The following is a 56,568-nucleotide window of genomic DNA, read 5'->3' as shown; positions in this document are numbered from 1 at the left end:
CGCATGAAAACGCTCTATCCTGATGCAGCGATCCTCGTGCATCCGGAATCCCCGCAGGCGATCGTCGATCTGGCGGATGCCGTGGGCTCCACCAGCCAGCTGATTCAGGCGGCGAAAACCCTGCCGCATCCGCAAATGATCGTCGCCACCGATCGCGGCATCTTCTATAAAATGCAACAGGCGGTGCCGGACAAAGAACTGCTGGAAGCGCCGACGGCAGGTGAGGGCGCGACCTGTCGCAGCTGCGCGCACTGTCCGTGGATGGCGATGAATGGCCTGAAAGCCATTGCCGAAGGGCTGGAGCACGGCGGCAGCGAGCATGAAATCCATGTCGATGATGCGCTGCGCGAAGCCGCATTGATACCGCTTAACCGCATGCTAGACTTTGCAGCACAACTCAAACTCAAGGTGAAAGGGAACGCGTAAGGCGGCTTTCACACAGGTGCAGATCATGGACTTCTTCAGCACACAAAATATTTTGGTTCACATTCCAATTGGCGTGGGTGGCTACGACCTGTCATGGATCGAGGCGGTGGGCACCATTGCGGGTCTGCTGTGTATCTGGCTCGCCAGCCAGGAAAAGATCATCAACTACTTCTTCGGGCTGATTAACGTCACGCTGTTTGCGGTGATCTTCTTCCAGATTCAGCTGTATGCCAGCTTACTGCTGCAGCTGTTCTTCTTTGTCGCCAATGTTTACGGCTGGTACGCGTGGAGTCGACAAAACACCGCCAATGAAGCCGCACTGAAAATTCGCTGGCTGCCGTTGCCGAAGGCGCTTGGCTGGGGCGCGGCGTGCGTCATCGCCATTGCGCTGATGACGCTGTATATCGATCCGGTGTTCGCGTTTCTGACCAAAATCGCCGTGGGTATCATGCAGAGTCTCGGCCTGAACGTGACGATGCCTCAACTGCAGCCGGATGCCTTCCCGTTCTGGGATTCCTGCATGATGGTGCTGTCGATTGTGGCGATGATTCTGATGACGCGGAAATACGTCGAGAACTGGCTACTGTGGGTGGTGATTAACGTGATTAGCGTGATGATCTTTGCGCGTCAGGGCGTGTATGCGATGTCGCTGGAATACGCGATTCTGACGTTGATCGCGCTTAACGGTTCCCGCTTGTGGATGCAAAGTGCGCGCGAACACGGGTCGCGCGCGCTGTCGAATCAGTGATGGTGATGGGCGTGACCATCCAGCGTGAGATGTTCATGTGAGTGATGATGCGAGCTCTGCTCCGCGCAGAGTTCGCAATCATGACCGGTACATGGCTGGTACTCCATCTGCACAGTGGCATGCGCAATCTGATAGTGTTCGTGCAAATACTGATGAATACGCACCAGCAGCCCGTCATGATCGTAAGGTGGAATTACCTGCACATGTAATGTCAGCACCGGCTTTTCTCCCACCTGCCACACATGTATATGATGCACATTGCGCACTTCCGCGATGTTGCGTGTCAACTCGCGTGCCAGTTTATCCACGTTAATCCCGCTCGGTGCGCCTTCCAGCAGCTCATGCAGACTTTCCCGCAGCAACGACCAGGCACTGCGTACCACCAATAGCGAAACCAGCAGTGAGAGGATCGGGTCGATCGGTGTCCAGCCGGTCAGCATGATAATGATAGCGGCAACAATCGCGCCAACGGAGCCGAGCAGATCGCCCAGCACATGCAGCGCCGCCGCACGTACGTTGAGATTTTTTTCTTCACTGCCACGATGTAACAGCCAGAAAGAGAGCAGATTAGCCAGCAAACCGGCAATCGCAATCCCCAGCATTAATCCGCCAGCCACCGGCTGAGGTTGATAGAAACGGCGCAGCGCTTCCCAGACAATCAGTGCCGTAATCACCAGCAGCGCGATGGCATTCACAAAGGCGGCAAGTGTGGTGAGGCGCAGTAAGCCAAAGGTGTGGCGGGCGCTGGGTTTGCGCTCAGCAAACTGCACGGCCAGTAGCGCCATCAACAGCGCGGCGGCGTCAGTGAGCATATGTCCGGCATCCGCCAGCAGCGCCAGCGAACCCGATACCACGCCACCAATCACTTCGGCAATCATAAACAGCGCGGTGACGCCAAACGCCGCCGCCAGACGCGTACGATTGCCGTTATGCGCGCCGTGAGAATGAGTGTGTGCCATAACTTTCCAGTTGTTCCAGTAACCTGTTCGTTAATGATATCAGTAAATTGAGGGCATCATCGTCCAGACGCTGCTGTTTTGCCTGATCGGTGAGCTGCTGACAACGTTCGGCCATCTCATCCATGCCGAGTAACAGCCAGCTGCCTTTCATGCGATGGGCGGCACGCTCGACAGCGGGCCAGTCATGCTCGACGCTGGCCGCCAGTAGCGCATCGCGATCCTGCTGCAGGGTGCGTTGCAGTGTCTGGCAAATGCGCGGGATAAAGGCCTCATTGTGCTGGGCCAGAATCATTAAACTGTCGGGCAGTTGTCGGAGAGGATCGCGCACCGTGCGTGTCAGCAGAGCCGCGAGATCATCCAGCTCAATCGGTTTCAACAACAGCGCTTCGTCTTCTTGCAACGCTACCTTCAGCAATTGCACGTCGGCGGAGCAGAGTACGCGCAGTGCCGGTTTGCTGCGTCGCTGCTGGCGGCGGCGTAAAATGCGCAGCAGTGTTAATCCATCCGGACGCGGCATCATCTGGTCAATCAACAGCACATCAAACGGCTGAAGCGCATCGGCGCGCAACAGGCTACGCCCCTCTTCGAATACCATGGCCGTTATAGCGAATCGGGCCAGTTGTTGCTGCAAAACCAACAGATTGGTGGGATGGTCATCAACAATCGCCACCCGCAGATGCGGATAGCGCGGCCAGGCAGCAGGGCGCTCGGCGGGCGTATCTTCACAGATATCGAGCGGTAATCGCACCTCCACCGTAGTGCCTTTGTCCGGTTCAGAGGTCAGCGTTAACTGACCGCCCATACGTTGCACGATCTCACGACAGATAAACAACCCCAGGCCGCTACCCTGCACGGCGTGGCTTTTGCCCGACGGTGCCTGATACCAGGGTTCAAACAACTGGGCCTGTTCGCTGAGTGGAATACCGCTGCCGCTGTCGGCGACCGCTAACTGAATCTGATCGGTGACGGCGAGCGACAGCCTGACTTCACCCTTGCGCGTGAACTTCAGCGCATTGGCCACCAGATTGTTCACCACCTGCTGCAGGCGATCGCCATCCAGCATCACCCGTGTCGGCAGCGGCGTCAGTGCCTCAACCAACAACACCGGACCGGATTCACGCATCAAAGGGTGATAGAACTGCTGCTGTTGCTGCAGCCAATCTGCCAGATGGAGCGGATGCGGTGCCAGGCGAAAACTCTGATTCTCAATGCGTGCATGGTCTTGCAGATCGTTCAGCAGCGCCATCAGCGAGCGCGCGCTGCTGTACATCAGCGTCAGACGTTCGCTGGGGTGTTGCTGTTGCTCCAGTTCCAGCAGGCCGAGAATCGCCTGCATTGGCGTACGCAACTCGTGGCTGGCGGTGGCAAGGAACTGGCTTTTAGCGGCATTAGCGCGCTCTGCCTGCTGGCGCTGCAGGCGATCGCGCCGCTGTTGCAGGTAGCGGCGCAGCAGCAGCACTAACAGCAGCAAAATGACCATCCCGGCCGCCATCAAAATCATCAGCGGCACATTGCGCATCGCCATAGTGGTTCCTGGCTGGGGCGGCTGCGACCAGTTGGTGCGCATCTGATTGAGCGTATCAGCTGGGATCTGCTGCAGTGCATGATCCAGCAGCGCCTGGAGTTGCGGCTGATCCTGGCTCACCTGAGGCGCCAGCGGCCAGGCAACATCGCTGGCGGCAAAGGCTAAATGGACACGATTATCCGCGTGGCTGGCCATGCGCCAGCGTGCAGACAGCACATTATCCACCAGTGCATCAATCTGACCGCTGTTCAGGGCTTGCCAGAGATGCGCACGGTCATCGAACAATTGGGGCGTGATGTTCTCAGGCAGCAGCCGTTGCGCCAGATCGGCGCGCAGTACGCCCACTCGCTGATGTTGCAGGGATTGCCAGCTCATCGGCTGCTGCGTATTAAGCGTGTAAATTCCCCAAATCGCGCGCCACACTGGCAATGTGTTGCTGCTGGTATCGTCGCCGTTCAGGGGTTGTAGCAAATTCAGCATCACCTGATGTTGCTGCATCAGCGTCTGCGCCTGTTGGGGATTGCTCACCCAGCGCGGTGTGAAACGCAGCCCGGTGCTTTGGCTTAACGCATTAAGCAGATCAATACCAAAGCCGCGCGCATTGCCGTTGCCATCGCGATAGCTCCAGGGGGCGTTATCCACTTCTGCGGCATAAGGAATCTCGCTCTGTGCGGACAGCCATTGCTTCTCAGCAGCCGACAGCATCAGCGTTTGCGTATCCTGATAGCGCAGCAAAGGCGGGCTCCAGCGCTGTTGCACGCGATTACTGAACTCTGCGGGCAGCAGGCGCAACTGGGTATTGAGCCAGTGAATTAGCTCAGGATCGCGCGCCAGTGCGCGTAGCGACAATTCACCCGCCCCCGGATCGGCGGTGATCTGGTAAATCTGTCCCTGCTGCAGCTGGTTAAGCAGAAATCCGGCGCTGGTTTCATCCGCCACCAAATAGTCACTCTGCTGATTGAGCAGTGCATACAGCGCCTGTAAATCGCCCGGCAGGCTATGCCAGCGATGGTATTGCACAAAGGCATCAGGCAGTTGCGCCAGTGTGGCTTGCGCGATGGTGAGCTGGGCATTTTCACTGTTAAACATCACCGCGCGTTGATTATCACGATTGCGGTAAATGCGGATCGGGCTATTAACCCAGCTGTCGCTGACCAGGATGTTTTCCGGCAGCTGCGCATGTTCGTTGCTCAACACGAAATCGACGTCGCCGCGTTCCAGTGCCGCCAGCTGCTGCGAACGATCGGCGTAACTTTGCAGGCTAAAGCGCGTGCCAGTGAGTTGGCTCAGTGCACTAAGGTAATCGGCATCAATTCCCCAGATACGATCGCCAATGCGCATTGCCCAGGGCGCGCTGTTTTGCGCCGGGACGGCAACGCGTAAGGTGGGTTGCGGCCATGGCTCGACATGCGGTGCTGGCATCATGGCGGGGAGCATCACGCTGCTGGCGGGCTGTAAGTCGGCGCGAGCCGTTAAGCTGATCAACAGCAGACACAGCCACAAGATGACTTTCACTGTTGGGCTTTCCACAGTTCGGCCAGCTCCACCACCGACTGCACGCCGGTTTTCTCCAGAATGTTTTTCTTGTGGGTGCTGACGGTTTTATTGCTGATATGCAACTGTTCACCAATCTGCAAATTAGACAGCCCGCGCACCAGCAGTGCGACGATTTGCTGCTCTTTCTCGGTGAGCGGCAGCTCGATACGCTCGGGCAGCGGTGGAAACGCTTGCTGACCGCCAAGCACCGCCAGAATCGCACTCAGCAATTGCGCCATGCTTTGGCTCTTTACCACATAGCCCGCCGCACCGAGCGACACGGCACTCAGCAAAGTGTGGCGATTCTGCTGAGCGGAATAGATCAACACCGGGCAAGCTGGATCGCGGGCGCGCAGACGGCGCAACAGTTCGAGGCCATCGCTGTCCGGCAGGCCGATATCGAGCACAATAAGATCAAATTGATGCTGCTGTAAAAGCTGGCGCGCTTCAGCTTCAGTCGCGGCGGCGTGCAGTTTTACCGGGATAGGGGAGTGAACGCAGGCCGCTTCCAGCGCGACTTCAACTAACGGATGGTCATCAATAAGCAGCAGTGAAGCCATGAAACAGTTCCTCTGAATTTCATGGTTTTAGCATAGCGGAAAAGCAGATGCGGAAATACAAAGGGAGAGCCGAAGCTCTCCCTTTGTGTGACTAAAAAAGATTACTGTGAAGTGCCGTCAGTTTTCTTGTTGACGTCTCCACCACCTTCCTTCGTTTCAACTTTTTTATTCACATCCGGGCATTTACCATCTTTACACAGGGTATTTTTGTGAACTTCTTCAGCGGACATATTGCTGGAATCAGTGCCGGAAGTCGCCGCGCTGTTAGTATTAGTGCTGCCATTATTGATTTTGCTGTTATCAACATTATTCGGTGGCAGATTCTGTTTAGCGCCACCTGCAGCCGCACCAGCTTCCGCTGAGGCATTCGCTTCACCATTATTATTCGCTGCAGCCATTGCTACACCGCTGCCCAGGGTCATCGCTGCCGTCAGAAAGATAATTGCAAACTTATTCATCATTATGCTCCTTTAATCGATGGAGAGTTGCCGTCAAACACCACTGGTGCTGAGTGACGAAAATAACGTACCGTGACGGAATATAATTCCATCGTTAACGCTTCGCTTAAAAATTAAATAGCGCAAGAACCTCATTCCTCAGTGCTTACGTTTATAAAGCTTAGTTCATGGGCGTATAAATGCAAATTTCACAGAAGCATTTACGCGAGCGTGGAATTTACACTCGCAGCCTGAAGGGATACATTTAACGGGTTGCGCCCGGCGAACGCGGGGCCAGAAATTTGAATGGAATTATGTATGGATTATCAGAACGACGATTTACGCATCAGAGAAATCAAAGAATTATTACCGCCTGTTGCTTTGCTCGAAAAATTCCCCGCTACCGATAAAGCCGCTGAAACCGTTGCTCAGGCACGTCAGGCGATTCACCGCATTCTGCACGGTCAGGACGATCGTCTGCTGGTGGTGATCGGTCCTTGCTCAATCCACGATACCGAAGCCGCTAAAGAGTATGCGAGCCGTCTGCTGACGCTGCGTGACGAGTTGAAAGGCGAGCTGGAAGTGGTCATGCGTGTTTATTTCGAAAAACCGCGTACCACGGTGGGCTGGAAAGGGCTGATCAACGATCCGTTTATGGATGGCAGCTTCCAGATCAACGATGGCCTGCGTCTGGCGCGCAAGCTGCTGGTGGACATCAACGACATCGGTCTGCCAGCGGCAGGTGAATTCCTGGATATGATCACCCCGCAGTACATGGCGGATTTGATGAGCTGGGGCGCGATTGGTGCGCGTACCACCGAATCCCAGGTGCATCGTGAACTCTCTTCCGGTTTATCTTGCCCGGTCGGCTTCAAAAACGGCACCGATGGCACCATCAAAGTGGCCATCGACGCGATTGGTGCCGCCAGCGCGCCGCATTGCTTCCTCTCCGTCACCAAATTCGGTCATTCGGCGATTGTCGAAACCAGCGGTAACGAAGATTGCCATATCATTCTGCGCGGCGGCAAAGAGCCGAACTACAGCGCTGAACACGTGGCAGCGGTGAAAACCGGTCTGGAGAAAGCGGGCTTGCGTCCGCAGGTGATGATCGACTTTAGCCATGCCAACAGCAGCAAGCAGTTCCAGCGTCAGATGGTGGTCGCTGATGATGTGGCGCAGCAGATCGCGGGCGGTGAGCAGGCGATTACTGGCGTGATGATCGAGAGCCATCTGGTGGAAGGGAATCAGAGCCTCGACAGCGGTAAAGAGCTGGTTTACGGCCAGAGCGTCACCGATGCCTGCATCGGCTGGGAAGACACTGAGAAAGCCTTACGTCAACTGGCGCAGGCGATCAAACAACGCCGCGGCTAATTGCTTAACGCGTAATAAAAAGGCCAGACTCGCGTCTGGCCTTTTTGTTTTTAAGCCGGGAATTACTTGGCTTTACCCTGGTTAGCCACGGCTGCAGCTTTCGCGGCAATCTCGTCGGCATCACCCAGGTAGTAACGCTTCAGCGGTTTGAAGTTCTCATCGAACTCATACACCAACGGCACGCCAGTTGGGATGTTCAGTTCGAGGATTTCATCTTCGCTCAGGTTATCGAGGTATTTTACCAACGCACGCAGTGAGTTACCGTGTGCTGCAATGATCACTTTCTCACCGCTTTTGATGCGCGGCAGAATGCTTTCATTCCAGTAAGGAATAACACGTTCGATGGTCAGTGCCAGGCTCTCGGTGGTTGGCAGCTGTGCGTCGGTCAGTGATGCGTAACGTGGGTCGTGGCCCGGGAAACGCTCATCCGCACGATCCAGTTCTGGTGGGGTGATGGCAAAGCCACGACGCCACTGTTTTACCTGATCGTCGCCGTATTTGGCGGCGGTTTCAGCTTTATCCAGACCCTGCAGCGCACCGTAGTGACGCTCGTTCAGACGCCAGGTTTTCTCAACCGGCAGCCACGCCTGATCCAGCTCATCCAGCACGTTCCACAGGGTGTGGATGGCACGTTTCAGCACGGAGGTATAAGCGAAATCAAACACGAAACCTTCTTTCTTCAGCAGTTGACCGGCTGCTTTGGCTTCAGTGCGACCTTTGTCTGAGAGATCCACGTCATACCATCCGGTGAAGCGGTTTTCCTGGTTCCACTGGCTTTCGCCGTGTCGCACCAGAACCAGCTTAGTTACGGCCATAGCTTAACTCCTTAATGCTTGATGTTTCGATGATTATAGAAACCGGCTGCGGCCACCTGAAAAGCGGCACACTGATAGCGCCATACCATAGCGGAAAACAACGCACGGCGTAAGCCTGTCGCTAACGCAGTGCGCGTTTTTCATCCGCTGGCTTACTGCGGTGTGAAGCGATAACGCGTCACAGACTGCCAGCGATCGCCGGGTTGCAGCCAGCAATCAGGCTGCGGCCACTCGGTATGGTTGGGCGAATCCGGTAAAAATTCACTCTCCAACGCGATGCCCTGGAAAGCAGTATAGCTGCCCTGTTCACGGGCGCGTGTTCCATCCAGATAGTTGCCGGAGTAGAACTGCAGCGCCGGTGCGGCGGTAAACACGGTCAGCGCCAGCTTGCCATCGGCCGACCACAGTTCGGCGGCGGGCTGAGTGCTGTCGCCAGCGGTGCTGAGCAGAAACGCGTGGTCATAGCCTTTCACCGCTTTTTGATCGTCATCGGCGAGGAAGTCATCCATCACACACTTCGGATGATTGAAATCGAAGCTGGTGCCGGCCACGGCTTTCAGTGGCGCGTTAGGGATGCCTTCGCTATCGACCGGTAAGTAACGATCCGCGTGCAGTTGTAAGCGATGCTGGCGTGCATCGCCATGATGCGCGTCAAGATTGAAGTAAGCATGGTTGGTGAGGTTCACCGGGCAGGGCTTGTCGGTCTGCGCGTCATAGGTGATCGACAGGCAGTTATCATCGTCGAGATGGTAAATCACATCGGCAATCAGGTTGCCGGGGAAACCCTGATCGCCATCGGGTGAATCGATACGATAGTGCACTTCGGTTTCGCTCTGACTAACGATCTGCCAGCGGCGTTTATCGAAGCCTTCCGGGCCGCCGTGCAGCTGATGTGCGCCCTGATTGGCCGCCAGCAGTAGATTCAGTGGCTTAAGCTCAGCCGAGGCGATACGGTTGGCGTAACGGCCAACCGTGGCACCGAGATAAGCATCCTGATGCAGATAATCCGATGGTGTCGCGCAGCCGAGCAGCGCTTCACGTACGCTGCCATCCTGCATCGGCACGCGCGCGGAGAGCCAGGTCGCGCCCCAGTCCATAAAAGTGACCACCATGCCGTTGCGATTGCGCAGCACGGTGATGCGCCACGGTTGCCCGTCTGGCGCATGAGAGTTGACGTCGCTTACCATTGGCCTGCTCCTGCTGACGCTTTGCACACGTAGAAGGTTTCTTTGATGCCGGTCTGCGCTTCGTATTTTTCGGCAACCGCGGCTTTCACCTGATCCACCAGTTCGGTTGGCATCAGTGCCACGATGCAGCCGCCAAAGCCGCCGCCGGTCATACGAACGCCGCCACGCGGACCGAGCTCTGCCTTGACGATCTCCACCAGCTGATCGATAGGCGGAACGGTGATTTCAAAATCATCACGCATTGAGGCGTGGGATTCGGCCATCAGTTCACCCATGCGCTTCAGATCGCCACTGCTCAGCGCATCGGCGGCTTCCAGCGTACGGGCATTTTCGGTGATGACATGGCGCACACGTTTTGCCACCAGCGCATCCAGCTGCGATTCCGACGCGGCAAACTCTTCCAGCGTGACATCGCGCAACGCCGGTTTGTTGAAGAATCGTGCACCGGTTTCGCACTGCTCACGGCGGGTGTTGTACTCGCTGCCCACCAGGCTGCGGCGGAAGTTGGAGTTGATGATCACCACCGCGACATCTTCCGGCATCGAGACGGCGCGTGTGCCGAGTGTGCGGCAGTCCAGCAGCATGGCGTGATCGGGCTGACCCAGCGCAGAAATCAGCTGGTCCATAATGCCGCAGTTGCAACCAACGAACTGGTTTTCCGCTTCCTGACCGTTAACCGCAATCGCAGCGCCGTCCAGCTTCAGCTGATAGAGCTGCTGGAACACGGTGCCGACCGCTACTTCCAGTGACGCCGATGAACTCAGGCCCGCACCCTGTGGCACGTTGCCGCTGATCACCAGATCGGCACCGCTAAAGCTGGCATCACGCTTCTGCAGATGTTTCACCACACCGCGCACGTAGTTGGCCCACATCGGCTCTTTTAACGCTTCAATCGGCGCATCCAGCGAGAAGCTGTCTTGTTGATTGTCATAATCAACCGCGACCACGCGCACCTGGCGGTCGTCACGTTTGGCGCAGGCAATCACCGTCTGGTAATCAATGGCGCACGGCAGCACGAAGCCGTCGTTGTAATCGGTGTGCTCACCAATCAGATTCACGCGGCCTGGCGCCTGAATGCTGTGCGTCGGTTGATAGCCAAAGGTGTCAGCGAAAACCTGTTGAGTAGTGGACTTTAATGACATTTATTGCGCCTCGCGGAAATGGATATCGCTGACAGAACGCAGACGTTCTGCTGCCTGTTCCGCCGTTAAATCACGTTGGGTTTCGGCCAGCATTTCGTAGCCAACCATAAATTTACGTACCGTGGCCGAACGCAGCAGCGGCGGATAGAAATGAGCATGTAACTGCCAGTGCTCGTTGGATTCGCCATTAAAGGGCGCGCCGTGCCAGCCCATCGAGTAGGGAAAGGAGCACTGGAAAAGGTTGTCGTAGCGGCTGGTGAGCTGCTTAAGCGCCAGCGCCAGATCGCTACGCTGCGCCGGGGTGAGATCGGTAATGCGTTTGATATGGGCTTTCGGCAGCAGCAGGGTTTCAAACGGCCACGCGGCCCACCACGGCACCACGGCCAGCCAGTGTTCGGTTTCTACCACGGTGCGGCTGCCATCTTTTAACTCGCGCGCAGCGTAATCCACCAGCATCGGCGAACCTTTTTCGTCAAAGTAGCGGCGCTGATTATCATCTTCTTTTTGCGCTTCGTTGGGCAGAAAACTGTTAGCCCAGATCTGGCCGTGCGGATGGGGATTTGAGCAGCCCATCGCTGCGCCTTTGTTCTCAAACACCTGCACCCATGGATAGTGCTGACCGAGATCGGCGGTCTGCTCTTGCCAGGTGCGCACAATATCTTCCAGTCCACTGAGCGGCAATTCCGGCAGCGTTTTACTGTGGTCAGGTGAGAAGCAAATAACCCGACTGGTGCCGCGTGCGCTCTCACAGCGCATCAGCATGTCGTCGCTTTGCGGCGCATCGGGTGTATCGGTCATCAGCGCGGCAAAGTCGTTGGTGAAAACATAGGTGGTTTTGTAGTCCGGGTTTTTATCCCCGGTGATACGGGTATTACCAGCGCACAGGAAGCAGTCAGGATCGTGCGCAGGCAGTTGTTCCAGCGCAGGCGTTTCCTGCGCACCCTGCCACGGACGCTTGGCACGATGCGGTGAGACCAACACCCACTGATCGATCAATGGGTTATAACGGCGATGCGGATGATCAACCGGATTAAATTTTTCCATAACGAGTCCTGGTAAACGGCAAACGGATCAAAATCACTGCGATCAAGGTAGCACAAAGGCGGGCCCCAAAGCGTGATCCAGTCTGGATAAATGGTATCGTTTACACAAGGTGACGATTCTCATTTTGTGGGGTCATAGCGCGCGTTTGCTGAAATACCAGGCGGGTAAATGGTAGCGGTTACATCGGCTATTCAATGAGGTGCATATCAATGCGCACGCGACAATGTAAAAGGGTTTAGCAGAAGACCGGATTGAAGCATAAATATGCCCCTACGATGCAGGGGCGGGGTTGATGACGACGAGGTTAGCGCAAATCATCCTGCTGGAATCCGTACCCTTCATCCTGCTTCACAAAGCTCAGGCGATGAGTAATACACTGCGGCGCATCTTCGGCATGGTGTGAGACAAACAGTAACTGCGTTCGTCCTTCACCAATCAGCACATCAACAAAGCGGCGCACCAGCTGGCGGTTAATCGGATCCAATCCCTGCAGCGGCTCATCCAGAATCAACAAGGTAGGGTGTTTGACCAGCGCACGCGCAATCAGCACCAGGCGCTGCTGGCCCCAGGACAAACCGTGGAACGGCGCATCGGCCAGATGATTGTCCATGCCCAATAAGGCCAGCCACTGGCGCGCCAGCGCTTTCTGCCGATCCGAAGCGGGTTGATACAAGCCGATCGAATCGAAAAAGCCCGACAGCACCACGGTGCGCACGTTGCAGCTGACACGATAATCGAGATGCAAACTGCTGCTGACGTAGCCAATGTGCTGCTTGATGTCCCAAATGGTTTCACCGCTGCCGCGACGGATACCAAACAGGGTTAAGTCGTTGCTGTAGCCTTGCGGATGATCGCCGGTCACCAGACTCAACAGAGTGGATTTACCCGCGCCGTTGGGCCCCACAATTTGCCAGTGCTCGCCGGGATTCACCTGCCAGCTCAGCCCGTCGATCACCGCTTTATCGTTATACGACACCACGCCATTACGCAGAATCACGCGTGGCGCGTCTTCTGCCAGCTGCGGCAACTGATCCGGCGCATCCGCTTCTGGTAAAGCCATGCCGTCGAGTTTCTCACTGTGTGCCAGTTGTGCCACCAGTGCTTCCGCCAGAATCGCCTGACGTTTACCGACGTGGGTGAGGGTGCACTCGGCCAGCACACCGACCTGTTGCACAAAGTCAGGAATATCGTCAAAACGGTTGAGCACCAGCACCACGGTAAAGCCATGCTGGTGCAGATCGCTCAGCGTCTCCGCCAGGCTGGCGCGTGAGGCAACATCTAACCCATCGAAAGGTTCATCGAGAATCAATAAATCGGGCTGCGCCATCAGCGCCTGGCACAGCAAGGTTTTGCGCGTCTCGCCGGTGGAGAGGTATTTGAAGCGGCGATCGAGCAGATAGGTGATGCCAAACTGCTGGGCCAGCGCCTGACACCTCGCCTCATCCTTCACTTCATCCTGAATGATCTGTGCGGCGGTGCGGCCAGTATCGTCTTCGCCTTCACTCAGCAGATCGGTGTTGTTGCGTTCCCACTCCTGCGCCACTAGCTTTTGCAGCTGCTCCAGCGAGAGGCGCGTGCGACGCTGAAAGTCCTGGGTAACCGCGCCTTTACCCGGCGAGAGTTCACCAGAAAGTGCGCGCGCCAGTGAGGATTTACCGCTGCCGTTGGCGCCAACAAAGGCCCAGCTTTCGCCGCTTTTGAGAGTCAGATCGTTAAGGGACAGTGCTCGGGTGTCGCTAAGGTGAAATATGCCTTGCGAAATTTGCAATGAAGCCATGATTCATTCCGTTTTATGCATCGTGTTACTCAGTTGTAGCGAGCGACGCAGACGAAGTCAAATCATGGCCTGGTTTTCAGAGCAGTGTGGCGATGATGGCGTGTTCCGCATTAAAACTGGCGGTCACGCTGTCGCCCGGCTGCAGATTCTGCTGTTGCACCTGCGTGTTATTCACCGTTGCACACAGGGTTTCACCACTCGGCAATGTCATCAACACTTCGTTGACCTGTTCACCTGGCTCGATGGCGCTGATCGTTACCTGCAATTGATTATCGCTGTTTACCACATCCCGGCTCACCTGAATCCACGGTGCTTTGATCAGCACCAGCACTTCTTTGCCACTGTCGAGCTGCAGACGTTCGGCACTGCGTTCGGTGATTGCCACCTGCAAACGCGTGACGCCGTCGGCCAGCTGAACCTCAATGTGCTGCTGCACCTGATGGTGATCGCGCGCCATCACCGTGCCAAATAGCTGATTGCGCGCACTGGTTTGCAGGGAGAAACGCGCAATCGCCGCCAGTAAACTGTCGAGCGGCAGGCTGTCGTTTTGCAGCGCATCAAAAGCTTTCTGCTGGATCTGCTCCATCAGGTGAAACAGCTGAATCAGACGCTCGCCATAGCGCGTCAGCTGCGCGCCGCCACCGCCTTTGCCTCCGGTGGCACGGTCGACTAAGGTTTGATCAGCCATCTGATTCATGTCGTTGATGGCATCCCAGGCACTTTTGTAGCTGATGCCCGCTAATTTAGCGCCCTGGCTGATGGAGCCGGTTTCCTGCACGCGTTTCAGCAGTTCGATGCGACGAGGGTCGGCAAACAGCTTCTGCTGAAGACGAATGTGAAGAGAAAGTTCTGCCTGCATGTCAGCTCCTTAAGTGAGTACGACAAGTGTAAGGCCAAAAGTAAAAGCACGAAAAGGGCAGTGCGTTTTTTTCCCTAACCGTTACAATCACTTTTTTATTTTCTGCGTGAGGTTTCCATGCTGGAACTGCTTAAAAGCCTGGCTGTGGCTGTCATCATGGTGCCAATTGTGATGGCCATTATGCTCGGTCTGATTTACGGCCTGGGTGAAGTGTTCAACGTCATCTCCAAATTTGGCCGCCGCGACGATCGTCCTGCCAACAGCTCGCAACACTGATTTTATAAGCGCCCGCAGTCAGCGGGCGTTTTTTCTTTAACTTCCCCTCAATCCTGCCGATATTAAGTTCATGACAGCATTTGTCCCTGCGTTGTATTATCGAATATATAACGTAACAAGGAGTAAAAAATGCTGAAAATCAATTACCGCTGGGCTGCTGTTACCGTACTGACTGTTTCCATGGCCGGTCACGCTGTGGCGGCAGAGAAGATCACCGTGTTTGCTGCGGCATCGTTAACCAATGCGATGCAGGATATTGCCACGCAATATCAGAAAAAGAGCGGCGTTGAAGTGGTATCGTCCTTCGCCTCTTCATCCACTCTGGCACGCCAGATTGAACAGGGCGCGCCGGCCGATCTGTTTATCTCTGCTGATCAGCAGTGGATGGACTATGCGGTGGATAAAAAGAGTGTGGTGGAGAACACCCGCTACACGTTGCTGGGCAATGATTTAGTATTAGTGGCACCGAAAAGCGACAGCGCAAAAGCGGTGACTATCAATGCAAAAACTGACTGGAGAAGTTTGCTGAAAGGCGAACGTCTGGCGGTGGGCGATCCGGATCATGTCCCGGCCGGGATTTATGCCAAAGAAGCGCTGCAAAAGCTGGGTGCGTGGGATACCGTGTCGCCGCAGCTTGCACCGGCTAACAACGTCCGTGCCGCATTGGCGCTGGTCGAACGCAATGAATCACCGTATGGCATCGTGTACGGTTCTGATGCGGTGGCCAGTGACAAAGTGCAGGTGGTAGGACGCTTCCCGGACGATAGCCACAAGCCAGTGGAATATCCGATGGCGGTGGTAAAAGATCATCAGAACGCAACGGTTGAAGCCTTCTACACATATTTGCAGGGGCCGGACGCCGCTGCTGTGTTTAAACAGTATGGATTTGCGCCGAAGAAATGATACTCAGTGATCCCGAATGGCAGGCCGTTTTTCTCAGCTTAAAAGTCTCCAGCGTAGCGGTGCTGTTTAGCTTGCCGTTTGGCATCATGATGGCCTGGATTCTGGCACGTTGCCGGTTTCCAGGTAAAACCTTACTCGACAGTCTTATCCATTTGCCGCTGGTATTGCCACCGGTGGTGGTGGGATATCTGTTGCTGATTGCATTAGGCCGACGCGGATTCATCGGCGAGTGGCTTTACGACTGGTTCGGTTTCACCCTGGCCTTTAGCTGGCGTGGGGCGGTACTGGCTTCGGCCGTGATGGCGTTTCCGCTGATGGTGCGGGCGATTCGTCTGGCACTGGAAGCGGTGGATACCAAACTGGAACAGGCAGCACGCACGCTCGGTGCCGGTCGCTGGCGCGTGTTCTTCACTATCACCTTGCCGCTCACGCTCCCGGGTATCATTGTCGGCACCGTTCTCGCTTTCGCCCGTTCACTGGGTGAGTTTGGCGCCACCATCACTTTCGTTTCGAATATCCCCGGCGAGACACGCACCATTCCCTCGGCGATGTTCACCCTGATTGAAACCCCCGGCGCAGAAGGCACTGCCGCACGCTTGTGTGCGGTGGCCATTGCCCTGGCGCTGTTATCGCTGGTGGCCTCTGAGCTGCTGGCACGTTGGGGCCGTAAGCGGTTAGGTGCCGCCTGATGCTTAATCTCAATATTTCCCAGTTGCTGGGCGATCACCAACTGGACGTTAATGTGCAGGTTCCCGGCAGCGGCATTACGGCTATTTTTGGCGTATCCGGTGCGGGCAAAACGTCGCTAATCAACGCGATTGGCGGTTTGACACAGCCGCAAAGCGGCCAGATTCAGCTCAACGATCGTCTACTGTTTGATTCGGCGACGCAGGTCAATCTGCCGCCGGAAAAACGCCGCGTTGGCTATGTGTTCCAGGACGCTCGGTTGTTTCCGCACTATCGGGTGCGCGGCAATTTGCAATATGGCATGGCAGCTACCATGAAGCCGCAGTTTAACGCGCTGGTGGCATTACTGGGCCTTGAGCCTCTGCTGAGCCGTTTTCCGGCCTCGTTGTCAGGCGGCGAGAAACAGCGCGTGGCGATTGGTCGTGCACTGCTTACCGCGCCCGACATCTTATTGATGGATGAGCCGCTGGCGTCGCTGGATTTACCACGCAAGCGCGAATTGATGCCGTATTTGCAAAAGCTGGCGAAACAGGTCGATATTCCGATTCTTTATGTCTCACATAGCCTGGATGAAATTCTGCAACTGGCGGACAACGTGCTGGTGCTCGACAGCGGCAAAGTCAAAGCCTTTGGTTCGCTGGAGAAGGTATGGAGCAGTGCGGCGATGCGCCCGTGGCTGCCGATAGCCGATCGCAGCAGCGTGCTAAGGGTGCAGGTGCTGGAACAGCATCCCGATTACCCGATGACGGCACTCTCTTTGGGGGATCAGCATATCTGGGTAAGCCGTGTTAACCAGCCGCTGAAAACCGCACTACGAATTCGTATCGCGTCCGGTGATGTGTCACTGGCCTTACAGCCGCCACAAAACACCTCGGTGCGCAATATTTTGCCAGCTCAGGTGGTCGAATTATTGGAGATTGACGATCAGGTGGAAGTGAAGCTGCGTATTGGCATTAGCGAGTTGTGGGCGCGAATTTCCCCCTGGGCGCGCGACGAGTTGGGGATCCGGCCTGATCAATGGCTGTATGCGCAAATTAAGAGTGTGGCGATCACGGCTTGACCTTAGGGTCATCAAGGGCGATCAGACAAAATGTGTGCGATGTGCGGATGAAAGCACCCGGTGTGACCCTCATTATTAACAATCAGGTGCAGCAGCGGCCGCACCTTAAGCATTCGCAAGGTGCGCCGTGATGCGCACCGCGAACATCCTGTGCTTACAGGACTTCCTGATAAATCACTTCGGCAATACCTGGCTCCAGATTGGTGCCAATCACCTTTTTGCTGCGCGCTTTAATCGCTTCATCAGCATTGCCCATCGCCACGCCTAAACCGACCTGCTCCAGCATACTGAGATCGTTGTAGTTATCGCCGAACGCCAGCACATCCTGCATGCTGAAGCCCTGGCTCTCTACCCACTGTGCCAGACGCTTGCCTTTGCTGTTGCCCGCCTGAGCGATATCAACCTGATCGTGCCATGACCACTCACACGCCAGGCCGAGTTCGGCTTCAGTGCGTTCAGCAAACTGCTGCAATGCACGGGTGTCAGGGTGGGAAAGAGCGAACTTCCAGATGGATTGCGCATCCAGCGCCGCCTGCGCCAGGCTTGGCACCTGCAGGAACAGAGGACGCTGCGCTTCCGGCAGGGATTGTGCCCAGTTCAGGGTGCGGGTCACATGGCCTGTCGGCTCCTGATACAGCATGGCATCATCGACATACAGCAGGCCGTGAATGTTCTCCTGATCGAGCATCTCAATCACGCGGCTCGCCTGGCTTTTTTCCAGCGGATCGGAAGCCAATACCTTTTTCGCCTGATAATCGTACAAGTAGGTGCCGTTACAGCAGATTGCGGGTGTATCCAACTGCAGCGCCTGATAAAAAGGATGAATGGCGCAGTGGTGGCGACCGGTCACAATCAGCACTTTGACCCCCGCCTGTTGTGCGCGGACTAAAGCTTCGATCGATTCAGGCAAAATAGTTTTAGTAGGGGTCAGCAGGGTGCCGTCGAGGTCAAGGGCGATTACGCGGTAGCTCATTACACTTTCCGTCCGGGAGTTAGCAAAGCATTGAGTCTACACCCGGCAGCGGCCCTGAGACAAAAAACAGGGCACAAATGAATCCAGCGCGGCAAAATGAAACGCGCTACAGTTATCCCTTTCATCAGGCAGCGAATAAGGAAAAACGCATGAAACAAGTCGTGTATACCGCCAGTCCCGAGAGCCAGCAGATCCATGCGTGGCAGTTGCAGGAAGATGGCGCACTGACGTTATTGCAGGTCACGGATGTGGCCGGTCAGGTGCAGCCGATGGTGGTGAGCCCGAAGAAAGATTTCCTCTATGTCGGCGTTCGTCCGAATTTTCGCGTATTAGCGTATCGCATTGCGGCCGACGGTTCTCTGAGTCTGGCGGGTGAAGCGCCACTGCCGGGCAGCCCAACGCATATTTCGACCGATCGTCAGGGTAACTTCCTGTTCTGCGGTTCTTACAATGATGCATGTGTCAGCATCAGCCCGATCGACAGTGACGGTTTGCCGCAAGCCCCAAGCCAGGTGATTGGTGGCATGGATGGCTGCCATTCAGCCAATATCGATCTCAGCAACCAAACGCTGTTTGTGCCAGCACTGAAGCAGGATCGTATCTGCCTGTTCCAGCTTAACGCCGATGGCACTCTGGCACCGCGCGAGCAAGCACAGGTCACCACGGTTGAAGGCGCGGGTCCGCGCCATATGGCATTCCATCCAAATGGCGCGTACGGCTATGTAGTGAATGAACTTGATAGCACCGTGGATGTGTGGGCACTGAACAACGTGCATGGTCAGGTTGAGCGTGTGCAGAGTCTGGATATGATGCCAAAAGATTTCAGCGACACGCGCTGGGCGGCCGATATCCATATCACGCCAGACGGTCGTTTCCTCTACGCCTGTGACCGCACCAGCAGCACCATTACCGCATTCAGCATCAGCGAAGATGGTTCAGTGCTGGCGATTGAAGGTTATCAGCCAACCGAAACCCAGCCGCGCGGCTTTAATATCGACAACAGCGGTCAATATCTGGTGGCGGCAGGGCAGAAGTCGCACCATATCGAAGTCTACAAGATTGCCAATCGCGGTCTGTTGCAACCGCTGGCGCGTTACGCGGTGGGACAGGGCCCGATGTGGGTGGTGATTCACACCCTGGATTGATGATAAAACGGCGCCATTCGGCGCCGTTCTCATTTTAAGAATACAGAACTGTAATCGACGCGCTTGCCAGTGCATGGAAGTGCACATTAAAGCCGACCATGGCGCCGCTCGCGCCGGCGTCGACATCAATCTTATCGGTGTCCATCGCGTGCACCGTAAAGATATAGCGATGCGGATCACCCTGTGGTGGTGCTGCGCCACCGTAACCGGTTTGACCGAAGTCGGTACGGGTTTGAATCGCACCCTGCGGCAGCTCGACCACGCCTGAACCGGAACCTTGTGGCAGCTCGGTGACGTCAGCCGGAATATTTGCCACGACCCAGTGCCACCAGCCAGAACCGGTGGGGGCATCAGGATCGAAGCAGGTCACCACAAAACTCTTTGTCCCAGCAGGCACTTGATCCCACGCCAGATGAGGTGACAGATTGTCACCCTGACGTCCCATCCCATTGAAAACGTGACGTTCGGGCATTTTATCGCCGTCTTTAAAATCCTGGCTAACTACGCGCATGACTTCTCCTTTTTCCGTTGTGCAGTGTGCTCTCCATCATGGTGGAAAATGCGCGCCACTTCCAGTTCGCTTAGGCCAGGAAATGTGCCTCAACGTCCAACGCCGCGCGCACCGCCTGGGTTAACTGCGCCAGCTCTGCGGCAGAAATCAGATAAGGTGGCATCAGATAGATCAGCTTGCCGAACGGCCTAATCCATACGCCACGCTCGACAAAGAATTGCTGCAGCGCCGCCATATTGACCGGTGAACGCGTTTCAATCACACCAATCGCGCCCAGCACGCGTGCATCCACCACCGCATGATGCTCACGCAACGGCAACAACTCACGACGCAATTGCTGTTCAATCGCCGCCACCTGCGCAGGCCAGAGACCCTCGTTGATCATCGTCAGACTTTCAACGGCCACCGCACAGGCCAACGGATTGCCCATAAAGGTCGGGCCATGCATAAAGCAGCCCGCCGCACTGCGGCTAATGGTGTCGGCCACTTCGCGCGTGGTCAGCGTGGCGGAGAGCGTCATGGTGCCGCCGGTCAGCGCTTTACCGAGGCAGAGAATATCTGGCGTAATCCCAGCGTGCTCGCAGGCAAACAGCTTGCCGCTGCGCCCAAAGCCGGTGGCGATCTCATCGGCGATCAGCAGGATGCCATAGCGATCGCACAACTCGCGCACCTGTTGTAAATAGCGCGGGTGATAGAAGCGCATGCCGCCTGCGCCTTGCACAATCGGTTCAAGGATCACCGCGGCAATGTCGCGATGGTGCGTCTCGGCTAACCGGGCGAAATCAACGAAGTCCGCTTCGTTCCACTCGTCATCAAAACCGCACTGCGGCGCAGCGGCAAACAGATGCTCGGGCAGATAGCCGCGCCACAGACTGTGCATCGAATTTTCCGGATCGCACACCGACATCGCGGCAAAAGTATCGCCGTGATAGCCACGTTTTAACGTCAGGAATTTTTGTCGCGTTTCACCGCGCCCCAGCCAGTACTGCAACGCCATTTTCATCGACAATTCGACGGCAATCGACCCCGAATCGGCGAGGAACACGCACTCCAGCGCTTCAGGGGTCATCTCGACCAGCTGACGGCTTAACGCCACTGCCGACGGATGGGTAATGCCGCCGAACATCACATGCGACATCTTAGCCATTTGCTGCGTCAGCGCGTGATTAAGGCGCGGGTGGTTGTAGCCATGAATCGCTGCCCACCACGACGACATACCGTCGACCAGTTCGCGTCCATCGGCCAGCTGGAGCTGGCAACCGTGCGCCGCGACCACCGGATAACAGGGCAGGGGATCGCGCATTGACGTGTAAGGATGCCAGATATGCTGGCGGTCAAAGTTGAGGTCGTCTTGGGTGAACATCGATCTTGTAAACCATTTTGAAAAGATTTAGTTTACAAGTATAACCACGTTAATCGTCGGGATGAACCCCTTTTTTTGGAGTAAGCAATGGCAAACCGCTGGACACTGACACAAGCCCAGGCTCTGTTCGATAAACCTTTCCTTGAGCTGATGTTCGAAGCACAGCAAGTTCACCGTCAGCATTTTGACCCGCGTCAGGTGCAGGTCAGTACGCTGCTGTCGATCAAAACCGGTGCCTGCCCGGAAGATTGTAAATACTGCCCGCAGAGTGCGCGCTACAAGACCGGGCTGGAGTCCGAGCGGCTGATGGAAGTGGAAGCGGTGCTGGAATCGGCGCGTAAAGCCAAAGCGGCAGGATCGAGCCGCTTCTGCATGGGCGCTGCGTGGAAAAACCCGCACGAACGCGACATGCCGTATCTGGAGCAGATGGTGCAGGGCGTTAAAGCCATGGGCATGGAAACCTGCATGACGCTGGGCACGCTGGAAAATACGCAAGCGGCACGCCTGGCCAAAGCGGGGCTCGATTTTTACAACCACAACCTCGATACCTCGCCGGAATTCTACGGCAGCATCATCACCACCCGCAGCTATCAGGAACGCCTGGATACGCTGGATAAAGTGCGCGGCGCAGGTATCAAAGTCTGCTCTGGCGGCATCGTCGGCCTGGGTGAAACCGTGAAAGATCGTGCTGGCTTGCTGGTGCAGCTGGCGAACCTGCCGACACCGCCCGAGAGCGTGCCGATCAACATGCTGGTGAAAGTCAAAGGCACGCCACTGGCCGATAACGATGACGTTGAGCCGTTCGACTTTATCCGCACCATCGCCGTGGCGCGTATCATGATGCCATCGTCGCACGTCCGCCTGTCCGCAGGTCGTGAACAGATGAGCGAACAGACGCAGGCGATGTGCTTTATGGCCGGTGCTAACTCGATTTTCTACGGCTGCAAGCTGCTGACCACGCCAAACCCGGAAGAGGACAAAGATCTGATTCTGTTCCGCAAGCTGGGCCTGAATCCAGAGCATACCGCTACTACCGCCGGTGATAACGAACAGCAGTATCAGCTCAGTGAGCAGCTGGTGCACGCTGATACCGAGCAGTTCTACAACGCGGCGGTGTGATGGGCTGGTCATCTCGCATCGAACAGGCGCTGGCGGCGCGACGTGATGCCGATGGCTGGCGTCTGCGACGCCGGGTTGAACACAACAGCGTGCGCGAGATAACCCTGGAGGGGCGTTCATACCGTCACTTCTCCAGCAATGATTATCTCGGGCTGAGCCAGCATCCAGCGGTGATTGCGGCCTGGCAACAGGGCGCAGCAGAAGCGGGGGCGGGAGCGGGCGCGTCGGGTCATGTGACGGGCTATAGCCGTCATCATGCGCAGTTAGAAGAGCAACTGGCTGACTGGCTGGGTTACAAGCGTGCGCTGCTGTTTATCTCTGGCTTTGCCGCCAACCAGGCGGTGATCCACCTGCTGGCTGAAAAGCAGGATCGCATTCTTGCTGATAAGCTGGCGCATGCTTCATTACTGGATGCTGCCAGCCACAGTCCCGCCACATTACGCCGCTTTGCGCACAACCAGCCGGAGAGTCTGGCAAAACTGCTGGCTAGCCCGTCGGAAGGCGGTACGCTGGTGGTGACCGAAGGCGTATTCAGCATGGATGGCGACAGCGCACCGCTCGCCGCTCTTGCTGAAGAGACGCGCCGTGCCAACGGCTGGCTGCTGGTGGATGATGCGCACGGTATTGGCGTGCACGGTGAGCAGGGGCGCGGCAGTTGCTGGCAACAGGGCGTGAAGCCGGAATTGCTGATTGTCACGTTTGGCAAGGGCTTTGGCGTCAGCGGTGCAGCGCTGCTGAGTGACGATGCCACAGCGGATTACGTCGAGCAGTTTTCACGCCATCTGATCTACTCCACCGCGATGCCACCGGCACAGTGTTGTGCGCTGCTGGCGGCGCTGCACCAGATCCAGCAGGGCGATGAACTGCGTGAGCGGCTGAATAGTCATATTGCGCGATTCCGGGCGGGTGCCGCTGATTTGCCCTGGCAACTGATGCCATCAGCCAGTGCTATTCAGCCGTTGATCGTCGGGGAAAATAGCGCGGCGCTGGCGTTGTCACAACGACTGGCACAAGCGGGATGCTGGGTTAGCGCCATTCGTCCTCCGACGGTGCCGCCGGGCACGGCGCGGCTGCGCATTACGCTCACTGCTGCCCATCATAACGACGATATTGATCGTCTGCTGGAGGCGCTGTATGACGCTGCAGGTTAACAAGCAGGCGGTCGCCAAAGCGTTTGGCCGTGCCGCACAGCATTACGAGCAGCATGCCGAGCTGCAACGGCAGAGCGGCGATGCGCTACTGGCGCTGGCACCCGCGGGCTTCGGGCCGCATCTGCTGGATGCGGGCTGTGGCACCGGTTGGTACAGCCGCTACTGGCGCGATCGTGGACGCGAACTGACGGCGCTGGATCTCTCCAGCGCGATGCTGGACGCCGCGCGTGAGCAGTGCTCGGCGCAGCACTATCTGCAAGGCGATATCGATAACCTGCCGCTGCCGGATGCGTGCGTTGATGGCGTGTGGAGCAATCTGGCGGTGCAGTGGAGCAGCGATCTGCGCCTGGCGTTGCAGCAGTTTTTGCGCGTCACACGGCCGGGTGGCAGCGTGCTGTTCTCAACCTTGCTCGATGGCTCCCTGCATGAAGTGCATGAAGCCTGGGCTCGGTTAGATGGCCGTCAGCACGCCAATCGTTTTCTCAGCGCAGCGCAGTTCTCTGCCGCTCTCACAGGCTTACTGGCGCAGTGCCAGCCGCAGACTATCACGTTGCATTTCCCCAGCGCGCTGAGTGCCATGCGTTCTTTGAAAGGCATTGGTGCTACGCATCTGCACGACGGCCGTGGCGCACAGCCGCTCACACGCTCGCAGCTCACGCAACTGGAGCAGCACTGGCCGCAGGATCCGCAGGGTTATCGTCTTAGTTATCACTTGATGTACGGAGTTTTGAGCAAATGACACGCTGGTTTATTACCGGAACGGATACCGAAGTGGGCAAAACGGTCGCCAGTGGCGCACTGTTGCAGGCGGCAAGCGCAGCAGGTTTACGCACCGCAGGATACAAGCCCGTGGCATCGGGCTGCGAGATCACCCCAGAGGGCGTGCGTAACAGTGATGCGCTGGCGTTGCAGCGCTACAGCAGCCTGGCGCTCAGCTATGAGCAGGTGAATCCACTGGCATTTGTCGAGCCGACGTCACCGCATATTGTCAGCGCGGAAGAGGGCAGGCCGATTGCGTTTTCTGCGCTGTCAGCCGGATTGCGCGCGCTGGAGCAGCAGGCCGAATGGGTATTGGTTGAAGGTGCGGGCGGCTGGTTTACGCCATTATCCGAGACGCAGACCTATGCTGACTGGGTCGAAGCGGAACAACTGCCGGTGATTCTGGTAGTGGGGGTGAAGCTAGGTTGTATTAACCACGCGATGCTGACAGCGGAAGCGGTGAAGGCGCGAGGGTTGAGGTTAGCCGGTTGGATTGCCAATGATATTCAGCCGCCAGGTAAACGACATGCCGAGTACATGGCCACGCTGCGTCAACGTATTGATGCACCGTTCCTCGGTGAAATTCCCTATCTGGACAGCGAAGCACAACAGGCCGAGTGCGGTCAGTATTTAACGTTGCCGCAGTCATGAGCCTGTTTCAGATGCGCATTCATGCGCACTCTACTTCATACCGCCCGTAGGATCGTTATGGATGGCGATTCGATGTCAGGTACGCAACAGTGCGCACCTGACATCATTTCGTCCGTAGGGCCGCCATAGACCAGCACCTCAAATGTCAGAATGTGATGCAACATTTTGGCTGCAGTTCATCGATGGCGACCACATCATCATGTCGCTGTCAGCCACTTATTCACCGTCACATCATCCAGCAAAGCGACTTTACCCTGCGCCACATTGCGACCACGGTGAAGCAGCAGGAAATAGTCTGCCACGCGGCGGATGAAGGAGACATGCTGCTCCAGCAGTAAAATGGTCAGGCCGTAATCGCGATTAAGACGGCGGATCAGGTTGCCCATCTCCTCTTCCAGCCACGGCGACATTCCTTCGGTCGGCTCATCCAGAATCAGCAGTTTAGGTTGCAGCACCAATGCTCGCGCCAGTGCCAGCTGCTGCTGTTGATCCATCGGCAATTCGCCACTGCGCTGATGACGCAAGGAATAGAGTGCCGGGAACAGGTCAAACACCATTTCAGGAATGGCACGGCTGCGATCGTCCTGAGCGGCCATCAGCGCGATCATTAAATTATCTTCCACGCTCATCTGCGAAAAGATATGGCGACCTTGCGGCACATAGCCAATTCCCATGCGCGCACGCTGTTCGGCGGGCTGCAGCAACAAATTCTCGGGTGGCGAGCCATCTTCCTGCCAGATCATTGAGCCACTGTTAATGGGCAAGCGACCCATAATGCAGTTCACCAGCGTGGTTTTGCCCATGCCAGGACTGCCCAGCACACCCGTACAGGTGCCGGGCGGCAGATCGAGATCCACATCCCACAGGATATGGTTGTGACCGTAAAACTGATTCACCGAACGTAAACTCAGCATCTGACATACTCCTTCCAGATTATTTGCCTGAATGCTCCCGCTCTGTGTCGTCTGGCATACAGTCGTGCACGATTAAGGTGGACACTGCTGTTGATGGCCTGCAAGGCAAGCCGTATGGACTCGTCACTCCATCGTTAAACTACTGCAATTACCAGGCCAGGTTAATGGAACGGGATATTCTGAGTCAGAATCCAGCGAAAGCGGGCTTAAAAGGTGAGAAATACTTAATAATCCCACTGAGTAATAACCTGACTGCACTTTGACGGTGCTGAATGCTTAACGTTTCTGGTGCATCTGTTCATTGATAAGGCAATCACTGAAGAAATAAGTGGTCTTAAGGTACGGTTTTTTCGACAACAATGGTGCTTGACTTGCCAAAAGGATAGTTAAAGCGGTTTAAGGCAGGCGGAAAAAAAAACGAAAAAAAAAATATTTCGCACGCCAGGATAAGAGCGGGGAAAATTATACACAGCTGATGGGCTCGGGGCTGGATTCAGTTATCCACTATTCCTGTGGATAACCTTGTGCATTAGCGACTGAAAACCGCGTGGAAGCGAGGAAATACGCGGCCTGCATACATTATGCTGCGAAACTGGACTTCTGAGTCATTACCAATAAAATCAGAAGGTTAATTAAAAGCAAGCCTGAGATTTTTCTGCCTTGTCATCGGACTGCAATTTAATGACGCTCTCTTGACAAATGTTAAAAGCGTCACGGCTCTGGGGATAACCTTGCGCAACAAGCTTTTGCCTTTTGCCGCTTAAATTGCACTGAAGCGAGACAGCTGCTTTCCCCGTTATCGTGCAAGATATCTGTAAATATATCCAGTATTTTTTTCTGGCAAATTCGTCATAGCAGAGTAGAATTATCAGCCTGCTCGCTGACATCTTCTGCAGGAACCGCAAAACCATGAGTAAAGCCTTCAAACTCAACTCTGATTTCAAACCTTCAGGCGATCAGCCCGAGGCCATTCGTCGTCTTGAAGAGGGGCTGGAGGATGGGCTCGCGCATCAGACCCTGCTCGGGGTAACCGGATCGGGCAAAACCTTTACCATCGCCAACGTGATTGCCGACCTCAATCGGCCGACGATGGTGATGGCGCCCAATAAAACGCTGGCGGCGCAGTTATACGGTGAGATGAAAGAGTTCTTCCCGGATAACGCGGTGGAGTTTTTTGTCTCTTATTACGATTACTACCAGCCTGAAGCCTATGTGCCGAGTTCCGACACTTTTATTGAGAAGGATGCGGCGGTCAACGAACACATTGAACAGATGCGTCTCTCAGCCACCAAAGCGATGCTGGAGCGCCGTGATGTGATTGTGGTGGCCTCGGTCTCGGCGATTTACGGCCTGGGCGATCCCGATCTCTATCTGAAAATGATGCTGCACCTTACGCGCGGCATGATTATCGACCAGCGCAGCATTCTGCGCCGTCTGGCGGAGCTGCAATATACCCGCAACGATCAGGTGTTCCAGCGTGGCACCTTCCGCGTGCGTGGCGAAGTGATCGACATCTTCCCGGCTGAATCCGACGATATCGGCTTGCGTGTCGAACTGTTTGACGAAGAAGTTGAGCGTCTGTCGCTGTTCGATCCGTTGACCGGGCAGATTGAGTCCGTGATCCCGCGTTTCACTATCTATCCGAAAACGCACTACGTGACGCCACGCGAACGTATTCTGCAGGCGATGGAAGAGATCAAAGTCGAGCTGGTGGATCGTCGCAAGGTGCTGCTGGAGAACAATAAACTGCTGGAAGAGCAGCGCATCAGCCAGCGTACCCAGTTCGATCTCGAAATGATGAACGAACTCGGCTACTGCTCTGGCATTGAAAACTACTCGCGCTATCTCTCGGGTCGCGGTCCGGGCGAGCCACCGCCGACCTTATTTGACTACCTGCCCGCCGATGGATTGCTGGTGGTGGACGAATCGCACGTCACCATCCCCCAGATTGGCGGCATGTATCGCGGCGACCGCGCACGTAAAGAGACGCTGGTAGAATATGGCTTCCGCTTGCCTTCGGCGCTGGATAACCGTCCGATGCGTTTTGAAGAGTTTGAAGCGCTGGCACCGCAAACCATCTATGTTTCGGCCACGCCGGGTAACTATGAGCTGGAAAAATCCGGTGACGAAGTGATTGATCAGGTGGTACGTCCCACCGGGCTACTGGATCCGATTCTGGAAGTGCGTCCGGTCGCCACTCAGGTGGATGACTTACTATCAGAAATTCGCAAACGCGTGGCGATCAATGAACGTGTGCTGGTCACTACGCTGACCAAACGCATGGCGGAAGATCTTACCGAATATCTGGTGGAGCACGGCGAGAAGGTGCGCTATCTGCACTCCGATATCGATACGGTTGAACGTATGGAGATCATTCGTGATTTGCGTCTCGGTGAGTTCGATGTGCTGGTGGGCATCAACTTACTGCGCGAAGGTCTCGACATGCCGGAAGTGTCGCTGGTGGCGATCCTCGATGCGGATAAAGAGGGCTTCCTGCGTTCCGAACGCTCACTGATCCAGACTATTGGCCGTGCGGCGCGTAACATCAACGGTAAGGCGATTCTGTACGCCGATAAGATCACCCCTTCGATGGAGCGCGCGATGGGCGAAACCGAGCGTCGTCGTGAGAAGCAGCAGCGTTACAACGAAGAGAATGGCATTGTGCCGCAAGGCCTCAACAAGAAAATCACCGATATTCTTGAGCTGGGCAAAAACGTGGTGAAAACACGCGGCAAGGGCAAAACCGCCTCACGCGTAGCGGCGGAAGAAGAAGCCAACTATCTGGCACTGACGCCACAGGCGATGCAGAAGAAAATTCACGAGCTGGAGGTGCAGATGCAGCAGCATGCGCAGAATCTGGAATTTGAAGAGGCGGCCAGCGTGCGTGACCAGCTGCATCAACTGCGTGAGTTGTTTATTGCCGCTTCCTGACCGTGCAGAAAGACGTATCATTCAAATCGACTGAGCACATACGTGTTAACTATGTGCCCGGTCTGATCTGCTACCTATGTGCCAGGTCCTGCCTGAATTGCGACCCTACTTAACATTCGCCCTCGTAAGGTGCGTATTTATGCGCACTGCCTGCGCGAGGTTAAACCGCCTGAATCGCATGTTCCAATGCAATCCGCAGCAGCTGGCGATCGTGGCGATACTTGATATCGGCGGCCTCCAGCGGTTCGCGTACAATCAGGCGATCTTCCACACCGCTGACGTCCGCTGACGGGCTGACCACCACGGCATCAATCACTCGCCTGCCGATGGCTTTTTCCATCATTGCCAGTTTATCCGCCACCGTCAGGCTGGCGGCCGGGCTTAACTCACGTCCAAGATTGCCAATAAACACCATGGTGGCGGGCGTACGGCGCAGCGCGCGTGCCATCTCCTCCATCAGCAGAATTGGCATCAGGCTGGTGTAAAAACTGCCTGGGCCAATCAGGATCAAATCCGCTTCCGCAATCGCATCCAGTGCTTCTTTAGTGGGAGTGACATTGGGATGCAGCATCAACTCTTGCGGCGGTAGCTTCATTTCATCAATTGCCGTTTCGCCATACACCATATTGCCTTCGCAATCCTGCGCCACCAGGTCTACCGGTTGCTCCGACATCGGAATCAAGAAGGCATCGACTTTGAGCAGATTGCGAATGATGTTGATGGCTTCCAGCGGCCGCACGCTAAGGTGATCGAGCGCTTTGAGCATCAGATTACCGAGGTTGTGACCGGCCAGTTCGCCGTTACCGGCAAAACGGTACTCAAACATTGCCGAGGCTACGCTCGGTTCCATGATTAACTGGTTCAGGCAATTACGCATATCTCCCCAGGCAATACCGCCTTCCGAACGACGAATGCGTCCGGTGGATCCGCCGTTATCGGTGGTGGTCACGATGCCGGTCAGGCGTGAGCCCAGCGGTGCCAGCGCCGACATCACACGACCCAGGCCGTGCCCGCCGCCCAGTGCTACCACGCGATCCAAATCTGCCAGGGTACGATTCATGCTGTTCCTTTTAACGGACAACTGCAGGTTGTCGTGCAGTTGAAGTGATGTGTATCAATATCTGTCGCGCATTTTACCGTATCCTGCGGCGATAATGCGGTGAAAAAACGTTATATATCAATATATATAGCGAAATTCACTGATGGATGCGAGGGAGAAATCGCGCTACCATTCGAATTAACCGTGTTGTCCATAATGACAACAGACTCCCAAGCCTTGCATGCCTAAGTCATAACGATATGGATGCCTGGCCGCAGCATCGCTGCCAGGGTGCAGAAAGAAATGACTGCATCTCCCGTATTTGGAAAGGTGTTCAGGTGCCACAATTTACAGATGCCTATGCGCGCAGCTTCTACTATCTGCGTCTGTCGGTCACGGATGTGTGTAACTTCCGTTGTACCTACTGTTTGCCAGACGGCTATAGACCGAACGGTAATCACAACAAAAGTTTCCTCTCGCTGGACGAGATTCGCCGCGTGACGCGTGCCTTTGCGGCTGCGGGCACGGAAAAAGTGCGCCTGACCGGCGGCGAACCCTCTATGCGCCGTGACTTCACCGATATCATCGCTGCGGTGCGCGAAAACGATGCCATACGCCAGATCGCCGTGACCACCAACGGCTATCGCCTGGCGCGTGATGTTCGTGCGTGGCGTGACGCGGGACTCACCAACATCAACGTCAGCGTCGATAGCCTTGATGCGCGCCAGTTTCACGCCATCACCGGCCAGGACAAATTCGCGGAAGTGATGGCCGGAATTGATGCCGCGTTTGACGCCGGGTTCGAGAAGGTCAAAGTCAACAGCGTGCTGATGCGCGATCTCAACAGCCACAGCCTGGCGACCTTCCTCGACTGGATCCGCATCCGTCCAATTCAGCTGCGCTTTATCGAACTGATGGAAACCGGCGAGGGCGGTGATCTGTTCCGTCGTCATCACATCTCGGGTGAGGTGATTCGCGATCAACTGATCATGCAGGGTTGGCAGCTTCAGCCGCGTGGACGCAGTGACGGTCCGGCGCAGGTGTTCCGCCATCCTGACTATCAGGGCGAAGTCGGTTTAATCATGCCCTACGAAAAAGATTTCTGCGCCAGCTGCAACCGTCTGCGCGTGTCGGCAATGGGCAATCTCCATCTGTGCCTGTTTGGCGACGGCGGTGTTTCGCTGCGCGATTTACTGGCATCGGACGATCAGCAGGATGAATTACAGGCGCGGATTGCCCACAGTCTCGGCCAGAAAAAGCAGACGCACTTCCTGCATCAGGGCAACACCGGCATCACACAAAACCTCTCTTTCATTGGCGGCTAAACACAGGAGTTACAGCCATGGGTAAACCTACCGGCGAGTTTGTCGCCTTGAATGTGGCGGTGATGACCGTCTCGGACAGCCGTGATGCCAGCAATGATAGCTCGGGCGACTACTTGCGTGAGGCACTGACAGAAGCCGGGCACCAGGTGGTGGATCGCGCGATCGTGCCTGATAACCGTTACCGCATTCGCGCCACGGTGTCGCGCTGGATTGCCAGTGATGATGTGCAGGTGGTGATCGTCAATGGCGGCACCGGATTTAACAGCAAAAACAGCACGCCGGAAGCGCTGCTGCCGCTGTTCGACCGTGAAATCGACGGCTTTGGCGAACTGTTCCGGATGATCTCATACGAAGAGATTGGCAGTTCCACGCTGCAATCACGTGCGGTCGCCGGGCTGGCGAATCAGACGCTGATTTTTGCCGTGCCGGGATCGACCAACGCCTGCCGCAGCGGCTGGGAACGCATCATTGAAGAACAGCTGGATGCACGCACGCGCCCTTGTAATTTTGTCTCTCATTTGAAGAAGTTGTAAGCATGTCATCATTAACTCATATCAATGCCGCCGGCGAAGCCCACATGGTGGATGTCTCCGGTAAAAACGAAACAGTGCGTGAAGCCCAGGCTGAAGCGCTGGTGCTGATGAGCGCGGAAACGCTGCAGATGATCATCGACGGCAGCCATCATAAAGGCGACGTGTTCGCCACGGCGCGCATTGCCGGGATCCAGGCAGCGAAACGCACCTGGGAGTTGATCCCGCTGTGCCATCCGCTGATGTTGAGCAAGGTGGAAGTGACGCTGGTGGCCGAGCCTGAGCACAACCGCGTGCGCGTCACCTCTCGTTGCCGTCTGACCGGAAAAACCGGCGTGGAAATGGAAGCGCTGACCGCCGCATCGGTGGCCGCGCTGACCATTTACGACATGTGCAAAGCGGTGCAGAAAGATATCGTGATCGATCAGTTGCGTTTGCTCAGCAAAAGCGGCGGCAAATCCGGCGATTTTCAGGCGGTGGCACATGATTAAGGTGCTGTTTTTTGCCCAGGTGCGCGAATTGACCGGCACCAGCGCGTTAGAGCTGAAACCGGAATATCAGGATGTAGCAACCTTGCGTGCAGCGCTGGCGGAGAGGAACGATCGCTGGGCGCTGGCGCTCGAATCCGGCAAATTGCTGGCAGCGGTCAACCAGACGCTGGTACCGATGAGCCACCCGCTGCGTGCGGGCGATGAAGTGGCGTTCTTCCCACCGGTCACCGGAGGATGAGCATGGCCACTCGTATTCGCGTTGGCGTTGAGCCTTTTGATGTCGGCGAGGAGTATCGCCAACTCGCCGCGCATGACAGCGATGGCGCGGTGGTCACCTTTACCGGCAAAGTGCGCAATCACAATCTCGGTGACAGCGTGGCCGCTTTAACCCTGGAACACTATCCGGGTATGACAGAAAAAGCGCTGGCGGAAATAGTCGAAGAGGCGCGTCAGCGCTGGGCGTTGCAGCAGGTGACGGTGATCCATCGCGTGGGCGAACTGTTCCCTGGTGATGAAATTGTGTTTGTGGGCGTCAGCAGCGCCCATCGCAGTAGCGCATTTGCTGCTACCGAGTTCATCATGGATTACCTGAAAACCCGTGCGCCGTTCTGGAAGCGTGAAGCCACCGAACAGGGCGATCGTTGGGTCGATGCGCGCGACAGCGACCATCAAGCCGCCGAACGCTGGAAGTAGCGCGTAAAACCGACCTGCTCTGATAGCCGTAGCGAGTTGAAAACGTTAAGGTACGGGTTTTGCTGGCCTGTCAGGGAACAAGATGAATACCACTAAAATGCTCAAAGGCGCGGCGCTGCTCACCGCGCTGGTACTGGCCGGATGTAGTACCAAAAAAGAACCGCAGGCCCCCGCGCGGCAACCTGCCGACGTCAAATCTCAGATTCAAAAGTTACTGCCGAGCGATGTCAGCCAAAAAAGCGCCTGGGCAGACGACATCTACACCGCGTTTCGCGTCCAGCAGATCGATCCCAGCGCCAGTAACGTCTGTGCGGTGATCGCGGTCACCGATCAGGAGTCCAATTTCAGTGCCGATGCGCCTGTGCCCGGTTTACCCAAAATCGCCTGGGGTGAAATTGACCGCCGCGCCGCCAAAGTGCACGTTCCCGCGTTCTTAGTGCGCACCGCCTTACTGATTAAATCGCCCACCGGGGAAAGCTACGCCGCGCGACTGGATAAGGTGCGCAGTGAGAAAGAGCTGAGCGCAATTTTCGATGATTTCATCGATATGGTGCCGATGGGGCAGAAGCTGTTTGGCAATCTCAATCCGATTCACACCGGCGGCCCGATGCAGGTCAGCATTGAATTTGCCGAAGCGCATGCCAAAGGTTATCCGTATTCGATTGATGGCTCGATTCGCCGTGAAGTCTTCACGCGTCGTGGCGGCATCTATTTCGGTACGCTGCATTTGCTCGGCTATCCGGCGGATTACAGCCAGATGCTGTACCGTTTTGCCGATTTCAATGCCGGATGGTACGCCAGTCGTAACGCCGCTTTCCAGGCAGCAGTGGCGCGTGCCAGCGGCATCAAACTGGCGCTGGATGGTGACTTAATTATGTACGGCAGCGAGCAAGCCGGTTCCACTGAATTAGCGGTGCGCACGTTGAGCAAGCAGCTGGATATGAGCAATCGGGAGATCCGTCGCGATCTGGAGAAGGGCGATACGGAAAGCTTCAGCAACAGCACGCTCTGGAAGCAGACGTTTATTCTGGCTGATAAAATGGCCGGTAAACGCCTGCCGCGCGAGATGCTGCCGGGCATTAAACTGGAGAGCCCGAAAATCACCCGCAATCTGACCACCGCCTGGTTTGCCCAGCGCGTAAATGGCCGATATCAGCAGTGCTTGACGCGCCGTTGACGCAATGCGGTGTAGACTCCACACTTAGAGCGTTTGTCTAACTTAAAGAGGTGCATCATGGACCGATATCCACGTAATGATTCAATCGTGCAGCAGGCGTCAACCGGGCTGCAGACTTATATGGCACAGGTTTATGGCTGGATGACCTGTGGTTTGCTGCTGACCGCTTTTGTTTCCTGGTTTGCGGCGCGCACACCTGCGGTGATGGAGCTGGTGTTTGCTAATCGCATCACTTTCTTCGGGCTGATCATTGTGCAGCTGGCGGTGGTCTTTGTGCTGTCGGGCATGGTACATCGTCTGAGCAGTACCCTGGCCACCGGGCTGTTTATGCTCTATTCGGCGCTGACGGGCCTGACGCTGGCGAGTATTTTCCTCGTCTACACCTATTCATCTATCGCCAGCACCTTCTTCGTGACGGCGGGCATGTTCGGTGCCATGAGCTTCTACGGTTACACCACCAAGCGCGATCTCAGCCGCTTTGGCAGCCTGCTGTTTATGGCGCTGATTGGTATTGTGCTGGCGTCACTGGTGAACTTCTGGCTGAAAAGCCCGGCGCTGATGTGGGCGATCACCTACATCGGCGTAGTGGTGTTTGTCGGTCTGACCGCTTATGACACCCAGAAACTGAAATCGATTGGTGAAACCATCAACGTTAATGACAAAGAGAATCTGCGTCGCTACTCGATCATGGGTGCGCTGACGCTGTATCTCGATTTCATCAACCTGTTCCTGATGCTGCTGCGTATTTTCGGCAACCGCCGTTAACTCTGCAGCACCGCTTCTGGCTGGTATCAATGCGCCCCCTGCAACATCCGAACAGGATGCTTGTAGGGGGCGCAATTCATGACAGGCAACATGCATCAATGTAAATCTGCACAGAATTTTGTTGGGGCGCCATTGAGGGCGCCCACCGCGCGTGAGTGATTTCTCCCCGGTTATCCCGCGTCCGATTTGGCCATCTTCTGTTCATTCTTCTGCCGCAGATGTTTTGCGCGACTCTCCAGCATCAGATACAACACCAGCGCCAGCAGCAGCGGCAAAATAAAGTACAGCACGCGATAGGCCAGCAGGGCGGCAATGATGGTGCCGTGCGAAACATGCTCGCCAGCCAGCAGCGCCAGAAATACCGCTTCAAGCACCCCGATGCCCGCCGGAATATGAATGATCACTCCAGCAATACTGCTGATCAGTAACACCCCCAGTACCTGCGGATAATCCACCTGACGCGCCAGCAGCAGCCAGATAATGGTGCCCATCACCAGCCAGTTCGCGCTGGAGACGGCAAACTGAATCAGCGCCATGCGCAGCGAGGGCAGCTGTAAATGTTGCCCCTTTATCGTCCAGCGACGTTTTTTCGCAAAGGCACAAGCCCACAAATAAATCGCGACCAGTACTAACAGCACGGCACCAATAATGCGCAAAGTGTTTTCGCCAATAAACCAACGCGGCGGGATCGGTACCATGCCGGCGACAAACACCACGCCCGCCAGCAGTAGATAGCCGAGCCAGTTGGTGGCGATGCTCATGGAAAAGATGCGTGTAATGGTGCCACCGGGCAGGCCGAGGCGGGAATAGAGGCGATAACGCATCGCCACGCCGCCGACCCAGGTGCTGAGCGTCAGGTTAAAGGCGTAGCAGATAAACGACACCAGCATCACCTGACGCTTCGCCAGCTTGTGTCCACAGTAGGCGCGACCGATTAAGTCATACACGCCATAGGTGAGATAGCTGACCACCACCAGCGCCGCTGCGCCCAGCACCACATAGCGGTTGTAGCCGACGATCACCTGATACACGTCCTGCCAGTTCACTTTGCGCGCGTAGATCACCAGCAGTACGATCACCGCAATAAAGAACAGCCAGGTGAGGATTTTCTTGGTCCATTGCCAGCGAGAATGTTTTTTGCTCATCAGGGTTTCGCTCCTTCGTTGCCGGTTTCGACCCGATCCTGGGTTTCCATTTCTGGTTGCACCGGGGGATCAACCTGCGCCAGTAAAGGCGTATGCGCGGGCAACCAACCGGCAATGGCCGGGAAGTGACGCAGGAAATGGAACACAATCACACTTTTGGTGAGATGCCACCAGGTACGCGGCGGCAATTTGTCATCCTGCACGCGCACACAATCGTGCTGAAGCAGGGTTTCCAGATTGTCACGCAGCGTCTGATTGAAAGTGCGATCGTGCACGATGAGATTGGCTTCCAGATTGAGCGATAAACTCAGTGGGTCGAGATTGCTGGAGCCTACGGTGGCCCAGTGCTGATCCTGCACCGCAATTTTGCCGTGCAGCGGGCGGCGGCAATACTCATAGACTTCAACCCCGGCATCCACCAGATAGTTGTAGAGCATTTCGGCGCCCACTTTGACAATCGGCATATCCGGTTCACCCTGCACGATCAGCCGTACACGCACGCCACGCTGTGCGGCACTGCGCATTTCACGTAACAGGCGATAGCCAGGGAAGAAATAGGCATTAGCGATGATGACGTCCTGTTTGGCCTTGCGCAGCATATCGAGATAGTGCTGCTCAATGTCGTCGCGATGGTCGTCATTGTCGCGATAAACAAACAAAACCTGTGCCTCACCGGGCATCGCATTAACCGCCAGCCGCTGTGAACGTCCTCCCCACCAGCGTCGCGTGGTCTGCTTGCTACCGATGGCCTGCTGTACATAGCGAGCAATATCCAGCACCACCGGCCCCGTCACCTCGACCGCATAATCCTGCTTTGCCTCCGGGCCGTAATCGGTATTGTGCTCTGCAGAGAAGTTGATGCCGCCCACAAAGGCGAGGGCATCATCGACCACCACGATTTTACGATGCAGACGACGGAACACGTTGGTGCGCATGCCCAGCACCAGCGGACGCGGATCATAATAGAGAAAACGGACGCCGGCTTCAGTCAGCGTGTTCACAAAGGCGTCGGAGAGATCGTGTGAACCGTAGCCATCCACCATCACCTCGACTTTGACGCCACGCTGCGCCGCCGCCAGCAGATCGCCATGCAGCGCGTTGCCAACGTCATCCTCAAACAGAATAAACGTCTCCAGCAGCAGCGAACGCTCGGCACGCTGAATGGCTGCTGAAACGCAGGGGAAGAACTGCTCGCCGTTCTCCAGCAACCGCAACTGGTTGCCCTCACGCCAGCTGAAATTCATAGGAAAATCTCCACGGCCAGGGGAGCGTGATCGGAAAGGTGAGACCAGGGTTTGACCGGCAGCGCCCAGGGCTGGCTCACGGTGGCGTTACGGATATAGATACGATCCAGTCGCAGCAGCGGAAAACGTGCCGGGAAGGTGCGTGCCGGGCGACCATTTTTCATGCTAAACACTTCCTGCAACCCTGCGCTGCGCTTGAGGAAGCGGTTGGCGTGCACTTGCCAGTCGTTGAAATCTCCGGCCACCACCAGCGGCGCATCGTGCGGCAGGGCATTGATGCGATCGCTCATCATCTTCATCTGTGCCTGACGATGCTGCGCTTTGAGCCCTAAATGCACACAGATGACATGCAGCGGATCGGGGCGATCCGGCAGGCGAATCTGACAGTGCAACATGCCGCGCTTTTCGCTTCCCGCCACAGAAATATCGAGATTTTCATATTCAATAATGGGGAAACGTGACAATATCGCGTTCCCGTGATGTCCCTCGGGATAAACTGCGTTACGGCCATAGGCAAAATCATGCCACATGGTATCTGCCAGATACTCGTAATGAGAATTTTCCGGCCAGTTCTCAATGTGCAGCGAATGGATAGCGTGGGTGCCCATCACCTCTTGCAGGAAGACAATATCCGCCGACGTGGCGCGGACTGCGTCACGCAATTCCGGCAGGATAAAGCGACGGTTAAAGCTGGTGAACCCCTTGTGGGTATTGATCGTCAGGACTTTAAATGAAAATCCTTGCGTGTTTTGTGGCATACTTCGACGCGCTCCTTTTCATCATCAACAGCACAAAGTGTAGTCTTTGTCACAAATGGATGGTGAAGGGCGCAGAAAATTAGGGCGTTATCCGAAATTTGCTTTACATTGAGGAAATCCGTCTGGCCGCAGCCAGATACACTTGGGCGACCTGTTGGGTCTGCCAGGAGAAGAGAATGAAATGGTCTAATCGTGTTCAGATCGTTACCGGTCAAACCTGTTTGCATATTGCGATGCACCTGCTGGTGATCGCCGCGCTGGTTTGGGGCTGGAAACACAAGGCGCTGGTTGAAGTGAGCAGTACCCTGGTAGCAGCTTATGCAGTGGTGTTTATCGCCATGCTGGCTCTGCAGCGTAGTGCCCGTTTGCGTCGCATGGGTGACGCGCTGGAAGAAGTCACAACAACGTACTACTTCGGCGCGGCGATGCTGACGCTGTTCCTGATCTCCCGCTTCATCCACAACAACCTGCTGATCGGTTGCCTGGGCGTGGTGATGCTGGTGGGTCCGGCGCTGGTATCACTGCTGGCGAAAGAACCCGCGCATCGCGTGGAGAAAAAGCGCAGCTAAGCGAAAGCTCAGTCGCGAACCGAAAGGAGCCGCATGCGGCTCCTTTTTTGTTATGCGCAGCGCAATAACGGTCACAGAGAGCAACGGCGCGACTCGTGCCACAGCGGGAAGACTACCAACATCATGTTACAGCGCCGTGACTATTGTCAGTCGCGGTGGCAGCGGAAACCTGCTAAACTCCCGCCCTTACGCATGGTAGTTTGTGCCCTTTTCACACGTGAGCCCACCAGGCTTGCGTCATATACCCCCTGAAAACTACATCGCTGACGGCGAACAGGGCGGTTCGGAGTAATACACCTGCATGTCATTTGACTCTCTCGGCTTAAGTGCCGATATTTTGCGTGCGGTAGCGGAACAAGGCTACCAGGAACCGACGCCGATTCAGCGTCAGGCTATTCCCGTGGTGCTGGCGGGTCGTGACCTGCTGGCGAGCGCCCAAACCGGTACCGGTAAAACCGCCGGTTTCACGCTGCCACTGTTGCAGCGTCTTTCTGCCAATCCGAGCACGGCGCGTGGTCGCCGTCCGGTGCGTGCACTCATCCTCACCCCAACCCGTGAACTGGCGGCGCAGGTGGGCGAGAACGTTCGTGAATACAGTCAGTATCTTAATATCCGCTCACTGGTGGTCTTCGGTGGCGTGAGCATCAACCCGCAGATGATGAAACTGCGCGGGGGTGTGGATGTGCTGGTGGCGACGCCAGGCCGTCTGCTGGATCTGGCGCATCAAAATGCGGTCGATCTGTCACAGGTTGAGATTCTGGTGCTGGATGAAGCGGATCGCATGCTCGATATGGGCTTCATCCATGACATCCGCCGTGTACTGGCGCGTCTGCCAGCGAAACGGCAGAATCTGTTGTTCTCTGCCACTTTCTCGGATGAGATCAAAACCCTGGCGGAAAAACTGCTGACCAACCCGGAGCAGGTGGAAGTGGCGCGTCGTAACACCGCCTCTGAGCAAGTTTCACAGCAGGTACACTTCGTTGATAAGAAGCGTAAGCGGGAACTGCTGTCGCTGATGATTGGTCGCGATAACTGGCAGCAAGTGCTGGTGTTCACCCGTACTAAACACGGCGCCAACCATCTGGCTGAACAGTTGAACAAAGATGGCATCACCGCAGCGGCAATCCACGGCAACAAAAGCCAGGGCGCGCGTACCCGTGCGTTAGCTGACTTCAAATCCGGTGGCATTCGTGTGCTGGTGGCAACGGATATCGCCGCGCGTGGTCTGGATATCGAAGAATTACCACACGTGGTGAACTACGAGCTGCCAAACGTGGCGGAAGATTACGTCCACCGTATTGGTCGTACTGGTCGTGCTGCGGCAACCGGCGCTGCGCTGTCACTGGTGTGTGTCGATGAACACAAACTGCTGCGTGATATCGAACGCCTGCTGAAGCGTGAGATTCCGCGCATTGAGCTGGAAGGTTTCGAAGTGGACCCTAGCATCAAAGCGGAACCGATCCAGAATGGTCGCCAGCAGCAGGGTCGCGGTCAGGGTGGCCAGGGGCGTGGGCAGGGCGGTAACGTCTCTCGTCCGCACAGCGGCAACGGTCAGCGTCCACAGGGTGGCAATGGCGCACGTCCACAGGGCGAAGCGCGTCCTGCACGTCGTCAGGGCAGCAGTGCCGCTCAAAACGCGCCAGCCGCCAACAGCGGTCGTCGTCGTCCGGCAGCGAAAAAGAGCGGGAACATCTAACGCGATGAGGGTATTACTGGCGCCGATGGAGGGCGTGCTGGATTCTCTGGTACGCGAACTGCTCTCCGGGGTAAATGATTATGATCTGTGCGTTACTGAGTTTTTACGCGTGGTCGATCAGCTGCTGCCAGTAAAATCCTTCTACCGTTTGTGTCCCGAGCTGCACAACAGCAGCCGAACGGCTTCCGGTACGCGCGTGCGTATGCAGCTACTCGGGCAATATCCTGAGTGGCTGGCAGAAAACGCCGCGCGTGCAGTAGAACTCGGCTCCTGGGGCGTCGATCTCAACTGCGGCTGTCCATCAAAACTGGTGAACGGCAGCGGCGGCGGCGCCACTTTACTCAAAGATCCTGAGCTGATTTATCGCGGCGCGAAAGCAATGCGTGAAGCCGTGCCCGATCACCTTCCCGTCACGGTGAAAGTGCGTCTGGGATGGGATTCGGGTGAGCGCCGCTTTGAAATTGCCGACGCGGTGCAGCAGGCCGGTGCCAGCGAACTGGTGGTGCACGGTCGCACCAAAGAAGATGGCTACCGCGCTGAGAGCATCAACTGGCAGGCGATTGGTGAAATTCGCCAGCGTCTGTCGATTCCGGTGATCGCCAACGGTGAGATCTGGAGCTGGCAGGATGCGCAAGACTGTCTGCGCATCACCGGTTGCGATGCGGTAATGCTGGGGCGCGGTGCGCTCAACATCCCGAACCTCGGCCGTGTGGTGAAATACAACGAAGCGCCGATGCCGTGGCCGGATGTGGTCGAACTGCTGCTGAAGTACACGCAGCTGGAGAAGCAGGGCGATACCGGCATGTATCACGTCGCCCGCATCAAACAGTGGCTCGGTTATCTGCGTAAAGCCTATAACGAAGCCGATGGGCTGTTCAGTGAGATCCGCACTCTGCGCGTATCTGCTGAGATTGCCACGGCAATTGAACGCCACGCCCTTCAGTTAACCGCACCGGTTTAACCCTTCCTCATTTAAACGCCGTTGTGTAGTGCATCTGCTTGCTGGCTGAATAGAAGTGAGCAAGTTGCTCGCTGAATTTTCCCGGATCGTGCTGCTCAGCAATTCGCTTCAGTGATTGCGCAGAATATTGCGTGATCACGCCCGGATTACTCAAAATATCAATGATATGCCCCTTAAGCTGTTGCACAATTTGTCGGCGTATCTGCAGTTTGCTCTCCTGAGAATCCACCACTAACTCATATTCGTCATTGACCGGCTGCTGAATCAGCCACCCTGTACCGGGTGGATTGATCTCCGGCAAGGCGCGAATGTTGGTGGTGATCACCGGACAGCCACTGGCTTGCATCTCCAGCACCGAGAAGCCGTAAGTATCCTGCCAGCTGGGCAGCAATCCCACGTGCGAATGCTGCAGCAAGGTCAGCACCTGATTGTTGGGCAGGGTGGTGAAATGCTGAATGTGCGGCGAGATTTTGATGAGGTGTTCAATGCGCGCGTAGAACGCCTCATCATCCTGAAAATGTCGGTGGGCGATATTATGCCGTTGCGTGATGTCACCGATTAGCGTCACCTGAATCTGACCGCGAGTGAACACATCCTCTTCAGTTAATTGGGAGATAGCCAGCACCACTTCCGCGCCGCCTTTGCGATAGAACTCATTGCCGATAAAGATGAAACGAATTTCTCCCGGCGAGATCAGACGCGGTTTGACGCACAGCAGCGGCTGCGGCGGATGCAGGACGTGGAGCTTGTGTCTGACGGCGGCTTTGATAGCGGGAAACGCGTCGAGCAGCTTCAACTGGATGTCGAGCGTCGCTTGAGAAATGGCAATTAACGTCAGGCATTCCGATCTGGCGATTAATTGCAGTTGCGACTTGAGTTGAGGATTGTCGAACTTCGCCACTCCAGGCACCGGCAGTACGCGCGGGATTTCGGTTTCAAAAGTGGCGATCCAGTTCCTTTTGGTGCCGGCCACTTCGTTGAAGAGGTGAATGACATCCGCATCATGTGGCAGCAAGCCGGGAAGCGGGAGAAAAATAAATTGTTTATTTTTATGTAAGATTCTTGCTCTGACGGCATTTAAATAGAAGTAGATATTCTTTTTGCGACAATCAATATACTTATTATGTGGGTTGGTGATGATATTTCTTTTTTCAGGATATCCGCTTCCACTGGTGATTATCTTCATAATCTCTCCTGGTCGGTAGGGAACAGAATGAACAGAGGTTAGAGATGGGGTTAATCAGGTGCGAGGGTTCCACGTCATCATCTAGATTACGCACCGAAAGTAACGATCAAAGTTTGATTGAATAATCTGTAACCTAAAGGCAATCAGGGGCGGGATCTATGTCTTAATGTGAATGATTGCGCGCGCCTCTCTCTGCACTCATTCGACCTGAAGAGATTAACAGTTGGTTTTGCTGCTCTTTTAATGGAATGTTTTTGGTTAATTGTTTTCCGATTATTGTTTTTTTTCAGATTTGTCAGAACAATGCGTAAATGAAATTGAATTAAGTTTGATTATTAATGGAAAGTGAAATTACCGGGACGATATTTCAATAAAAGCGATAATAGAAATATACAGAATTAAGCCATGACACAGTTCCAGGTAAAGTCAGGTTCAAGCTCAACGCTAATTGCGCTATAGTAGCGTTTCACATTCATTTGTAATGCCATCACTTATGTCTGACGCCGCTGTACTGAGTCATGCTCAGTTAAATAAACGCATCATTTCCGTTATTGTCTTCACCTTCTTCTGCTATCTCTCAGTAGGGCTGCCGCTCGCGGTGCTGCCGGGATTTGTGCATAACCAGCTGGGTTTCAGCTCGTTCATCGCCGGGCTGATCATCAGCCTGCAGTACTTCGCCACGCTGCTCAGTCGTCCGCATTCGGGCCGCCTGGCCGATCGCTATGGCCCGAAACGCGTGGTGATGATGGGATTGGTGTGCTGCGGCATGAGCGGCGTGCTCTCTCTTCTCGCCGCGTTATTTACCGCAACACCCATGCTGAGTCTGGCGCTTTTAGCGCTGGGTAGGCTGTTTTTGGGCGTGGGAGAAAGCTTTAGCAGCACGGGTTCGACACTGTGGGGGATGAACCTTGTCGGACCGCTGCAGACGGCGCGTGTGATCTCCTGGAATGGCGTTGCCACCTACTTTGCGATGGCGATAGGCGCACCGCTCGGGGTGCTGCTCAATCAAATGTTCGGCCTCAGTGGGTTTGCCGGACTCGTGGCGTTGATGGGCGTGATCGGTTTCTGCATGGCGAGTCGTAAGGCGGCGGTCAGCGTCACAGCGGGCGTGCGTATTCCTTTTCATCGCGTGGTCAGCCGGGTCTGGCTGTTCGGGCTGGCACTGGGCTTCGGCACCATCGGCTTTGGCGTCATCTCGACGTTTATCACGCTCTATTTTGCCAGCCGCGACTGGAGCGGCGCCGCCTTTGCCCTGACTTTGTTCAGCCTGGGCTTTGTGCTGGTGCGACTCGCCGGCGGCCGCTATATCACCCGTTTTGGCGGGTTGAAAGTGTCGCTGGTGTCGTTTGTGCTGGAGTGTGCCGGTCTGCTGTTAATCTGGCAGGCCGACAGCAGCTGGCTGGTGGATATCGGCGCGTTCCTGACCGGCGGTGGTTTCTCGCTGGTGTTCCCGGCGCTGGGTGTGGAAGCCGTTAAACGCGTGCAGCAACAGGATCAGGGATCGGCGTTGGGGACGTATTCGGCGTTTCTCGATTTAGGGCTGGGATTGACGGGGCCGGTGGCGGGGTTGCTGATTGGTCATTGGGGGATGCAGTCGGTGTATCTGGCGGCGGCCCTGATGGTGCTAGGCGCATTTGCCATTACATTGCGTTTGCAACAGCAGCACGGCCGCCAGGCAGCCGTGCAAACTGTTCATTAAAATTTCTCAGGTACCACCATGTTTTCTGGCACTGGCGCGCGGCGATAATCTTCATGACGTTCGCGCGTCGGTAACATAATGGTTTTGCTCTCGCTCTCTTCGTAGGGCACCTGTTGCAGCAGATGGCTGATGCAGTTCAGGCGCGCACGTTTCTTATCCACACCTTGCACTACCCACCATGGCGCTTCAGGAATATGGGTGCGCTCCAGCATCTCTTCTTTGGCTTCGGTGTAATCTTCCCAGCGACGACGACTTTCGAGGTCCATCGGGCTCAATTTCCACTGTTTCAGCGGATCGTGGATGCGGCTCAGGAAGCGCAGCTCCTGCTCTTCATCGGTAATCGAGAACCAGTATTTGATGATCTGAATGCCGCTGCGGGTCAGCATTTTTTCGAATTCCGGCACGCTGCGGTAAAACTCTTCCACTTCGGCTTCGTTACAGAAGCCCATCACGCGCTCAACACCTGCGCGGTTGTACCAGCTGCGGTCAAACATCACAATTTCACCTGCTGCAGGCAAGTGAGCGATGTAGCGCTGGAAATACCACTGTGTTTTCTCACGATCGTTCGGTGCGGGCAGGGCGGCGACGCGACAGGTGCGCGGGTTTAAACGCTGGGTGATACGCTTGATCACCCCGCCTTTCCCGGCGGCATCACGGCCTTCAAACAAAATCACCACGCGATGTCCGGTACGCATCACCCAATCCTGTAACTTCACCAGCTCGCCCTGCAGATGCAGCAGCTCACGGAAGTAGCGGCGGCGAAAGGCCTTATCGCCTTCCTGCTGTGGCTCACCATTATCATTGAAGCGTAGATCGTCCAGCTCCATTTCCAGCTCTTCGTCGTAGCTGTCGTAAAACTCCTGCAGCAGACGCGTATTAAAGGTCTCGCTGTGGAAGCTATTGTCGTGTGTCGCCATGACTTTTCCCCGTTACAGATGAATAAACAGAGCGTAAAGCAGCCCTGAAAGTAAGACCGAGACCGGCAGCGTCAGTACCCACGCCAGCGCGAGGTTACGAATCGTTGAGAGCTGCAGACCAGATTTGTTGGCGGCCATTGAACCCGCTACGCCTGATGACAGCACGTGCGTAGTGGAAACCGGCAAGCCGAAGACATCCGCTGCGCCGATGGTCGCCATCGCCACCAGCTCCGCACTGGCACCCTGTGCGTAGGTCAGATGGGTTTTGCCGATGCGCTCACCGACGGTGACCACAATGCGACGCCAGCCCACCATGGTGCCAAGGCCAAGGGCAATCGCGACCACCACTTTCACCCACATCGGGATGAAGCGCGTGGCGGCATCCAGCTCTTTCTTCACCGCAGTGAGATTGCTGGCAATCTCTTCCGGCAGCGCGACTTTGGCCGATTGCAGATGTTTGATAGTTTCGGAGGCAAGATACATATCGTTACGGGTGTTGGTCACCGCCTGCGCCGGGATATTCTCCACCGCACCATAACGACGGATCTGGTCGCCGATATCGCCCAGCATCATGCCAAGGGCAGGGAGTACCTGAGGGCGGTTCTGGCTGGTGCGCACAAACTCGGTCAGTACTTCACGCGGTGCGGGCACTGCAGCCGGTGCCGGTTGCAGCGTTAGCAGCTGCTGTTCAGTGACCTGAGTTAACGCGGCCACGCGCGGGATTTGATCCGGCGGCAGCGAACGGTTCAGGGCGTAGGCAATCGGCATGGTGCCGACCAGAATCAGCATGATGAGGCCCATGCCTTTCTGACCGTCGTTTGAGCCGTGAGCGAAAGAGACGCCGGTACAGGTCAGGATCAGCAGGCCGCGAATCCATGCCGGTGGAGGCTGATTGCCCTTTGGTGCTTCATACAGCTGGCGGTTGCGGATAAAGGCCTTCATCGCCAGCAGCAGGAGCGCCGCACAGATAAAGCCGACAATCGGCGACAGCAGCAGGGCGTAACCCACTTTGATCGCCTGATCCCAATCCACACCGCTGGTACCACTACGACCGTGCAGCAGGGCATTCGCCACGCCCACGCCGATGATCGAACCGATCAGCGTATGCGAAGAGGAGGCTGGCAGGCCGAAATACCAGGTGCCAAGGTTCCAGATGATGGCCGAGAACAGCAGCGCATACACCATGGCGAAGCCGTTGCCGCTGCCTGCCTGCAGAATCAGCTCCACTGGCAGCAGCGAGATAATGCCAAACGCCACCACGCCGCTGGAGAGCAACACGCCGAGGAAGTTGCAGAAGCCAGACCACACCACGGCCACACCCGGCGACAGCGAATGGGTATAAATCACGGTGGCGACCGCATTGGCGGTATCGTGGAAGCCGTTAACAAACTCAAAGCCGAGCGCAATCACTAAAGCCACGCCCAGCAGCAGGAACGGCGTATAGCTGGTGACAGGCGCGCCGGTCTCCTCCACGTCATTAAACAGGTTGATGGCGGTGAACAGCAGGCCGCCGCACAGCAGGATCAGGAAGATGATGCGTGAGATTTTTCCGTTGCCCTGGTTAAGATTCGGGCGTCCGTTTTGGGACGATGATGTTGATGTAGATGCAGGTAAACTGTTTTCAGCCATAACACACCCCGGTGTGGATTGACGATGCTCGATTGGCATCCGTTACCCGCAGTGTGATACGTGGTTTGTATGACAGAATGATGATCGCGATCACGCTCTGTCATCTTGCTGTAACACGGCTGTCGCAGTCTGTGGATCTGACCGCTTCGGGATCCTCACGCTGCCATGCTCCAGCCTGTCTTGCCGCTTGCCTCATTGCCGGACTTCAATAATGAAGTGGCCGGTCTTATTCATGGCTATCTGTTCACGCCGGAAGCACCGCCACAGCGGCTCAACGCGCGTGAAGCTTCGCAGCTCGCGCAGCAAGATTTGCCGGAATCCTATTTTCTTTGGCTACACATCAACCTGAATCATGCCCGTGCCGAGCGCTGGGTTCAGGACCACTTTAATGTAGACGATGATTTTTTCGATGAGATCCATTCTGCTTCACCGCGCACACGTTTGGCCCATCAAAACGATGCGCTGCTGGCGGTGCTCAATGATGTGACGTTCAGCAAAGAAGAGCGCAGCACACAGAACGCGACGTTGTGGATTTGGTGCTGTGCGCACACCATTGTCACCGCGCGTTATCGCCCGGTGGGAATGATTGAACGCATGCATCAGCAAATTGATCGTCTCCCGTTCGCCGAGCCGGATGCGATGCTGTTGTGGTTGCTGGGTGAGCAGGAAGCGCAATTGGAGCAAGTGGTGCGTCGCTCCAGTCAGGCGGTGGATGCCATTGAAGAGCGTTTGCTCAGTGCAGCGATTAAAACCAACCGCAGTGAGTTGGGCCATTTACGCCGTATGCTACTGCGTGTGCAGCGTTTGCTGGCACCGGAACCCGCCGCGCTATTTCGTTTGTTAAATCGGCCACCAAAGTGGCTTAAGCGCGAACCGCTCAGTGAATTGCGCATCTTTACGGAAGAGTTCAGCGTGGCATTGAATGACCTGGCGGGACTGATGGAACGCATTCGCTTGTTGCAGGAAGAGATTGCCGCGAGTTTGATGGAGCAGAGTAACCGCACGCTGTTTTTACTGACGGTGATCACCGTGCTGGCGCTGCCGATTAACATCATTGCCGGCTTTTTCGGTATGAACGTGGGCGGGATTCCGCTGGCAAATAATCCGCACGGCTTCTTACTGTTGGTGATTGTGGTGCTGGTGTTTACCCTGGTGGCGGGCTGGCTGGCGCTGAGACGGCGGCGGGAATGATGCCCAGGCATCCAGGCGCGCATCAAGGGACTACCGGGCACACAGGTAATAGATCAGAACGACCACATAAGTCACCATTTTGTGGTCAGTCGATTCGGGTAATACGTTTTTGTGCTCATAAAAAAACCAGCCGCAATGGGCTGGCTTTTTACTGGATGGCGAGTCAGCGATTACAGGCTGTTGCCGGTCGCTGGTGCAGGCTGAGCAGCCGGAGCCACATCACTCTGCGGTGCAACGCCGCTGGCACCTTGCGGAGTCATCGGCTCTTCTTTCGGCGTGGCGTCAGAAGATTCCTGTACCGGCACCGGCGCAGGCATCACTTCACCCTGCGGGCCATTGATCTTAACTGGCATACCGTTACGCGCCTGGATAGCGTTGTTCACTGCATCCTGGTTAGTGCTGCCATCGGCAATCACTTTGGTCACAGCAGCGGTCAGTGTAATCGGCACCACTTCACGTGAGTTGAACTGCTCTTCGGTAGTAGAGAGTGGGTTGTGCACTTCTACATAGCGAGAACCATCTGGCTCAACGGTGGCTTTCACCGGCTGATCGATAAACTGTACGCGAGTACCAACCGGCACGTTGTCGAACAGCCATTTGATGTCGTCAGCACGCAGACGCACACAGCCGTGGCTCACGCGTAAACCGATACCGAAGTTGGCGTTAGTACCGTGAACTGCGTACAGGCGGCCGATATACAGCGCATACAGGCCCATCGGGTTATCCGGACCTGCCGGGAATACCGCTGGAATGCTTTCGCCACGTGATGCGTATTCTGCGTGCATCGCTTTGGTCGGCGTCCAGGTTGGACCGGCTTTTTTACGCTGAACCGTCGTAGTCCAGTTCACTGGCGTGTCTTTGCCCAGTTCGCCGATACCGATTGGCAGCACAACCACGGTCTTGGTGCCTTTCGGATAATAGTAAAGACGCATTTCCGCGCTGTTGATCACGATGCCTTCACGCGGGGCGTCAGGCAGGATCAACTGCTGAGGGATCACCATTTTGGTGCCCGCTTTTGGCAGATAAACATCAACGCCCGGATTGGCTTCCAGCATGTTGCTGAGGCCCATCTGGTACTGAGCAGCGAAGGCTTCCAGCGGAAGTCGGCTGTCATCAGGCACGGTGATTTCAAGGTTTTCGCCGATCAAACGGCTGTTAGCCGCTGGCAGCGGATACACTACTGCGAATGCCGACTGGCTGAACGCCGCCAGTACTAAAGCAAGTGAAGCGAACGCGCGAATGCTCTTTTTCATGTTTTTCAAGTCGTTATAGCCGTGTTTCAGGCTTGTCAGTGTGTCGAATCCATCTTGGTCTCAATGACCCGGTGCGCATTATATGTGCATAGGCGCAGTGATGGGAATCAGGATTTTCAAAGGCTGATGATACTTTACTTAATTAGTGGGCATTTCCCGACCCATCTCGTTGCCGTACCGCCCAAAATGTGAATTTTCTTAAGGCTGCCACAGCGTCACTTCATTACTCAATTTACGATTGAGGAAAAAAGCGGCACTGATTAACGCCAGATGCGACAGCGCCTGCGGCATATTCCCCAGCGCTTCGCCATGCGTAGTAAATTCCTCGGCGTACAATCCCAGGGGATTGGCATAGCTCAGCAGCTTTTCAAACTCAAAATGCGCCTCATGCACGCGCCCGGCCCGCGCCAGACACTCCACATACCAGAAGGAACAGGCGGCAAAGGAACCTTCACCCCCGGTTAAGGCATCGGCAGGCGTTTCGCTAATGTTATAGCGGCGCACTAAACCGTCGCTCACCAGGTGGGTTTTAATCGCGTCAAGGGTGGCGATCCAGTCAGGATCGGTGGAGCTGACAAAGCGCACCAGCGGCATCAACAGCATGGATGCGTCCAGGAACTTGCCGCCGCGTGTGGCAGTGAAATGGCCCAGTTCCGGGTTCCAGAAGTTTTGCCAGATGTCGTCGCGAATTTCACTGCGCACACGATCCCAGCGCTCATAGGGCATCGGCAATGAACGCTTCAGACCGAGACGCAGGGCGCGATCCAACGCCACCCAGCACATCAGGCGCGAATGCAGAAAGTGCTCCGGCTCACCGCGCATCTCCCAGATACCGGCATCGGGCTGGTTCCAGTTGCCGCAGACATAATCAATCATGTCGGACACATGCCGCCAGCCACGTTGTGAAATGGCTTCACCGTATTTATTGGCAAGGTAAATGGCATCCATCAGTTCGCCGTAAATATCCAGCTGGGTCTGCCGCCACGCATCATTGCCGATGCGCACCGGGCGCGAGTTGGCATAGCCGGAAAGATTGAGCAACTCGGTTTCATGCAGTTCGGTGCCGCTGTCCAGGCGATACATCACCTGCAGGTGCGGCGTGTCGTCATGGCTGTGCTCGACGCAACGCCCCACCCAGTGGGTGAAGTCTCGCGCTTCTTCCACATAGCCCAGCCGCATCAGCGCATACATGCTGAAGGAGGCATCCCGAATCCACGAGGCGCGATAATCCCAATTGCGCTCGCCGCCTAACTCTTCCGGCAAACCAAAGGTTGCTGCAGCCGCAATCGAACCGTGCTGTTTCGAGGTAAGTAGTTTGAGTGCCAGTGCGGATCGCGTCACCATTTCCTGCCAGCGTCCGCGATACGTACTGTGGCTGCTCCAGCGCCGCCAGTAGGCCAGTGTGTCGCTGAAGCACTGTTCAGTGGCAATCTCCGCCACGAAGGGATCGTCATCGCTGCCAAATACAAACTCAGCAGATTCCCCGGCTTTGAGGGTAAATTCGGCAACTGCACTGTGGTTTTCACGGGTCATCACCACCGTAGCACTCAGCCGTAACGCGGGCTGGCCTTCAGCAAGAAAGGCCACGCCACCGGGGCGCAGTTCGGTATGGGTTTCAGCACGGGCATAATCATGGCGCGGGGCGCACAGCAAATTGAAGGTGGCCGAGCCGCGCACCATTTTGACCCGACGTACCAGTCGCGGCACTTTATTGGGCTGGTCGCAGATCGGCATGTAATCGGTGATCTCCGCCACGCCCGCATCGCCCAACCAGCGCGTCTGTAAAATATTGGTGTCCGGCAGATAGAGCTGCTGCTGGCGCGCATTTTTCCAGTCGGGTGCCAGTGAGAACAGACCGGCATCATCGCCATCCAGCAACGCAGCAAACACGGATGGGCTGTCTAACTCGGGCCAGCAGAGATAATCAATGGTGCCCTCATTGGCGATCAATGCACAGGTCCGTAAATCCCCAATCACGCCGTGATCATCAATTCTGCGTTTAATTTTGCTCATCCTGCCTCCTTGACTGCATCTGATTGTTAACTATAGACGAAAGGGTTTTTTCGGCTGATCCGAGGCACAGATCGATAACTTCTATACTGTGAGGACACCCATCACGCAGGAGAATGTTATGGCACTGGGCAAACAGAAAGTGGCCGTGGTTACCGCATCCGATTCCGGCATTGGCCGCAGCTGTGCCGTCATGCTGGCCGAAGCGGGCTACACGTTAGGGATCACCTGGCGCTCAGATGAGGCGGGGGCGCAGGAAACAGCGCGACTGGTCGAAAGCAAAGGGCAAACCGCACAGGTGCGGCAGCTGGATCTCTCCGACCCGCAAGAAGGGGGCAAGCAACTGGCGCAGCTCATCAATTCACTGGGTCGCATTGACGTATTGGTCAACAATGCGGGCGTGATGATGAAAGCCGATTTTCTCGACGTCACCTTTGAAGATTGGCGGAAAACGTTCAGCGTCGATGTGGATGGTTCATTTATCTGCGGACAGATCGCCGCCCGCCATATGGTCGATCAGGGCGATGGCGGGCGCATCATTAACATCACTTCAGTGCATGAACACACTCCATTGCCGGATGCCACCGCTTACACCGCGGCGAAACATGCGCTCGGCGGTCTGACCAAATCGATGGCGCTGAGTTTGTTGCCCCATCACATTCTGGTGAATGCGGTTGCACCGGGCGCGATTGCTACTGCGATGAACCATCTGACTGACGATCAGGCGCGCAGCACACGTATGCCGGAAATTCCGATTGGACGGCCCGGCGATACGCGTGAAGTGGCAAGTTTAGTCGCGTGGTTGTGTTCGGAATGGGCGACCTATACCACCGGACAATCGTTTATTGTTGACGGTGGCTTTATGTTGGCCAACCCACAGTTTAAAGGTTGTCACCACTAATCCGCCCGGCGGCGGTTCCAGCGGCGAATCACGTAACGCAGCGCGATGCCGAACACAATCGCCGCCACCAGCCACAGCAAATGTTTAAGATGCTGGTCGAGTTTATGCAGCCACGGAGTAATGATCTCCCCGGCGAAGTAACCCAGGGTGACAAAGATCAGCGACCAGAGCGCGGCGCCTATCACGTTGAGCACAAAGAAGCGCAGCGGTTTTAACCGGCTGGTACCGATAATGATCGGGCCAATAATGCGGAAGCCGTACATAAAGCGCACGCCAATCACAAACAGACTCGGGCGCTTCTGAATCAGGCGATTGGCTTTACGAATGGTATCTTCATGTTTACGGAAACGGCGTAGAATGCGCGTACCGTAGCGACGGCCCAGCCAGAACAGCAGCTGATCGCCGATAATTCCTCCCACCATCGCGGCCAGCACCACGCCGGTGAAGTGCAGCAGGCCTTCATGCGCCGCCACGCCGCCCAGCAGGGTAAAAGTTTCCCCTTCCGCGATACAGCCAATCAGCAACGCCAGATAGCCGTACTGCGTAATTAATCCATTGATATCGAGATGCAAATTTTCCTCCCTGTCGCGAGTGATTCAGGTAACAGTTTATACGCCAGAGGCTTTTTTTGTGCCGCTGTCCGCAAAAACAGCCGCGCCGATTATACTTGAAGGGAAGCTGCCTGAGTGAGACAGCCTGATCGCTGAAGTGGCAGCCCGTCGCATCAGAGGAGTGATTTTATGAATCATGTCTGGGGTCTTCTGGCGCATCCTAACCAGGAAATGCGCGATATCAAGCAAGAAAACGAGAGCGTTTCGCACCACTACACCCACCATGTTTTGATGATGGCAGCGATCCCGGTGATCTGTGCCTTTATCGGTACCACACAACTGGGCTGGAATCTGGGCGAAGGGCAGTTCGTGCAACTCAACCTGCTGACCGGCATCGGTCTCGGCATTCTTTTCTATCTGATTATCTTAGGCGGCGTGGCGGTGATGGGCCGCGTCATTCATTGGATGGCGCGCGATTATCCGCAGCGTCCCAGCGTTCAGCGCTGTACCGTGTTTGCTGGCTATGTCGCTACCCCGTTGTTTATTAGTGGGCTGGTGGCTCTTTATCCGCTGGTGTGGCTGTGTGTGTTGGTCGGCGCGGTGGCGTTACTCTATACCGGCTATCTGCTGTACATCGGCATTCCGGTGTTCCTCAATATTGATCGTGAAGAGAGCATGCGCTTCTCAGGATCGACACTGGCGATTGGTGTGCTGGTGTTTGAAGTGCTGCTGGCACTGACCGTGGTGTTGTGGGGTTACGGACCACGATTGTTCTAACCTGCAACGACACCGTGAACGGGGGGCCATTAGGTCTCCCGTTTTTTTAACGCTCAGAAACAATCTACCTAAGAAATTTCGCAGATAAGCGCGTATTATGCTGCTGCCAGCCCGCATCCCGTCTGGTTTGATGCGCGCGGCCTGTGTCTTAAACACGGCGCAAAACTCCCTACCGGATTTTTTTGACACGATGTCTGTAAAAATGCGTATTTCCTTGCTGTCGCTGGCGCTGTTTGTCGCCGCACCGGCAGCTGTCACTCCGGCACTGGCCGCGCCTGCTGCGCTGTCTAATCTGGCGCCGATTGCCCAACCGCAAATCGCCTCCGGCAGTGCCATGATTGTCGATCTTGAAACCAATAAAGTGCTGTTCTCCAGCCATCCGGATCGTGTGCGGCCTATCGCGTCACTCACCAAGCTGATGACTGCAATGGTGGTGCTGGATGCGAAACTGCCGATGGACGAGATGCTGTCGGTGGATATCAGCCACACGCCAGAGATGCGCGGTGTGTTCTCGCGCGTCAAATTGAACAGTGAAATCAGCCGCCGCAATATGCTGCTGCTGGCGCTGATGTCATCGGAAAACCGTGCTGCCGCCAGCCTGGCGCATCACTATCCAGGTGGCTATGACGCCTTTATCCGCGCGATGAATGCCAAAGCGCGTGCGCTGGGCATGACGCATACCCACTATGTTGAACCGACAGGTTTGTCGATTCACAACGTCTCCAATGCGGAAGACTTGATCAAGCTGGCAAAAGCCACGCGTCAATATCCGTTGATTGGTGAACTGAGCACCACCAAAGAGGATACGGCGGTGTTCAAGCATCCGAACTATGCGCTGCCGTTCCGTAACACCAATCACCTGGTGTACAAAAACGACTGGCGTATCGCATTGACTAAAACCGGTTATACCGATGAAGCCGGCCACTGCCTGGTGATGCGCACGGTGATCAATAACCGTCCGGTGGCGCTGGTGGTACTGGATGCGTTTGGCAAGTACACCCACTTTGCCGATGCCAACCGTCTGCGCGACTGGCTGGAAACCGGCAAAGCGGCACCGGTTCCGGCAGCGGCGCTGGCCTACAAGAAGCAGAAATCGTCGCAAACGGCCAGCAACGAATAATCACGACGTCTGTTTCCCTTCACAGATGCACAATGGATTGTGCGTCTGTGAGTGCTTCCGATTGGCGGGATAAGTCCTTCCGAATGACCAAAAAAATCCCTAATCGTCAGCACCAATGTTTTCGCGCTTCATTCCTATAGTTTCCGCTTCGGCTACGCTCTACACTGGCCGCCATCTAAAGTTAACTGGCATTTATCGGCTGTCATTGCGCTGGAATCTCACTCATATGTACAAGCTTCGTTCGCTATTTACCCCATTTATACTGCTGCTGGTGCTGTTAAGCCCGGCACTGAGCTACGCGGATGACAACACTGCCGCCGCGGCTCAGCAAGAGGACGCCGCACCAAAGGTCAATCCTGCGGTTGAGCTGCCGAAAATGCAGAAAATCCTCGACAAGATTAAAGGCCAGGTGTCAGGCGATACCAATGAGAGCCAGCTCAACCAGCTCAATGAGATGGCGCTGGAGCTATCCGGTAACGCAGAAACTTTAGGCCAGGCGCTGATCCCGCAGCGTCAGCAACTGGATGCGCAGCTAGCGGTACTGGGGCCGGCACCGAAACCGGACAGTGGCGTGAAAGAAACGCCGGAAGTGACGCGCAAACGCGCCTCGCTGGAGAGCCAGAAAAGTAAACTGGACGATCAAATCAAGCAGGCCGATGGCATTAAAAATGGCGCGCTGGTGCTTTCCTCCCAGATCGTCAACCTGCGCCGTGATCAGTTGAAGAGCCAGCTGGCGCTGAACTCTGGTAGCATCCTGGGGCCGCGCTTTTGGGCGCCCATGGTCAGCCGTCAGGATTTAGATGGCGAGAAAATCAGCGACTTTATCGCTGAATTGCAGGACACCGCTGCACTCTCCTGGGAGCCTGGCTGGCGCTTTGGCACTATCGGCTGGTTGATTGCGGCCATGCTGGTGATGACGCTGGGGCGTCGTTACAGCGAAGAGTTTCTCGCCTGGGTGAGCATCCACAAAATGCCGGAAGGGCGTTTGCGCCGTAGTTTCCTGGCGGCAGCGATTGCGCTGACCACCTTGGCCGCGGTGGTGCTGACCTTTAACTTTATCGCGCTGGCGTTTACCCGTCGTGATGAAGTCTCGACTGACGTGCAGGATTTTGTTGAGCGTCTGGTACAACTCAGCGTCTATTGCGGTTTGATCGCCGGTTTGGGCCGAGCTTTCCTGTCGACGCGCCGTCCGAGCTGGCGATTGCCAAGCATCTCCAATGAAGTCGCGCAGGCGCTGAAGCCGTTCCCGCCGATTACCGCTGCGCTGGTGTTTATTTTCCAGACCGCAGAGTCCTTTAACTACAGCGTCGGCACCAGCCTGAACACCACCATCTTCGCCAACGGCCTGACGGCGCTGTTGATTGGTACCACCGGCCTGGCGATTAGCATGCGTACCAACCGCGTGCGCCGTCGCCTGGCGCAAGAGGGGAATCCAGCGGAAGCGCGTCCCACTATCGTTGGGCTGGTTCAGCTGGCGTTGACCCTGACCGCGCTGGCGATTCTGATTTCGTTGATCATCGGTTATGTCACGCTGGCCCGCTTCCTCGGTTATGAGGTGATTTGGTGCGGCATTCTGTTTGGCTCGTTCTACTTCCTCAGCCATTTGATCAATGACGGCTGTGAAAGCCTGTTTTCTACTAACAACGCCACCGGCAAACGTCTGCAGACCTCGTTAAACATTGATGAACGCCATCTGCAGCAGGCGGCTACGCTGCTGGGCGCGATAGGTAAAACCGCACTGATCGGTATTGTGGTGCTGGCGTTGCTAAACGGCACCTTCGCCTCTTCAACGCCGATCGAGCTGATTCAGAAAGTGATTGAGTTCTGGGGCGGCAAAGGGCTGGAGTCGTTGAACATCGTGCCGGCGCATATGGTGAATGCCATTCTGTGTCTGGTGGTGGGCATCTACGTGCTGCGTTCGGTGCGTCGCTGGCTGGATAAAGATTTCCTGCCAAAAACCACCATGGACGTGGGCATGCGCGTGTCGCTGGTGACGCTGTTCAGCAATATAGGCTATGTGCTGATCATTCTGCTGACGCTGTCGATCATGGGCCTGCAGTGGAACAAACTGGCGTGGATCGTCAGTGCCTTGTCGGTCGGTATCGGTTTCGG

At 56.0% G+C, this 56,568-nt stretch carries 53 protein-coding genes and 1 riboswitch (2 of these 54 only partly in view); of the genes, 29 read left to right on the top strand and 24 right to left on the bottom strand.

The window, feature by feature from the left end:
* A protein-coding gene (gene nadA / locus AC1MDE_RS10015; RefSeq protein WP_058962367.1) for a quinolinate synthase NadA crosses the window boundary here: on the top strand, positions 1-426 show its 3' end. It extends 636 nt beyond the left edge of the window; only the last 426 of its 1,062 coding nucleotides appear in the window; its start codon lies off the left edge, out of view; its stop codon occupies positions 424-426.
* A 25-nt stretch (positions 427-451) separates the two neighbouring features.
* The gene (gene pnuC / locus AC1MDE_RS10010; protein WP_034829177.1) at positions 452-1,174 is read left to right on the top strand and encodes a nicotinamide riboside transporter PnuC; all 723 of its coding nucleotides are present in this window, start codon (positions 452-454) and stop codon (positions 1,172-1,174) included.
* Here pnuC and zitB read toward each other — a convergent pair.
* The 4 genes from zitB to AC1MDE_RS09990 all read right to left on the bottom strand — a co-directional run bounded on the left by zitB (position 1,168) and on the right by AC1MDE_RS09990 (position 6,215).
* Positions 1,168-2,133 carry a CDF family zinc transporter ZitB gene (gene zitB / locus AC1MDE_RS10005; RefSeq protein ID WP_480344526.1) on the bottom strand — a complete coding sequence of 322 codons (966 nt, stop codon included), beginning with the start codon at positions 2,131-2,133 and terminating at the stop codon, positions 1,168-1,170. The genes pnuC and zitB overlap by 7 nt on opposite strands.
* Positions 2,102-5,188, bottom strand: a complete 3,087-nt coding sequence (locus AC1MDE_RS10000) for a hybrid sensor histidine kinase/response regulator (RefSeq protein ID WP_479414696.1) — start codon at positions 5,186-5,188, stop codon at positions 2,102-2,104. Before AC1MDE_RS10000 ends, zitB begins: the two co-directional genes overlap by 32 nt.
* The gene (locus AC1MDE_RS09995) at positions 5,170-5,754 is read right to left on the bottom strand and encodes a response regulator (RefSeq protein WP_479398127.1); all 585 of its coding nucleotides are present in this window, start codon (positions 5,752-5,754) and stop codon (positions 5,170-5,172) included. The genes AC1MDE_RS10000 and AC1MDE_RS09995 overlap by 19 nt, the downstream gene beginning before the upstream one ends.
* 101 nt (positions 5,755-5,855) lie before the next feature.
* Positions 5,856-6,215 carry a YbgS-like family protein gene (locus AC1MDE_RS09990; protein ID WP_058962371.1) on the bottom strand — a complete coding sequence of 120 codons (360 nt, stop codon included), beginning with the start codon at positions 6,213-6,215 and terminating at the stop codon, positions 5,856-5,858.
* 294 nt (positions 6,216-6,509) lie between these two features.
* Between AC1MDE_RS09990 and aroG the strand changes: the two genes are divergently transcribed.
* The gene (gene aroG / locus AC1MDE_RS09985) at positions 6,510-7,562 is read left to right on the top strand and encodes a 3-deoxy-7-phosphoheptulonate synthase AroG (protein WP_034821187.1); all 1,053 of its coding nucleotides are present in this window, start codon (positions 6,510-6,512) and stop codon (positions 7,560-7,562) included.
* A 62-nt stretch (positions 7,563-7,624) separates the two neighbouring features.
* Here aroG and gpmA read toward each other — a convergent pair whose 3' ends face one another.
* The 6 genes from gpmA to modE form a co-directional block, all read right to left on the bottom strand.
* Positions 7,625-8,377 carry a 2,3-diphosphoglycerate-dependent phosphoglycerate mutase gene (gene gpmA, locus AC1MDE_RS09980; RefSeq protein ID WP_034821185.1) on the bottom strand — a complete coding sequence of 251 codons (753 nt, stop codon included), beginning with the start codon at positions 8,375-8,377 and terminating at the stop codon, positions 7,625-7,627.
* A gap of 152 nt (positions 8,378-8,529) precedes the next feature.
* Positions 8,530-9,564, bottom strand: a complete 1,035-nt coding sequence (galM, locus tag AC1MDE_RS09975) for a galactose-1-epimerase (protein WP_479398128.1) — start codon at positions 9,562-9,564, stop codon at positions 8,530-8,532.
* A complete protein-coding gene (gene galK, locus AC1MDE_RS09970; protein WP_479414695.1) occupies positions 9,558-10,706 on the bottom strand; it encodes a galactokinase in 1,149 nt (382 codons plus the stop codon). Before galK ends, galM begins: the two co-directional genes overlap by 7 nt.
* A complete protein-coding gene (gene galT, locus AC1MDE_RS09965) occupies positions 10,707-11,750 on the bottom strand; it encodes a galactose-1-phosphate uridylyltransferase (protein ID WP_058961620.1) in 1,044 nt (347 codons plus the stop codon). It abuts the gene before it with no gap.
* Between the two features lie 304 nt (positions 11,751-12,054).
* Positions 12,055-13,527 (bottom strand): molybdate ABC transporter ATP-binding protein ModF, encoded by a 1,473-nt coding sequence (gene modF / locus AC1MDE_RS09960; protein ID WP_479398129.1) that lies wholly within the window; start codon positions 13,525-13,527, stop codon positions 12,055-12,057.
* 76 nt (positions 13,528-13,603) lie between these two features.
* Positions 13,604-14,386, bottom strand: coding sequence for a molybdenum-dependent transcriptional regulator (modE, locus tag AC1MDE_RS09955; RefSeq protein WP_480344525.1), 783 nt, complete (start codon positions 14,384-14,386; stop codon positions 13,604-13,606).
* Between the two features lie 117 nt (positions 14,387-14,503).
* Between modE and AC1MDE_RS09950 the strand changes: the two genes are divergently transcribed.
* From AC1MDE_RS09950 to modC, 4 genes are all read left to right on the top strand, one after another.
* On the top strand, positions 14,504-14,662 hold the full coding sequence (locus tag AC1MDE_RS09950; protein ID WP_013508338.1) for an AcrZ family multidrug efflux pump-associated protein: 159 nt from the start codon (positions 14,504-14,506) through the stop codon (positions 14,660-14,662).
* Between the two features lie 129 nt (positions 14,663-14,791).
* Complete coding sequence (gene modA / locus AC1MDE_RS09945; protein ID WP_479398131.1) at positions 14,792-15,565, top strand: molybdate ABC transporter substrate-binding protein; 774 nt, start codon at positions 14,792-14,794, stop codon at positions 15,563-15,565.
* Positions 15,562-16,254, top strand: a complete 693-nt coding sequence (gene modB, locus AC1MDE_RS09940; protein WP_097117397.1) for a molybdate ABC transporter permease subunit — start codon at positions 15,562-15,564, stop codon at positions 16,252-16,254. The genes modA and modB overlap by 4 nt, the downstream gene beginning before the upstream one ends.
* Positions 16,254-17,312 (top strand): molybdenum ABC transporter ATP-binding protein ModC, encoded by a 1,059-nt coding sequence (gene modC / locus AC1MDE_RS09935; RefSeq protein ID WP_480344524.1) that lies wholly within the window; start codon positions 16,254-16,256, stop codon positions 17,310-17,312. Before modB ends, modC begins: the two co-directional genes overlap by 1 nt.
* Positions 17,313-17,466: 154 nt before the next feature.
* Here the strand turns inward: modC and AC1MDE_RS09930 are convergent, their stop codons facing one another.
* On the bottom strand, positions 17,467-18,285 hold the full coding sequence (locus AC1MDE_RS09930; RefSeq protein ID WP_479398133.1) for a pyridoxal phosphatase: 819 nt from the start codon (positions 18,283-18,285) through the stop codon (positions 17,467-17,469).
* 149 nt (positions 18,286-18,434) lie between these two features.
* Here AC1MDE_RS09930 and pgl point away from each other — a divergent pair, with 149 nt between their 5' ends.
* Positions 18,435-19,430, top strand: coding sequence for a 6-phosphogluconolactonase (pgl, locus tag AC1MDE_RS09925; RefSeq protein WP_479398134.1), 996 nt, complete (start codon positions 18,435-18,437; stop codon positions 19,428-19,430).
* 34 nt (positions 19,431-19,464) lie between these two features.
* Here pgl and AC1MDE_RS09920 read toward each other — a convergent pair whose 3' ends face one another.
* Together AC1MDE_RS09920 and bioA are read right to left on the bottom strand one after the other, a co-directional pair.
* Positions 19,465-19,941, bottom strand: a complete 477-nt coding sequence (locus AC1MDE_RS09920; RefSeq protein ID WP_480344523.1) for a kinase inhibitor — start codon at positions 19,939-19,941, stop codon at positions 19,465-19,467.
* A 70-nt stretch (positions 19,942-20,011) separates the two neighbouring features.
* Positions 20,012-21,304: an adenosylmethionine--8-amino-7-oxononanoate transaminase gene (gene bioA / locus AC1MDE_RS09915; protein WP_480344522.1), complete on the bottom strand. Its 1,293-nt coding sequence runs from the start codon at positions 21,302-21,304 to the stop codon at positions 20,012-20,014.
* Positions 21,305-21,391: 87 nt separating this feature from the next.
* Here bioA and bioB point away from each other — a divergent pair, with 87 nt between their 5' ends.
* Genes bioB through bioD form a run of 4 tightly spaced genes read left to right on the top strand, consistent with a single transcriptional unit; the run spans position 21,392 to position 24,984 of the window.
* Entirely contained in the window at positions 21,392-22,423 is a 1,032-nt protein-coding gene (bioB, locus tag AC1MDE_RS09910; protein ID WP_038648116.1) for a biotin synthase BioB, read from the top strand.
* The gene (gene bioF / locus AC1MDE_RS09905) at positions 22,423-23,574 is read left to right on the top strand and encodes an 8-amino-7-oxononanoate synthase (RefSeq protein ID WP_058961612.1); all 1,152 of its coding nucleotides are present in this window, start codon (positions 22,423-22,425) and stop codon (positions 23,572-23,574) included. The genes bioB and bioF overlap by 1 nt, the downstream gene beginning before the upstream one ends.
* Positions 23,558-24,313 carry a malonyl-ACP O-methyltransferase BioC gene (gene bioC, locus AC1MDE_RS09900; protein WP_058961611.1) on the top strand — a complete coding sequence of 252 codons (756 nt, stop codon included), beginning with the start codon at positions 23,558-23,560 and terminating at the stop codon, positions 24,311-24,313. The genes bioF and bioC overlap by 17 nt, the downstream gene beginning before the upstream one ends.
* The gene (gene bioD, locus AC1MDE_RS09895) at positions 24,310-24,984 is read left to right on the top strand and encodes a dethiobiotin synthase (RefSeq protein ID WP_058961610.1); all 675 of its coding nucleotides are present in this window, start codon (positions 24,310-24,312) and stop codon (positions 24,982-24,984) included. The genes bioC and bioD overlap by 4 nt, the downstream gene beginning before the upstream one ends.
* Before the next feature lie 197 nt (positions 24,985-25,181).
* Here the strand turns inward: bioD and AC1MDE_RS09890 are convergent, their stop codons facing one another.
* Positions 25,182-25,898 (bottom strand): ABC transporter ATP-binding protein, encoded by a 717-nt coding sequence (locus AC1MDE_RS09890; protein ID WP_034821129.1) that lies wholly within the window; start codon positions 25,896-25,898, stop codon positions 25,182-25,184.
* Between the two features lie 909 nt (positions 25,899-26,807).
* Here AC1MDE_RS09890 and uvrB point away from each other — a divergent pair.
* On the top strand, positions 26,808-28,829 hold the full coding sequence (gene uvrB / locus AC1MDE_RS09885) for an excinuclease ABC subunit UvrB (RefSeq protein WP_034821123.1): 2,022 nt from the start codon (positions 26,808-26,810) through the stop codon (positions 28,827-28,829).
* 160 nt (positions 28,830-28,989) lie between these two features.
* Here uvrB and AC1MDE_RS09880 read toward each other — a convergent pair whose 3' ends face one another.
* The gene (locus tag AC1MDE_RS09880; RefSeq protein WP_034821119.1) at positions 28,990-29,889 is read right to left on the bottom strand and encodes a gluconeogenesis factor YvcK family protein; all 900 of its coding nucleotides are present in this window, start codon (positions 29,887-29,889) and stop codon (positions 28,990-28,992) included.
* 194 nt (positions 29,890-30,083) lie between these two features.
* Positions 30,084-30,218: riboswitch (molybdenum cofactor riboswitch) on the top strand.
* On the opposite strand from AC1MDE_RS09880, the gene moaA reads away from it, so the two are divergent.
* The 7 genes from moaA to AC1MDE_RS09845 all read left to right on the top strand — a co-directional run bounded on the left by moaA (position 30,207) and on the right by AC1MDE_RS09845 (position 34,849).
* Positions 30,207-31,193, top strand: a complete 987-nt coding sequence (gene moaA / locus AC1MDE_RS09875) for a GTP 3',8-cyclase MoaA (protein WP_058961624.1) — start codon at positions 30,207-30,209, stop codon at positions 31,191-31,193. It overlaps the preceding riboswitch by 12 nt.
* A 17-nt stretch (positions 31,194-31,210) precedes the next feature.
* On the top strand, positions 31,211-31,726 hold the full coding sequence (gene moaB / locus AC1MDE_RS09870; RefSeq protein WP_034821116.1) for a molybdenum cofactor biosynthesis protein B: 516 nt from the start codon (positions 31,211-31,213) through the stop codon (positions 31,724-31,726).
* Between the two features lie 2 nt (positions 31,727-31,728).
* Positions 31,729-32,214, top strand: a complete 486-nt coding sequence (moaC, locus tag AC1MDE_RS09865; RefSeq protein ID WP_038648103.1) for a cyclic pyranopterin monophosphate synthase MoaC — start codon at positions 31,729-31,731, stop codon at positions 32,212-32,214.
* Positions 32,207-32,452: a molybdopterin synthase sulfur carrier subunit gene (gene moaD, locus AC1MDE_RS09860; protein WP_058961608.1), complete on the top strand. Its 246-nt coding sequence runs from the start codon at positions 32,207-32,209 to the stop codon at positions 32,450-32,452. Before moaC ends, moaD begins: the two co-directional genes overlap by 8 nt.
* Before the next feature lie 2 nt (positions 32,453-32,454).
* Positions 32,455-32,907: a molybdopterin synthase catalytic subunit MoaE gene (moaE, locus tag AC1MDE_RS09855; RefSeq protein WP_058961607.1), complete on the top strand. Its 453-nt coding sequence runs from the start codon at positions 32,455-32,457 to the stop codon at positions 32,905-32,907.
* 82 nt (positions 32,908-32,989) lie between these two features.
* On the top strand, positions 32,990-34,084 hold the full coding sequence (locus tag AC1MDE_RS09850; protein WP_058961606.1) for a DUF1615 domain-containing protein: 1,095 nt from the start codon (positions 32,990-32,992) through the stop codon (positions 34,082-34,084).
* A gap of 57 nt (positions 34,085-34,141) precedes the next feature.
* Entirely contained in the window at positions 34,142-34,849 is a 708-nt protein-coding gene (locus tag AC1MDE_RS09845) for a Bax inhibitor-1/YccA family protein (RefSeq protein ID WP_034821101.1), read from the top strand.
* Between the two features lie 170 nt (positions 34,850-35,019).
* Here AC1MDE_RS09845 and AC1MDE_RS09840 read toward each other — a convergent pair whose 3' ends face one another.
* From AC1MDE_RS09840 to AC1MDE_RS09830, 3 genes are read right to left on the bottom strand one after another with little or no spacing between them, the layout of a single operon-like run.
* Positions 35,020-35,994, bottom strand: coding sequence for a lysylphosphatidylglycerol synthase domain-containing protein (locus AC1MDE_RS09840; RefSeq protein WP_058961604.1), 975 nt, complete (start codon positions 35,992-35,994; stop codon positions 35,020-35,022).
* Entirely contained in the window at positions 35,994-37,238 is a 1,245-nt protein-coding gene (clsB, locus tag AC1MDE_RS09835; RefSeq protein WP_058961603.1) for a cardiolipin synthase ClsB, read from the bottom strand. The genes AC1MDE_RS09840 and clsB overlap by 1 nt, the downstream gene beginning before the upstream one ends.
* Complete coding sequence (locus AC1MDE_RS09830) at positions 37,235-37,996, bottom strand: endonuclease/exonuclease/phosphatase family protein (RefSeq protein ID WP_058961602.1); 762 nt, start codon at positions 37,994-37,996, stop codon at positions 37,235-37,237. The genes clsB and AC1MDE_RS09830 overlap by 4 nt, the downstream gene beginning before the upstream one ends.
* Positions 37,997-38,172: 176 nt before the next feature.
* Here AC1MDE_RS09830 and AC1MDE_RS09825 point away from each other — a divergent pair, with 176 nt between their 5' ends.
* From AC1MDE_RS09825 to dusC, 3 genes are all read left to right on the top strand, one after another.
* Positions 38,173-38,565 carry a YbhQ family protein gene (locus AC1MDE_RS09825; protein ID WP_034821088.1) on the top strand — a complete coding sequence of 131 codons (393 nt, stop codon included), beginning with the start codon at positions 38,173-38,175 and terminating at the stop codon, positions 38,563-38,565.
* Between the two features lie 301 nt (positions 38,566-38,866).
* The gene (rhlE, locus tag AC1MDE_RS09820) at positions 38,867-40,261 is read left to right on the top strand and encodes an ATP-dependent RNA helicase RhlE (RefSeq protein WP_479414689.1); all 1,395 of its coding nucleotides are present in this window, start codon (positions 38,867-38,869) and stop codon (positions 40,259-40,261) included.
* Positions 40,262-40,265: 4 nt separating this feature from the next.
* On the top strand, positions 40,266-41,222 hold the full coding sequence (gene dusC / locus AC1MDE_RS09815; RefSeq protein WP_058961601.1) for a tRNA dihydrouridine(16) synthase DusC: 957 nt from the start codon (positions 40,266-40,268) through the stop codon (positions 41,220-41,222).
* Positions 41,223-41,229: 7 nt separating this feature from the next.
* Here the strand turns inward: dusC and AC1MDE_RS09810 are convergent, their stop codons facing one another.
* Entirely contained in the window at positions 41,230-42,237 is a 1,008-nt protein-coding gene (locus AC1MDE_RS09810) for a glycosyltransferase family 4 protein (protein ID WP_480344520.1), read from the bottom strand.
* 664 nt (positions 42,238-42,901) lie between these two features.
* On the opposite strand from AC1MDE_RS09810, the gene AC1MDE_RS09805 reads away from it, so the two are divergent.
* Complete coding sequence (locus tag AC1MDE_RS09805) at positions 42,902-44,107, top strand: MFS transporter (protein ID WP_480344519.1); 1,206 nt, start codon at positions 42,902-42,904, stop codon at positions 44,105-44,107.
* On the opposite strand, the gene ppk2 is transcribed toward AC1MDE_RS09805, so the two are convergent.
* Positions 44,104-45,024: a polyphosphate kinase 2 gene (gene ppk2, locus AC1MDE_RS09800; RefSeq protein ID WP_480344518.1), complete on the bottom strand. Its 921-nt coding sequence runs from the start codon at positions 45,022-45,024 to the stop codon at positions 44,104-44,106. The two genes, AC1MDE_RS09805 and ppk2, sit on opposite strands and share 4 nt — an antisense overlap.
* 12 nt (positions 45,025-45,036) lie before the next feature.
* Complete coding sequence (locus AC1MDE_RS09795) at positions 45,037-46,653, bottom strand: inorganic phosphate transporter (protein ID WP_480344517.1); 1,617 nt, start codon at positions 46,651-46,653, stop codon at positions 45,037-45,039.
* A 165-nt stretch (positions 46,654-46,818) separates the two neighbouring features.
* Here AC1MDE_RS09795 and AC1MDE_RS09790 point away from each other — a divergent pair, with 165 nt between their 5' ends.
* Positions 46,819-47,844: a transporter gene (locus AC1MDE_RS09790; protein WP_058961598.1), complete on the top strand. Its 1,026-nt coding sequence runs from the start codon at positions 46,819-46,821 to the stop codon at positions 47,842-47,844.
* Between the two features lie 170 nt (positions 47,845-48,014).
* On the opposite strand, the gene AC1MDE_RS09785 is transcribed toward AC1MDE_RS09790, so the two are convergent.
* Together AC1MDE_RS09785 and AC1MDE_RS09780 are read right to left on the bottom strand one after the other, a co-directional pair.
* The gene (locus AC1MDE_RS09785; protein ID WP_058961597.1) at positions 48,015-49,097 is read right to left on the bottom strand and encodes a L,D-transpeptidase family protein; all 1,083 of its coding nucleotides are present in this window, start codon (positions 49,095-49,097) and stop codon (positions 48,015-48,017) included.
* A 198-nt stretch (positions 49,098-49,295) separates the two neighbouring features.
* The gene (locus tag AC1MDE_RS09780; protein WP_058961596.1) at positions 49,296-51,110 is read right to left on the bottom strand and encodes a glycoside hydrolase family 15 protein; all 1,815 of its coding nucleotides are present in this window, start codon (positions 51,108-51,110) and stop codon (positions 49,296-49,298) included.
* A 118-nt stretch (positions 51,111-51,228) separates the two neighbouring features.
* Here AC1MDE_RS09780 and AC1MDE_RS09775 point away from each other — a divergent pair, with 118 nt between their 5' ends.
* Entirely contained in the window at positions 51,229-52,008 is a 780-nt protein-coding gene (locus AC1MDE_RS09775; protein WP_058961595.1) for an SDR family oxidoreductase, read from the top strand.
* Here the strand turns inward: AC1MDE_RS09775 and AC1MDE_RS09770 are convergent.
* Complete coding sequence (locus AC1MDE_RS09770) at positions 52,005-52,580, bottom strand: DedA family protein (RefSeq protein WP_034821056.1); 576 nt, start codon at positions 52,578-52,580, stop codon at positions 52,005-52,007. The two genes, AC1MDE_RS09775 and AC1MDE_RS09770, sit on opposite strands and share 4 nt — an antisense overlap.
* A gap of 168 nt (positions 52,581-52,748) precedes the next feature.
* Here AC1MDE_RS09770 and AC1MDE_RS09765 point away from each other — a divergent pair, with 168 nt between their 5' ends.
* The 3 genes from AC1MDE_RS09765 to AC1MDE_RS09755 all read left to right on the top strand — a co-directional run.
* Positions 52,749-53,336 (top strand): Yip1 family protein, encoded by a 588-nt coding sequence (locus AC1MDE_RS09765; protein WP_058961593.1) that lies wholly within the window; start codon positions 52,749-52,751, stop codon positions 53,334-53,336.
* A gap of 190 nt (positions 53,337-53,526) precedes the next feature.
* Positions 53,527-54,456 carry a D-alanyl-D-alanine endopeptidase gene (pbpG, locus tag AC1MDE_RS09760; RefSeq protein ID WP_034821245.1) on the top strand — a complete coding sequence of 310 codons (930 nt, stop codon included), beginning with the start codon at positions 53,527-53,529 and terminating at the stop codon, positions 54,454-54,456.
* A 226-nt stretch (positions 54,457-54,682) separates the two neighbouring features.
* On the top strand, positions 54,683-56,568 hold the 5' portion of the coding sequence (locus AC1MDE_RS09755) for a DUF3772 domain-containing protein (protein ID WP_479414685.1). The gene runs 559 nt beyond the window's last position; the window shows 1,886 of its 2,445 coding nt (coding positions 1-1,886); the start codon lies at positions 54,683-54,685; the stop codon falls past the right edge of the window.

The organism is Pantoea folii (genome assembly GCF_056678875.1).
The sequence above is the reverse complement of the archived record's forward strand: the minus strand, read 5'-3'. Positions and strand labels throughout refer to the sequence as shown.

What these genes read in the sequence shown, in the direction of transcription:
- AC1MDE_RS09890 (WP_034821129.1), bottom strand. Translation starts at nt 25,898, where the DNA reads ATGCTGAGTTTACGTTCGGTGAATCAGTTTTACGGTCACAACCATATC.
- AC1MDE_RS09805 (WP_480344519.1), top strand. Translation starts at nt 42,902, where the DNA reads ATGTCTGACGCCGCTGTACTGAGTCATGCTCAGTTAAATAAACGCATC.
- bioD (WP_058961610.1), top strand. Translation starts at nt 24,310, where the DNA reads ATGACACGCTGGTTTATTACCGGAACGGATACCGAAGTGGGCAAAACG.
- AC1MDE_RS09845 (WP_034821101.1), top strand. Translation starts at nt 34,142, where the DNA reads ATGGACCGATATCCACGTAATGATTCAATCGTGCAGCAGGCGTCAACC.
- pnuC (WP_034829177.1), top strand. Translation starts at nt 452, where the DNA reads ATGGACTTCTTCAGCACACAAAATATTTTGGTTCACATTCCAATTGGC.
- aroG (WP_034821187.1), top strand. Translation starts at nt 6,510, where the DNA reads ATGGATTATCAGAACGACGATTTACGCATCAGAGAAATCAAAGAATTA.
- galK (WP_479414695.1), bottom strand. Translation starts at nt 10,706, where the DNA reads ATGTCATTAAAGTCCACTACTCAACAGGTTTTCGCTGACACCTTTGGC.
- AC1MDE_RS09795 (WP_480344517.1), bottom strand. Translation starts at nt 46,653, where the DNA reads ATGGCTGAAAACAGTTTACCTGCATCTACATCAACATCATCGTCCCAA.
- moaB (WP_034821116.1), top strand. Translation starts at nt 31,211, where the DNA reads ATGGGTAAACCTACCGGCGAGTTTGTCGCCTTGAATGTGGCGGTGATG.
- dusC (WP_058961601.1), top strand. Translation starts at nt 40,266, where the DNA reads ATGAGGGTATTACTGGCGCCGATGGAGGGCGTGCTGGATTCTCTGGTA.
- uvrB (WP_034821123.1), top strand. Translation starts at nt 26,808, where the DNA reads ATGAGTAAAGCCTTCAAACTCAACTCTGATTTCAAACCTTCAGGCGAT.
- gpmA (WP_034821185.1), bottom strand. Translation starts at nt 8,377, where the DNA reads ATGGCCGTAACTAAGCTGGTTCTGGTGCGACACGGCGAAAGCCAGTGG.
- AC1MDE_RS09790 (WP_058961598.1), top strand. Translation starts at nt 46,819, where the DNA reads ATGCTCCAGCCTGTCTTGCCGCTTGCCTCATTGCCGGACTTCAATAAT.
- modF (WP_479398129.1), bottom strand. Translation starts at nt 13,527, where the DNA reads ATGGCTTCATTGCAAATTTCGCAAGGCATATTTCACCTTAGCGACACC.
- modE (WP_480344525.1), bottom strand. Translation starts at nt 14,386, where the DNA reads ATGCAGGCAGAACTTTCTCTTCACATTCGTCTTCAGCAGAAGCTGTTT.
- clsB (WP_058961603.1), bottom strand. Translation starts at nt 37,238, where the DNA reads ATGAATTTCAGCTGGCGTGAGGGCAACCAGTTGCGGTTGCTGGAGAAC.
- AC1MDE_RS09995 (WP_479398127.1), bottom strand. Translation starts at nt 5,754, where the DNA reads ATGGCTTCACTGCTGCTTATTGATGACCATCCGTTAGTTGAAGTCGCG.
- bioA (WP_480344522.1), bottom strand. Translation starts at nt 21,304, where the DNA reads ATGTTCACCCAAGACGACCTCAACTTTGACCGCCAGCATATCTGGCAT.
- rhlE (WP_479414689.1), top strand. Translation starts at nt 38,867, where the DNA reads ATGTCATTTGACTCTCTCGGCTTAAGTGCCGATATTTTGCGTGCGGTA.
- AC1MDE_RS09785 (WP_058961597.1), bottom strand. Translation starts at nt 49,097, where the DNA reads ATGAAAAAGAGCATTCGCGCGTTCGCTTCACTTGCTTTAGTACTGGCG.
- AC1MDE_RS09825 (WP_034821088.1), top strand. Translation starts at nt 38,173, where the DNA reads ATGAAATGGTCTAATCGTGTTCAGATCGTTACCGGTCAAACCTGTTTG.
- AC1MDE_RS09840 (WP_058961604.1), bottom strand. Translation starts at nt 35,994, where the DNA reads ATGAGCAAAAAACATTCTCGCTGGCAATGGACCAAGAAAATCCTCACC.
- AC1MDE_RS09765 (WP_058961593.1), top strand. Translation starts at nt 52,749, where the DNA reads ATGAATCATGTCTGGGGTCTTCTGGCGCATCCTAACCAGGAAATGCGC.
- galM (WP_479398128.1), bottom strand. Translation starts at nt 9,564, where the DNA reads ATGGTAAGCGACGTCAACTCTCATGCGCCAGACGGGCAACCGTGGCGC.
- AC1MDE_RS09950 (WP_013508338.1), top strand. Translation starts at nt 14,504, where the DNA reads ATGCTGGAACTGCTTAAAAGCCTGGCTGTGGCTGTCATCATGGTGCCA.
- bioF (WP_058961612.1), top strand. Translation starts at nt 22,423, where the DNA reads ATGGGCTGGTCATCTCGCATCGAACAGGCGCTGGCGGCGCGACGTGAT.
- AC1MDE_RS09880 (WP_034821119.1), bottom strand. Translation starts at nt 29,889, where the DNA reads ATGAATCGTACCCTGGCAGATTTGGATCGCGTGGTAGCACTGGGCGGC.
- galT (WP_058961620.1), bottom strand. Translation starts at nt 11,750, where the DNA reads ATGGAAAAATTTAATCCGGTTGATCATCCGCATCGCCGTTATAACCCA.
- AC1MDE_RS09780 (WP_058961596.1), bottom strand. Translation starts at nt 51,110, where the DNA reads ATGAGCAAAATTAAACGCAGAATTGATGATCACGGCGTGATTGGGGAT.
- AC1MDE_RS09990 (WP_058962371.1), bottom strand. Translation starts at nt 6,215, where the DNA reads ATGATGAATAAGTTTGCAATTATCTTTCTGACGGCAGCGATGACCCTG.
- AC1MDE_RS09920 (WP_480344523.1), bottom strand. Translation starts at nt 19,941, where the DNA reads ATGCGCGTAGTTAGCCAGGATTTTAAAGACGGCGATAAAATGCCCGAA.
- modB (WP_097117397.1), top strand. Translation starts at nt 15,562, where the DNA reads ATGATACTCAGTGATCCCGAATGGCAGGCCGTTTTTCTCAGCTTAAAA.
- modA (WP_479398131.1), top strand. Translation starts at nt 14,792, where the DNA reads ATGCTGAAAATCAATTACCGCTGGGCTGCTGTTACCGTACTGACTGTT.
- AC1MDE_RS09830 (WP_058961602.1), bottom strand. Translation starts at nt 37,996, where the DNA reads ATGCCACAAAACACGCAAGGATTTTCATTTAAAGTCCTGACGATCAAT.
- AC1MDE_RS09850 (WP_058961606.1), top strand. Translation starts at nt 32,990, where the DNA reads ATGAATACCACTAAAATGCTCAAAGGCGCGGCGCTGCTCACCGCGCTG.
- bioC (WP_058961611.1), top strand. Translation starts at nt 23,558, where the DNA reads ATGACGCTGCAGGTTAACAAGCAGGCGGTCGCCAAAGCGTTTGGCCGT.
- moaC (WP_038648103.1), top strand. Translation starts at nt 31,729, where the DNA reads ATGTCATCATTAACTCATATCAATGCCGCCGGCGAAGCCCACATGGTG.
- zitB (WP_480344526.1), bottom strand. Translation starts at nt 2,133, where the DNA reads ATGGCACACACTCATTCTCACGGCGCGCATAACGGCAATCGTACGCGT.
- AC1MDE_RS09775 (WP_058961595.1), top strand. Translation starts at nt 51,229, where the DNA reads ATGGCACTGGGCAAACAGAAAGTGGCCGTGGTTACCGCATCCGATTCC.
- moaE (WP_058961607.1), top strand. Translation starts at nt 32,455, where the DNA reads ATGGCCACTCGTATTCGCGTTGGCGTTGAGCCTTTTGATGTCGGCGAG.
- AC1MDE_RS09930 (WP_479398133.1), bottom strand. Translation starts at nt 18,285, where the DNA reads ATGAGCTACCGCGTAATCGCCCTTGACCTCGACGGCACCCTGCTGACC.
- pbpG (WP_034821245.1), top strand. Translation starts at nt 53,527, where the DNA reads ATGTCTGTAAAAATGCGTATTTCCTTGCTGTCGCTGGCGCTGTTTGTC.
- bioB (WP_038648116.1), top strand. Translation starts at nt 21,392, where the DNA reads ATGGCAAACCGCTGGACACTGACACAAGCCCAGGCTCTGTTCGATAAA.
- ppk2 (WP_480344518.1), bottom strand. Translation starts at nt 45,024, where the DNA reads ATGGCGACACACGACAATAGCTTCCACAGCGAGACCTTTAATACGCGT.
- modC (WP_480344524.1), top strand. Translation starts at nt 16,254, where the DNA reads ATGCTTAATCTCAATATTTCCCAGTTGCTGGGCGATCACCAACTGGAC.
- moaD (WP_058961608.1), top strand. Translation starts at nt 32,207, where the DNA reads ATGATTAAGGTGCTGTTTTTTGCCCAGGTGCGCGAATTGACCGGCACC.
- pgl (WP_479398134.1), top strand. Translation starts at nt 18,435, where the DNA reads ATGAAACAAGTCGTGTATACCGCCAGTCCCGAGAGCCAGCAGATCCAT.